The sequence below is a fragment of the Winogradskyella ouciana genome (genome assembly GCF_965284585.1).
Classification (GTDB): Bacteria; Bacteroidota; Bacteroidia; order Flavobacteriales; family Flavobacteriaceae; genus Winogradskyella; species Winogradskyella ouciana.
In genome coordinates this window covers 576,717-634,387 of record NZ_OZ260095.1, presented here as the reverse complement: position 1 = coordinate 634,387, position 57,671 = coordinate 576,717, and the positions used below count along the sequence as shown (strand labels likewise).

The window sequence follows — 57,671 nt, the reverse complement described above, 5'->3', positions numbered from 1 at the left end:
TGGTAAACAGCGTGATGTGTCAAATACGTTAAAAAACATTGGTGAAATGTATTTGATTGAAAATGATATACAACAAGCTAGAGCTTATTTAGAACAATCACTTAAAATTGCAAATGAACTTGACGAAATACATATTAAAAGTTTGGTCATGCATACCTTGGGCAAAACCTATTTGGAAGACAATCCTCAAATTGCTTACAGGTATTTAACCGAAACTGAGGAAATACTAAAAGATACGAAGTTTGAGAATTTAAAGATTAGTGTTTACAGGGACTTGGGACACTATCATAAATTGCAGAGAAACGACCCAATTGCTATTCAATATTATAAAAAAGCATTAGAAATTGCCAAAATATCTCATGACTTGGCAGGTCAGAGAGATCTCAACAAAAGCTTATCTGACATATACCTGCAGTTGAATAGTTTGGATAAGGCGTACGATTATCAAAATACATATATCAAATTAAAAGATTCCCTTCTTAATGAAGAGAAATTAAAGTCCTTAAACCAATTACAAATTCAATTTGAAACCGAAAAGAAAGAGAAAGAAATCATTGCTCAAGAATTGAAACTTCACAAACAAGAAGAAGCCTATCAAAAAAAGCAAACCCAATATAATTATATGACTGTCATTTCTTTGTTTTTGCTTTTCACATCAATTCTGATATTTTTTGGTTTCAAACAACGTCAAAAACGTAAAAACCAAGAGATTTTAGCACTTAAACGCCAACACCAAATCAAAACTTTAGAGGCACTAATTGAAGGAGAAGAAAATGAACGGGTCAGAATAGCCAAAGAGCTTCATGATGGAGTTAACGGCGATTTATCGGCCATCAAATATAAGTTGTCATCGTTATTGGAAATGAACAATAAAGTCATTATGGAGGCCATCACAATGATTGACAATTCTTGTAAACAAGTACGAGCTATTTCCCATGATTTAGTGCCACCATCGTTAGAAAATTTTAATCTCGTTGAAGCTGCTGAGGTGTATTGTAACAATCTTAATGAAACCAATCCGTCAACAGAAATTGTATTTCAGCACATGGGTGATGACATCGATTTACCTAAAAAAGCAGAAATTAATATCTTTAGAATTGTACAAGAACTTGTAACCAATGCTATAAAACATGCCAAGGCATCAGTTATTAATGTGCAAATTAGTAATCGTAATAACCATATTCAAGTTACTGTGGAGGATGATGGTATTGGTTTTAATAAGAATGAAGCGAAATCGAACGGTATTGGGTTGAGTAATGTGCAATCCAGAGTAGACTATTTAAACGCTTCCATAGATTTAATTTCGAATAAAAATGGAACTTCATACACCATAGATATTGATAAAGAAAAACTTAATGAAGATTAAAGTTGCCATAACCGATGACCATGAAATGGTGCTAAAAGGCATTGTTTCTATGCTGGAAAGTACTTCGGAACTGCAATTTGTTGGTACTTATAAGAATGCTAATGAAACCCTTAGCAATATAGAGCATGATAATCCCGATATATTACTTCTGGATATCAATTTGCCAGATATCAACGGCATCGATTTAAGCAAACAGCTTTTAAACAGACACGCAGAACTAAAAATAATTGCCCTAACCAATTTTGAGGACATTTCTTTTGTAAGGAGAATGTTTAAAAATGGAATCCATGGCTACTTATTAAAAAATACTGATAAATTGGAATTGATAAATGCTATGAAAACTGTTCTCTCAGGTGAATTGTTTGTTCAAAAAGATATTCAAAGAAAGCTTTTGTTGCCGTCCACAAAAAAAGGAACCAACAATGATTTGAAAACAAATTTAACAAGAAGAGAGCAAGATGTACTAGTTGCAATTTCCGAGGAACTGACCACTCAAGAAATTTCAGAAAAACTCTTCATCAGTCCAAAAACAGTTGAAACGCACCGTATGAATATCATGAGCAAACTAGGGGCAAAGAACAGTGTAGGAATTATTAAGATTGCCATGGAAAGTGGGCTGTTGTAGTTTTTTTAAATTTCAGAAATAAATGCTAATAGGACTATTGAATACATTCTAGATGATTTTAACTTTTCAAAAGGAGTTGAGACTATTTTGATGTGATTCCTCAAGTTGAAGGGTGGATTCGAGTAGTTGGGTACACTTAAGCTTATATTCCTGTTGGATTTCCAGTAATCAAAGAAGGATGGAAAAGCCTTATAAAAGGAGATGCTTTTACCGAGTTCTTTTTAATGTCTATTGCAACAATTGGTGCATTTATCATTGGCGAATATCCCGAAGGTGTTAAAGTCATTGTATTTATTTTAGGATTAAGTGGTTTAGCTACCATGAGGAAAGCTGTTTTTGCAGATTTAAACGTGGCACTTTTAGCTATTTTGAATGCTGTTAGGCTACAGCGGTTGCGTTGGGATTAGGGTTGTTGGTACATTAAACTTCTGTTAAGCAAAATATTGAGTTGTTAAAATTTCGTAACTTCGCATTTAGCATGAAAAAAGTATGTCATAAAATATTGTCCTTTACGTTGGCGCTCGTAGTTATGTTTTCTACGATGTCTTTTACGTTCAATATGCATTATTGTGGAGGTACTTTAGTTGAAACCGCATTATTTGAACAAGTAAAAGGTTGTGGTATGGATATGAGCAACCCTTCAGTTGAAAGTTGTTCAATTGCTAAGAAAGATTGTTGTGATAATAAACAAGAGGTTGTAGATGGCCAAGATGAACTTCAAATATCCTTCGACACGCTTTCTTTTGAGCAGCAAATGTTCATTACTGCTTTTACTTATTCTTACATCAACCTATTTGAAGGCACTGAATCTAAAGAAGTTCCTTTTGAAGATTACCCTCGACCCTTTGTCAAACGGGATGTGCAAGTGCTGCACCAGACTTTCTTAATTTGATTTGTTAGATTTTTTGAATGAAGCCCAATACCATATGTGTGGTATCGTGGGCTAAAACTCGTGTTTGCCATTTTTTGCGACACATCATTACAATTATCTAATTATCGAATACTATGCTAAATAAAAGCATCAAATTTTTAATAGAAAATAAACTCGTCGCAGTTCTACTACTCGTCCTTTTCGTAGGATGGGGAACAGTCAACGCACCATTTAACTGGGACATAGGTTTCTTACCAAGTAACCCTGTTGCTGTAGATGCCATACCAGATATAGGCGAAAACCAACAAATCGTTTTTACTAAATGGGATGGTCGCTCACCACAAGATATAGAAGATCAAATTACCTATCCACTTACTACATCCTTACTTGGTATTCCAGGAGTAAAAACCATTCGTAGTTCCTCTATGTTTGGTTTTTCAAGTATCTATATCATTTTTGAAGAGGATATCGAATTTTACTGGAGTCGAAGTCGTATTCTCGAAAAACTTAACTCTTTGCCAAGTGGATTATTACCAGAAGGTGTTAATCCTGCTTTGGGTCCTGATGCTACTGGATTAGGTCAAATATTTTGGTATACACTTGAAGGTCGTGACGAAAACGGAAATGTTACTGGTGGATGGGATTTGCAGGAATTACGAAGTATTCAAGATTACTATGTAAAATACGCCTTGTCGTCAGCGAGTGGTGTCTCGGAAGTGGCTTCTATTGGTGGCTATGTTCAGGAGTATCAAGTGGACGTAAATCCAGAACTAATGCGTCAGTATAATATTGGATTGCATCACGTTGTAAAAGCGGTTAAGGAAAGCAATAAAGACATTGGTGCACAGACTTTGGAAATTAACCAAGCCGAATATTTAGTTCGTGGTTTGGGGTATGTGAAATCCATTTCAGACATCGAAAATGCAGTAGTCACTTCAGAAGATTATACTTCAATTAGGATAAAGGATATTGGTAAAGTTTCATTAGGTCCTGCAACAAGACGTGGATTATTAGATAAAGAAGGCGCAGAGGTTGTTGGTGCTGTTGTGGTAGCTCGTTATGGCGCAAACCCAATGGAAGTTATCAATAATGTAAAGGAAAAAATTAATGAATTAAGTGCTGGATTACCTTCAAAAGTATTAGCGGATGGTAGAACCTCACAAGTTACCATAGTGCCTTTTTATGACAGAACAGAACTGATACAAGAAACATTAGGAACACTTAATGAAGCCTTAACTCTTGAAATATTGATTACCATTTTAGTAATAATTATTATGGTGTTTAACCTTCGAGCTTCTGTCTTGATTTCAGGATTATTACCAGTTGCAGTCTTAATGGTATTTATTGCGATGAAACTCTTTGGCGTCGATGCTAATATTGTCGCATTATCTGGTATTGCTATTGCTATTGGTACAATGGTCGATGTAGGTGTCATACTTTCAGAAAACATTATAAGGCATTTGGATGAAAACGAAAATGTCATTCCGACAGAGCAAGGAACGAGCGACGAGGAATCTCATAAAAAGTTACCCATAAACACAGTAGTCTATAACGCAACAGCTGAAGTGTCTGGTGCAATCGTAACCGCAGTTATGACAACTATTATCAGTTTCATTCCTGTATTTACAATGATTGGCGCTGAAGGTAAATTGTTCAGACCATTAGCATTCACAAAAACCTTTGCATTAACAGCTTCAATAATTGTAGCATTGTTTTTAATTCCACCTTTTGCAGCGTTTTTATTCAGAAAGAAAAGCATAAAAACGCATTTTAAATATGCTTTAAATGGCGTTTTAATAGTATTAGGGATAATAGCAATAATCTATGGTTATTGGTTAGGATTAATTTTAATTGCGTTTGGGATTACAGCATTTCTCAATCTTCAAAGTAAGATAACACACAAGCAAGCTAATCTTATCAATATCATTATTTCGGTATCAGCTATTGTATTCTTGTTAGCCGAATATTGGAGACCATTAGGCGTTGATAAAAGCATTTTTTGGAATCTCATTTTTGTGAGTGTTATTTGCTTTGGTTTATTAGGTGTTTTCTCATTATTTATCAAATATTACACACGTATTTTAAGGTGGTGTTTAGATAATAAGTTGCTCTTTTTGTCTGTCCCAACAGCTATTGTCATTGCAGGTTTTTTCATTATGAAAAATACAGGCAAAGAGTTTATGCCCTCATTAAATGAAGGCTCATTTCTACTAATGCCAACCTCGATGCCTCATTCTGGCGTAGAAGAAAACAAACGTGTTTTACAGCAATTAGATATGGCAGTAGCCAGTATTCCAGAGATTGAAACCGTAGTTGGTAAAGCAGGTAGAACAGAATCAGCTTTAGACCCAGCACCACTATCAATGTATGAAAACATCATTCAGTACAAACCAGAATATATGCTGAATGAAAACGGAGTACGCCAACGCTACAAAGTCAATGATGATGGTGAATATGTGTTAAAAAACGGAATGTCATTGCGAGCGGAACAGAGTGAAGCGTGGCAATCTCTTAATGCAAAAGAACAACTCATTCCAGACGATGATGGCGAGTACTATCGTAATTGGCGACCAGAAATACAATCACCAGACGATATTTGGAATGAAATTGTAAGAGTCACCAAATTACCAGGCGTAACCTCTGCACCAAAATTACAGCCTATTGAAACCCGATTGGTAATGCTGCAAACAGGAATGCGAGCACCAATGGGAATTAAAGTAAAAGGTCAAGACTTAAAGCAGATTGAAGCGTTTGGTGTGCAATTAGAAAACATCATCAAGGAAGCTGAAGGTGTTAAAAAAGAAGCTGTTTTTGCAGACCGTATTGTTGGTAAACCCTATTTGTTAATTGATATTGATAGAGAGAAAATTGCACGTTATGGCATTTCGATACAAGATGTTCAAGATGTATTAAAAGTAGCAGTTGGTGGTATGGTCTTAACCCAAACGGTAGAAGGTCGAGAGCGATATGGTGTACGAGTACGATACCCAAGAGAATTACGAGCAAACCCAACAGACTTACAACAGATTTATGTGCCAGTTGAAAAAGGAAGTCCTGTGCCTTTAAGCGAATTGGCAACTATAAGTTACGAACAAGGTCCACAGGTCATTAAAAGTGAAGATACCTTTTTAGTTGGCTATGTATTGTTCGATAAACTAGATGGTTTTGCCGAAGTCAATGTAGTTGAAAGCGCACAAGCTCTAATTCATCAAAAGATAGATAGTGGCGAATTAGTAGTTCCAAAAGGTATTAACTACCAATTTACAGGAACATACGAAAATCAGTTGCGAGCCGAAAAAACCTTGTCGGTTGTTGTGCCTTTAGCTTTGGCCATTATTTTCTTAATTCTGTATTTCCAGTTCCGTTCCGTAAGCACATCATTAATGGTATTTACAGGAATTGCAGTCGCCTTCGCAGGTGGATTTATAATGATTTGGTTATATGGTCAAGGATGGTTTTTAAACTTCAATTTCTTTGGTGAAAACCTACGAGACTTGTTTCAAATGCACCCAATCAATTTAAGTGTAGCGGTTTGGGTTGGGTTTATTGCCCTCTTCGGAATTGCGACCGATGATGGTGTGGTGATGGCAACATATTTAACCCAAACATTCAATAGAAATACACCAGAAAATAAAAAAGAAATCAGAGCATCAGTAGTAGAAGCAGGAGAAAAACGTATTAGACCTTGTTTAATGACAACTGCTACTACCATATTGGCATTATTACCAGTATTAACATCTACAGGAAGAGGTAGTGATATTATGATACCTATGGCAATACCAAGTTTTGGTGGAATGCTTATAGCCTTAATCACTTTGTTTGTTGTACCAGTATTGTATAGCTGGAAAGCAGAAGTTCAACTTAAAAGAACATCAAAATGAAATATAAATCAATACAAATAAAAATCGTCTTGGCTCTTGGCTCTTGTTTCTTGAGTCTTTTTGCGAACGCTCAACAATTAGAAACACTTATAGATGAAGCCTTAACAAATAATCCAGAAATTCAAAAGTTTGAGTTACAATACAAAAGAGCTTCTGAAAAAGTAAACGAAGTCAATACTATTCCTAATACCGAATTTGGTGTCGGCTACTTTGTAAGTGAACCGGAAACCAGAACAGGTGCACAACGCTTTAAAGTATCTGCTAAACAAATGTTACCGTGGTTCGGAACCATTACATCGAGAGAAAACTATGTAAGTTCATTGGCAGATGCTAAATACGAGGACATTATTATCGCAAAGCGAAAACTAATGGCTTCGGTATCACAATCCTATTATAATCTATACGCCAACAAAGCAAAGCAAGAGGTTTTAACTGAAAACATCAAACTATTAGAAACTTATGAGACGTTGGCATTAACTTCTGTTGAGGTTGGTAAAGCATCCGCAGTAGATGTGTTGCGATTGCAAATGCGTCAGAACGAAATGCAACAATTAAAAGATGTATTGCAACAACAGTTTTTAGCAGAACAAACTAACTTCAATAATCTATTGAATAGAGATAATGATGTTACCGTGAATGTGGTAGATAGTTTAATGATACCTTCAGAAGACTTTGATATTACTTTTGAAAAATTAGTATTACATCCTGAATTACTAAAATATGATAAACTCTATCAATCCATAGAGCAATCAGAATTATTGAATCAAAAAGAAAGCAGTCCGATGATTGGTTTTGGATTAGATTATATCAATGTTGCTGAAAGACCAAATATGGATTTTAGCGATAACGGAAAGGATATTGTAATGCCAATGGTTTCCGTATCTATCCCAATTTTCAATAAGAAATATAAATCCCAAACCAAACAAAATGAGTTGCAACAACAGGAAATTACTGCCCAAAAACAGGAACGTTTAAATTCATTGGAAACGCTTTTAGACAAAGCGAATAATGAACGTATTTCTGCAAGAATAAGTTATGCTACCCAAACCAAAAACCTACAGCAAGCCAAAGATGCAGAAGACATTTTAATCAAAAGCTATGAAACAGGAACGATAGATTTTAATGATGTTTTAGATATTCAAGAGTTGCAGCTAAAGTTTCAAATGAACCAAATAGAATCTGTGAAGACCTACTATGTGCAAAGTACAATCATTAATTATTTAATTCAGTAAACAATGAAAACATTTAACACAATATTTCTCTTGTTTCTAACTTCAATGGCATTTGCCCAAGTTGGTACAAATGGTCAAGATAGAAAAGAAGAAGGCCGAAACATACAAGAGTATAACCTTACTATAGAAGAAAATGAAATAACTCTTTCAGGTGTAACCGCCAAAGGAATGACAATTAATGGTGGAATTCCAGGTCCTACATTAGAATTTAATGAAGGTGACCTCGCTATTATTAACGTAACCAATAAAATGGATGAAGAAACCTCTGTACATTGGCACGGTTTAATACTTCCTAATTTTTATGATGGTGTACCTTATTTAACTACGCCACCTATAAAACCAAACACTACATTTCAATATAGAATACCTATAAACCAATCTGGCACATATTGGTATCATTCCCACACGATGTTGCAAGAGCAAAAAGGAGTTTATGGCTCAATAGTCATTCATCCTAAAGAAAAGACCTTGGACTATGATAAGGATTTAGTCGTAGTCCTTTCCGATTGGACAAATGAAAAACCAATAAATGTACTGCGAAACCTTAAACGAGGAAATGAGTGGTATCAGGTTAAAAAAGGAACAGCGGTACCATTAAGCAGAGTTATAAAAGAAGATGCATTAGGCGCACAATTCAAATTTTGGCGCGATAGAATGGAAGGTGCAGATATTGCAGATATCTACTATCCTGCGTTTTTAGCCAATGGTAAAAAAGTTGCAGAATATCCAGAGTTTAAAGCAGGTGAAAAAGTACGACTACGTTTTATTAATGCATCTGCTTCATCTTATTATTGGCTGGATTTTGGTGGTGGTAACCCGATGATTGTAGCGAGTGATGGTGTGGATGTAACACCAAAATATAAAAACCGATTTCTTTTTGCAATTGCCGAAACCTATGATGTGATTGTAACCATTCCAGAAGGTACATTAGAGATTACAGCAACAGCCCAAGATGGTTCTGGCAACACCTCAATCCGTTTGGGTAGCGGAAAATTGTATCCAGCTACTGTAATAGACAGACCAGATAAAGTGGCTATGATGAAGCAAATGGCAACAATGGATATGAAGATGGGTGCACCTGCTTTAGTAGGAAATAAAAACAGTAACACACCAGAAGTCCTAATGCAGAAATATGGGATGAAGATGAATATGGATATGAAAGATGGACAGATGGAGAATGAAATGAATATGGAAATGAAAAAGGATGTGATGCCAATGAATCATAAGATGATGCAAAAGGACACCACTTCATTTAATTATGACACACGTAAAACCTATTTCAATTATGATTTTTTAAAGGCAAAAGAAAACACGACTTATAAGGCAGACATACCTGTAACCGACCTTTTACTTAATCTAACAGGTAATATGCAACGTTATGTTTGGAGTTTGAATGGCATACCACTTTCGGAAACAGACAAAATTAAAATTAAAGGTGGAGAGGTTACTAGAATTACTTTGAATAACCTAACAATGATGCATCATCCAATGCACTTACACGGACATTACTTTAGGGTCATCAATGAAAATGGCGAACGTTCCCCATTAAAACATACCGTCAATGTACCACCTATGCAAAAAGTGGTCATCGAATTTTATAACGAAGAATATGGTGATTGGTTCTTTCATTGTCACGTGTTATATCATATGATGGGTGGTATGGCAAGAGTATTTAGCTATGATACACCACGCGATGAAAGGATGAAACCTTATCCAGTACAAAACCTAATTGACGAGACAGACCATTACTATTCGTGGGGAGCTGCACGTGTAGGTTCAAACTTTAATGAACTTTTATTGATGTCGAGCAACATCCGCAACGAATTTGGACTACGTGCCGAGTTTGATTATAACCAAAATGCCGAAATAGAAGTAAATTATAATCGCTACCTCAATGATTGGGTACGCGTGTATGCAGGCGTAAATACTGAAACTTCAACACCAGATTCTTATGATATATTCAATACTGTGGGATTGGTTGGAGTTAAATATTTCACGCCTTACAGATTTAATGTCGATGTGAGTATGGACCATCAATTGCGCCCAAGAATACGTTTGGACAGAGAACTATTGATTTTTCCTAGAATTTTTCTCGAAGGAGAATACGAGTACAGAGCAGATTTTGGATGGGTTAATGAGTTAGAAAACAACAAATCTTATGAAGGTGAAACTCAATGGTTAATTGGAGCATCGTACATCTTATCTCGAAATTTTTCAATTCAAGGGAATTATAACAACCGATATGGTTGGGGTGGTGGACTTTCAATTAGATTTTAAATAAAATTATAACAATGAAACACACATATCACATACACGGAATGACTTGCAACGGTTGTCGCAGTCACGTTGAAGAAACGCTCTCTAAAATAGAAGGTGTTTCAAAAGCAATGGTCGATTTAGAAAAGGCAGAAGCTATCATAGAAATGGAATCGCATATTCCTCTAGAAAAGTTTCAAGAAGCCTTAAAAAAGGATGGTGATAGATACAGTATTCATAAACAAGGTGAACAGCATCAACATTCAAAAGATAAAAAGAAAGAGCAACCCAAAGGAAAAGGCACAGGCACATTTTATTGTCCTATGCATTGCGAAGACGATAAAACTTATGATGAACCAGGCGATTGTCCTGTTTGCGGAATGGATTTGGTGGAAGAACAAAATCTATTCACAACTTCAGCAGAACAATGGACGTGTCCTATGCATCCAGAAATTGTCAAAGACGAAGCAGGTTCGTGTCCTATTTGTGGGATGGATTTAGTGCCAATGGAAGCAGATAGTTCAGCAGAAGAAAAAACGTATAAAAAGCTATTAAAGAAATTTTGGATTGCTACAGCATTTACCTTGCCCATTTTCTTAATCGCTATGAGCGAAATGCTTAATAACAATCCATTGTATAATATTATGGAACAGAAAAATTGGAACTGGATTCAGTTTGTTTTATCCATTCCAGTTGTCTTTTACGCTACGTGGATGTTCTTTGAGCGTGCTTATAGAAGCATAAAAACGTGGAATCTCAATATGTTTACACTCATTGGAATCGGTGCAGGTGTGGCTTGGTTATTTAGTGTATTTGGGATGTTGTTTCCAGATGTATTTCCTGAACAATTTAAAACTGAATCAGGCGCAGTTCACGTCTATTTTGAAGCAGCAACTGTGATTTTAACGTTAGTGCTTTTAGGTCAATTGTTAGAAGCTCGTGCACATAGTAAAACCAATTCGGCAGTAAAAGAACTGTTGAAATTAGCACCTAATAAAGCCATAAAAATAGTAGATGGTGAAGAAGTTGAAGTCAGTATTGACGAGATAGAACTTAATGATATTCTAAAAGTGAAACCAGGAGATAAAATTCCTGTGGATGGTGTGATAACTGAAGGCGAAACAACTATTGACGAATCTATGATTACAGGAGAACCTATTCCTGTAAACAAATCTCAAGAAGATAAAGTAAGTAGCGGAACAATAAATGGCAATCAATCCTTTTTAATGAAAGCTGAAAAGGTAGGTAGTGACACTTTATTATCACAAATCATTCATATGGTGAATGATGCAAGTAGAAGTCGTGCACCTATTCAAAATTTAGCGGATAGAGTTTCGGGTTACTTCGTGCCAGTTGTAGTAATCATTTCGATAATCACATTTATAGTATGGTCTATTTGGGGACCAGAACCAGTTTATGTGTATGCGTTTGTCAATGCAATTGCAGTACTAATCATTGCGTGTCCTTGTGCTTTAGGTTTAGCAACACCAATGTCTGTAATGGTTGGTGTGGGTAAAGGTGCTCAAAATGGTGTATTGATTAAAAATGCTGAAGCTCTTGAAAAAATGGATAAGGTAAATACGCTTATCGTTGACAAGACAGGAACAATTACCGAAGGAAAACCAACAGTTGAAACCGTTGGAGCTTTTAATGATGCTTTAAGCGAAAAAGAAGTGTTACAATACATCGTTTCATTAAATACAAATAGCGAACATCCTTTGGCAGAAGCGACAGTTAAATATGGCAAAGAACACAACGCAGAAATTTTAAAGTCCGAAGATTTTAGTGCTGTTACAGGAAAAGGTGTTGAAGCGACAATAAAAGATAAAAAAGTAACATTAGGTAATCCTAAAATGATGGAATATGCTAAAGCAGATGTTACATCGACAATAAAAGACGAAGCTAAATCTTACCAAAAACAGGGTAAAACAGTTTCTTATTTGTCAATAGATGAAACCGTCGTTGGATATGTAGTTATTGGCGATAAGATAAAAGAAACAAGTGCTAAAGCCATTAAAGCACTTCAAGATAAAGGGATTGATGTAATAATGCTGACAGGCGATAATCACGATACAGCACAAGCAGTAGCATCAGAACTAAATCTTGCAGATTTTAAAGCCAGTATGTTACCAGAAGACAAACTCAAAGAAGTAGAGAAATTACAAGAAAAAGGAAAAGTAGTTGCTATGGCAGGTGATGGAATTAATGATGCACCAGCATTGGCAAAAAGTGATGTAGGTATTGCAATGGGTACGGGAACAGATGTAGCGATAGAAAGTGCAATGATAACACTCGTAAAAGGCGATTTAAACGGAATTGTAAAAGCAAGAAATTTAAGCGATTCTGTAATGAGAAACATTAAGCAAAACCTATTTTTCGCACTTATCTATAACACATTAGGTGTGCCTATTGCAGCAGGTGTGTTGTTCCCATTCTTCGGAATATTACTCTCGCCAATGATAGCGGCTTTGGCTATGAGTTTTAGCTCTGTTTCGGTAATAGCAAACGCATTACGATTAAGAACAATTAAAGTATAATTATAAATAAAAAACTAATGAAAAATCTAACCCTATTACTTGTAATAATGCTTACCATAGTGAGCTGTAAAGACGAAAAATCAAGTTCAGAAGAGCAAAAACACAATCATAGTGCTGAAACCGAAAAAGTTGAGCAATCCAAGAAAAAACCTTTAAGTCCGCATACCGAAACAATGGCAATGATTGGAGATGCACATATTCATATTGATTATTCATCACCAGGAGTAAGGAATAGAATCATCTTTGGTGGTTTGGTTGGTTATGACCAAGTATGGCAAGCAGGAGCGCATATGGCCACCTGGATAGAAACGAATAAAGATTTAATCATAAATGGAGAAACGCTTCCTAAAGGGAAATATGGCTTTTTTACAATTCCATCAAAAGGCGACTGGACTGTGATGATTAATAAAAACTGGGAGCAACACGGTAAAGATGAGTATGACGAAAAAGATGATGTTATTCGATTTAAAATTACACCAACATTATCAGAGGAAATCACAGAACATTTAGAATATAAGGTCAACAAAATAGATGATAAAAGTGGAACTATTTCGATGGCTTGGGAAAAAGTTAAACTCGAGTTTCCTTTTGCAATTAAAAATTAGAAAATGGTAAACAGGTATACAGCTTTAAAAATTAGAAAAACCCACAGGTATTTGGGTCTCTTTTTAGGGATTCAATTCCTGTTTTGGACTATTAGTGGTTTATACTTTAGTTGGACAAACATCGACGAAATACACGGAGACCAATTTAAAAACTTGGACTATCAACCCAAAGAATTTAATAGTTTAATAAGTCCTTCAGAAATGGATGTTCCAGATGGTATAAAGACTATTGAATTAAGAGATATTGATAATGCACCGTACTATTGGATAAATAAAGAGCAATTGTACAATGCTTTAGATGGAATGCCAAAAAGTAGTATTACGCAGGATGAGGCACTCTATATTGCCAAAAACCATATGAAGAGTGGTTTAGAGGTAGAATCTGTTGAGCAAATTACTGAAACTGGAAAACACCACGAGTATCGAGAAAAACTACTACCTGCTTATGTTATCTCATATAAAACAGATGAAGCACTAAAAGCATACGTTTCTGTAAGCGACGGTAAATTTCAAACCGTAAGACATCGTTCTTGGCGTTGGTTTGATTTTTTATGGATGACACATACTATGGACTATGAAGGCAGAGACAATTTTAATACCCTTGTTTTGAGAGCATTTTCACTATTAGGGTTAATAACCGTATTAAGCGGTTTCTTATTGTGGTTTACCTCTTCACCTTCAATTAGAAAAATATTTAAAAACAGAAAAAGTAAAGTTTAACTATAAAACCAAAGATTATGAATACAAATGAACACACAAACAACGACAAAGGAATGAGCAATTACACAAAGTTCTTTTTAATGCTTGGTGCATCTTTTATCGCAATGTATATAACAATGTATCTTAATACTTATGAATTTGACCACGTCTGGTTTAGTTTAACAAGATTTTATATGGTTTGCCTAGGAATTGCAGCTATGGCTCTGATTATGTTTTTCTTCATGAGAAATATGTATGAGAATAAAAAGAAAAATGCAGGTATTATTATAGGTAGTATCGTTCTTTTTCTTGGAGCTTTAGGGTTAGTTCGTGACCAGAAATCAACAGTTGGTGATGTATTATGGATGAAAGGAATGATTCCTCATCATTCAATTGCTATTTTAACAAGTGAACGCGCAGATATTCAAGACCCAGAGGTTAAACAATTAGCTGAAGACATCATTAAAGCACAACGTAAAGAAATTGAAGAAATGAAAGCAATGATAAAAAGATTAGAAAATGAAAAATAATAAAATTGTCATATACATAGGCTTACTCGTAGTAGGTGTGTTATTGGGGTGGTTGCTTTTTGGTGGCTCATCAAATAAAGAAACAGACCATAATCACAATGCGGTTGCAGAAACCAATCAAATGTGGACGTGTTCTATGCATCCACAGATTATGAAACCAGAACCAGGTGATTGTCCTATTTGTGGTATGGATTTAATTCCTGCGGAAAGCGGAAGCGATGGCTTAATGGCAGACCAGTTCAAACTAACAGAAAATGCGATGGCATTAGCCAATATTCAAACAACCGTTGTGGGTAAAGGCAATGCAGAAGGCAATACCATAAAACTATCTGGTAAAATTGCTGAAAACGAAGAAGCCAATGCAGTACAAGTAAGTTATTTCGCTGGAAGAATTGAGCGTTTGAATGTGAGTTTTACAGGCGAAGAAGTTCGTAAAGGTCAATTATTGGCAACCATTTATTCGCCAGAACTCTATGCAGCACAACAAGAATTAATTACAGCAGCATCTTTAAAAGAATCACAACCTGCTTTATATAAAGCAGTCCGTAATAAACTGAAATTATGGAAGCTCTCTGAAAATCAAATCAATCAGATTGAAGAAACAGGAAAAGTGAAAGAAAACTTTCCTGTTTATGCAACCTTTTCGGGTACTGTTACAGAAAAATTGGTAGAGCAAGGCGATTACATTAAACAAGGTCAACCCTTATTAAAAATTGCTAATCTCAATACGGTTTGGGGAAATTTTGATGTTTATGAAAATCAGATTGAACGCTTTAAAAAAGGACAGGAAGTGATGATAACAACCAATGCTTATCCTAATAAAGAGTTTAAAGGTAAAGTAGATTTCATTGACCCAGTTTTAAACACGAAAACAAGAACAGTAACCTTGCGTGTGGTTCTAAACAACAAGGATGATGTATTTAAACCAGGAATGTTTGTAACCGCAAATATTGAAGGCAGTACAGCTAAAAATGACGAAGTATTAACAGTTCCTACATCTTCTGTGTTATGGACAGGTGAACGTTCTGTGGTGTACCTTAAAACAAATCCAGACCAACCTATTTTTGAAATGCGTGAAATTAAATTAGGCAATCAAATTGGTAATGAATATGAAGTTGTAGAAGGTTTATTTGTTGGAAATGAAATAGTGACTAACGGAACATTTACAGTTGATGCAGCTGCACAATTACAAGGCAAAAAATCTATGATGAATAAAGATGGTGGAAAAGCAACGACAGGTCATGAAGGACATATGGGAATGGACAACAACGCATCCAACAAAGAATATGACCTTGCAAGTATGGATGAACGTGTTGAAGTGCCAAAGAAATTTCAAGAGCAGTTAAAAGCTGTTTTCAATGCGTATATCAATTTAAAAGATGCTTTAGTAAAAGAAGATTCAAAAAGTACTTCAGCAAACGCAACAAGTCTATTGAACAATTTAAGTAAAGTAGATATGAAATTGTTGTCAGATAACAAGGCGCATAACCATTGGATGTCATTAGAAAAGGAAATAAAATCTTCAGCGACCTCAATTTCTGAAACGTCTAATATAAAATTGCAAAGAGACCATTTCAAGCATTTGTCATCACATCTAATCAATGCTGTTCAATTGTTTGGTGTCAATGAAAAGGTCTATGTCGAATTTTGTCCAATGGCAGATAACAACAATGGTGCATATTGGTTGAGTAAAGAAGAAAAAGTAATCAATCCATACTTTGGTGAAGCAATGCTAACCTGTGGTGAAGTAAAACAAGTAATAGAATAATAAATCAAGTAATAACAATTAAATTTTAAACAATGAATTTTTCAAAGAAAAATCACGAACACAGAAACAAAAATGTAATCGACGTGAGTAAAAAAGTAATTTTAAGTGTAGCTGTAATAGCAGCATTAGGTTTAACAAGTTGTAAAAACGAAACCAAAAAAGAAACAGAAACCACAACTACTGAAATGTCAAAAGATATGGCAATCACAGACCTGTCTTTTGGTGTGAGAGGAAATTGCGGAATGTGTAAAAGCACCATTGAAAAAGCAGCAAATGGTGTAGAAGGTGTAACAAGTGCCAATTGGGATGTCGATAAAAAGAAGATTGATGTGTCTTTTGATGATACCAAAACCGATGCAATGGCAATCCATAAAGCAATCGCAGCTTCAGGTTATGATACCGAAAAAGTAGCTGGTGATGAAGAAGCATATGATGGTTTACCAGGCTGTTGTAAATACGACCACGATATGATGATGAATCAATCAGGTGAAACAGAAAGTGATGACCACTCAGATCACGATTATTAGAAGTTTTGTTGTCTGTAATATAGTTCTTATATAATCAAAAAACCTTGTAAAACAGAGTCTTAGAGGGTTTGAAAAGTGGTGCCTCTGGTGCCGCTTTTACTTTATGCTATGTTACTGCAATTTAATCTAAAGTATTACACAAAAAAACCAACCATGAATCTCATGGTTGGCCTGCTATTAATCAAACAATTTGGAGCTAAGGGACAAATTACTAACTTATTCCCATTTTTAATTAGTTTCTCTCAAATGTCAACAGGTCTGTGCCACCATTGCCTCCGCTGATATCTATGAGTTCAATTCTTGTAGATGTGGTTGTTACTACATCCCAATCATCATTGAGGTCTTCAAAGTCATTGCTATCTGATACCGGGAAAAAGATGTTGAAATCTATATCGTCATCACTACTGCTATCATCACTACTATTACTATCATCTGTCACAGACCAAGTTCCTGTCATAGTGTTAGAGCCATTTGTTGCTACAAGTGATCCGTCAGCGTTGAAACTAAAGTTGTAACCGTTAAAATCCGAGGTTTCATTTTGCCCTGAATCATTGAAGTTTGAGATTCTCCATGTTCCTGATTGCGCTGTGCCTTCTATTTCTGCTATTTGCTGGTTGTTATTGTTTGGGCTTCCATCGTCATCGTCACTAGAACACATGGACGACATTAGTGAAAAGCTTAGCATTATTAACAATCCGATATTACCTATTTTTTTCATGATTAATTATTTTAATGATTTAGAATTATAATTTTTGTAGTGTTAAGGTGTCGGTACCACCGTTACCTCCGCTTACATCCTGAATGATCACTTCTGTACTTGAGACGGAGAGGACATTCCAGTCATCATCATTGAACTCTTCAAACGGCAAGTCTGTACCAAAATTTAGAACCATTTGGTTACCTCCACTTATTACCGCCCAGTTACCATTATTGGTATTAGAGCCATTTGATGCAGTTACAGTACCATCGATGTTAAAATCTAATTCATAACCTGCATAGTCAGAAGTTTGGTCATCTGCATCTTCTGTATAAGAAGCTACTATCCATAAACCATCTGTTAATATATCTTCTAAATCATCATCTCCACTTCCTCCATCAAATGGGTTTCTCTCAAAAGTTAAGAAGTCTTCAGAGCCATCACCTCCACTAACATCTTTTAATCTTATAATGTCATTGGTTACTTCAAGAACATCCCAGTCATCAGCTAATTCATCTAATGGAATATCGGTTCCAAAATTTAGATTAAGGCCAAGTTCGGTATCGTCTCCAGATGTTGTTGCCCAAGAGCCATTGGTAGTTCCACTAGTATTTGTCGCGGTTGCTGTATTGTCTGATGCGAAATTGAAAGTGTAGTCTGCAAAGTCAGATGTTTCATCCACATCATCGAAAAAATACGTGACGTACCAGTCTCCGTTGGTTAATGCACTAACCAATGTTGAGTCATCGACACCACCATCGCTAGAGCAGTCGCTCTCAAAGCGCAATCTGTCATCACCCAGTCTTAAATCTACCTTTACTTCGCCTGGATCTTGATCTATTTCGTGTAGGTTCCAAGTGTCATTGAAGTCTGATAAACCTGTTACATTGATGGTCACTGCAATATTATTGCCTGAACCATCTGCTTCCCAAGTTCCGTTGAACATATTGGCGCCTTGGGTGACTAGAATTGTTCCGTCACTATCGAACTCAAATACATAGCCTACATAGTTGTCTTCTAGGTCATTATCGTTTCGTTCTAATTTATCTACTGTCCATTCGGCACAATCCGCAAAGACCATATCGAGCTCTGATGTGGTACAGTTATCGCAATCGTCATCATCAAAATCGTTATCATCGTCTTCATCACAGGTATCGTCCGCATTTTCTATTGCATTTTCTAATTCTTGAACTGTATTTATGGTCAGGGAATTGCCGTCAGCCAAAACTACGGTTATTGGAAAGTTAATGGTCACAGCGGCAAAGTCGTCTAAATCATCAATAAAATCATACATATCATTATCGTTATTGATAGTGATTGTGTTGATAAGATCATTGTTTTCGTTGTATATGGATGCGGTGATTGGGTATTGAAAATCTATACATTCTATGTCGTCATCAGCTTCGTTCTCACCTGGGCAGTCCACAGTGAGTGCTGCTAATTCTGCATCTGAGTTAACAGTTACGGTAGAGTAGTCTGCTAAAATAACAGTGATTGGATATGTTATTTCAATGGAGTCTACATCGTCATCAAACAAATCGATAATATCTTCGATATCCTCGTAACCATCATCATCGTTTACAGTTACCTCTATTCCGTTGACCGCTACGGTAACTGGTAGCTGTACGCTTAAACAACTTGCATTGTCTATGATATTATCGAACGATCCATCATTTATTGCCACATTGGCCATAAGGTTGGCAATGGTAGAATTGGCTTCTATGGTATCTTCTGTTGGTGGGTCAATGGCTACATCGTCTTCAGTTCTACAAGATGTCATAGTTAGTAAAACTCCTATGAGTAGTAGTGCTATTGGTTTTAATGTTTTCATAATGGATTTATTTTAATTTTTAAGTTCGTTTGTTAGTTGGCTTTTAAATCGCCTCTTTATTCTTAAAACAACTTAATAAAAGAATGTCCCAAGAAAATAATTAAAATTTTTGACTCATCTTTATTTCCAATGCTTTTAAATTAAGAATCGTAGATTTTAAGTTATCAATTCTTTGGTTTGCTTGCCTGTATTTATAGAGATCTATTTTATTGTGGTTGTATTGGAGTGTTTTTTCGAGTGTTTTTATTTTCTTTTTGCATTGCCATAATTCCTCTATCTTAATCAAAGCGAGTGATTTAATGAATTTTGATGTTCTTTCTGTGCATTGTATTTGCATGATATTTTCTAATCTTAATTCTGTGCGTGGTTTATAGTTAAAACATTTTTATTTGGAATTGTCCCAAAGAAGATTGAAAAATTTTATATAATTTCAAGGAAATTTACTGGTAATGCCAAAGTCCCTTTATAAAGATATATGTGATAAGCTAAGGTTTTCAAAACTCTATGAGACGTATGCACAATCCTTAAGCAATATATTGTTTTACAAGTATGGGGAGCGCTTGAATCCGGCCGATAAGGTTCAGGAAGCATTCATTAAGCTCTGGGAAAACTGTGCTAAGATTGCACCAGAAGCTGCCAAAACCTATCTATATACCACAGCCAACAATTTGATGCTTAATGCGGTAAAGCATCAAAAGGTGGTTTTAAAATACCAACAGGTAAAGCCGAAGGATTATACCAATGAGTCTCCTGAATTTGTGTTGCGTAAAAAAGAATTCCTAAAACGTTTTGAGCGTGTTCTTTCACAATTAAAAGAAGAGGAACGCGTTGCATTCCTACTAAATAAAGTAGATGGTAAAACACATAAAGAGGTTGCAGAAATTTTAGGCATCACAAAAAAAGTCGCTGAACATAGAATCTATGGTGCTTTAAATAAGCTCAAAGATGAGCTTGAAGAACTCAATAGAAAATAATTATGGGACAATCCTTTATTGAGTTGTTTTAAATATATAACATATGTTATGGACAAAGAGCAATTAGTAAAAAAGTGGTTAAATAACGACCTTTCAAAGACTGAGTCAAAGGCTTTCCATGCGTTGGAAGATGCTGACTTATATAAAGAAATTATTGAGGAAGCTCAAAGGTTCAACGGTAATATCAACGCTAAAGTGGCATCCTTTGATGCATTTGATAGGCGTTTAGTTTCCAAAAAAAGTTCATCTACTTATTGGATAAAAGTTGTTTCAAGTTTAGCCGCAATTCTTGTTGTGGGATTTGCATTATTTACATTGATAAATAAAGACCAAATAAGTTCATTTAAGACTGGTTTGGCTCAAAACGAAATTATCACATTACCTGACAATTCAACCGTAAACCTAAACGAATTATCACAGCTAGAATACAATAGTTCTAATTGGAATGAAAATAGATCGTTAAACCTTAATGGTGAAGCGTATTTTAATGTGGAGGAGGGTAAACGTTTTGATGTTCATACAGACTTTGGTAAAGTAAGTGTTTTGGGAACAGCGTTTAATGTACTATCTAAAGACCGTATTTTTAAAGTTTCTTGTTATGAAGGTTTGGTGCAAGTGAGCTATGAGGATAACACTGTTGAGTTACCTGCTGGTACAGAGTTTGTTTTGTCTTCAGGCAAAGGGCAAAAGTCAGACATTGTAATCGCTGAGCCCTATTGGCTTAAGAATATGAGTGTTTTTGAAGATGCTTCACTTAAATCCGTTGCTAATGAACTAGAAAAACAATACAACATAAAAGTTCAATATCCATCTGACTTGACTGTAAAATTTACAGGTGCTTTTGAGCACAATGACCTTGAGAATGCCTTAGAATCTATTACAAAGCCCCTTAATTTGACCTACACCATTAAGAACACTAACACGGTCATAATAAGGCATGGGCAAAACTAAATTTTATATATGCTTATTGCTGTGTTTTTCTCTCACCTCTAAATTGATGGGACAAAGTTTAGAACAGAAAGTTTCCATCTCTGAAGTTCTGGACAATATCACAAAAAAGCACTCTATCACTTTCAATTATGAGAGTAGCCTTCTAACGGGTATAACTGTAATTCCTGTATCCCAAGATTTAAGCTTAGCTGCAAAAATCAATAACCTTGAAAAGCAAACCAACTTAGTTTTCGAAAAAGTTAGCGATTTAGTTTACACGATTTCAAAAACGATTCAATTGTGTGGTTACATCAAAGGATCAGAATTACAAGAACCTCTCATAGGTGCTACTGTTACAGGTAAATTTGCCTATGCAGTCACCGATAATAATGGTTATTTTGAAATTGAGTTGAAATCTGAAAATGAAATTTTAACCATAAGACATATAGGATATAAAACCATAGAACGTCAGGTAAAGTTTTTCAATTTAGAAGATTGCGGAACGATAACAATGCTCGTGCAGCAGGAAATTATTTCTCCAGTACTAATAGAAACTTATCTTGTTAGAGGTATAGATAAAAGGCAGGACTGGTCAACCTCAATTGACTACAGGCGATTTAGTCTATTACCTGGTCTTATTGAATCTGATGTATTGCAAACCGTTCAGGCATTACCAGGTATTTTAAGCGTTGATGAAACGGTTTCTAATATTAATGTTAGAGGAGGATCTCACGATCAGAATTTGATGCTATGGGATGGTATTAAAATGTATCAAACAGGTCATTTTTTCGGTCTTATATCTAGTTTTAATCCACTTATGACACAAAAAGCAAGTGTGATCAGTAACGGATCAGACGTAGTATTGACTGATGGTATCTCTGGGACTATTCATATGCAAACAGAGAAACAAATAGATTCGGAATTCAATGGTGTATTTGGGATTAACTTTTTAAATGCCGAATTGTTCTCTAATATTCCCATTGGCAATAAGTCATCCTTACAAATTGCATCGAGAAAATCTTTAGATGATGTTTTAAGAACACCCACATACGAGGTATATTTTGAAAGAGTAACACAAGATACCGAAGCTGAAAACAATGTTTCTGCCGTTACAAATTCTAAACAGGAATTTGATTTCTATGATGTTTCTTTACGATGGTTGTATCAGCCTACGGATAAGGATTTTATTCGAGTGAACTTTATTATAATAAATAATGATTTAGGGTTCAATGAAACTGCTGATGTTAATGGAACTACAAGGACTAGACGCAGTAGTATATCGCAAAATACACTTGCGGTGGGTCTTAATTACAAAAGACTATGGAATGAGAAGTTATCATCAACCATAAATATCTATGACAATGAATATAAACTTGAAGCCTTAAATGCAGATGTCTTAAACAATCAATTACAATTACAAGAAAACATTGTTTCTGAAACAAGCATTTTACTTAATAATGTATTAGATCAAAATCAATGGAGGTTTAACCTTGGTTATCAGTTTACAGAAACCGAGGTCATTAACTTAAATGATATTGATTTACCTCGATTTGTAAGACGCGATGAAGAAATATTAAGAGAACACGGTGTGTTTGGGCAGGCTTGGTACAAAAACCCTAATAATGACTTTTCAATTAGAGGTGGAATTAGGGCAAATTACTTAACTCGATTTAAAAAAATGATTGTCGAACCAAGATTAAGTGTAAGACAATCGATTGGAGAGCATATTGAAATTGAAGCACAAGGAGAATATAAACATCAAAGTACCTCACAAGTTATCAACTTTCAAAATGACTTTTTAGGTATAGAGAAAAGGCGTTGGCAGTTAACCGACAATGATAGTATTCCCATCCTACGGAGTAAACAAGGGTCTTTAGGTATAACATATAAAAATAATGGTTGGCTATTTGATGTTAAAGGCTATTATAAAACAGTGGATGGTATAACTACCCAAAGTCAAAGTTTTACTACTAAATATGAATTTGCAAAAGAAAAAGGCAGTTATGATGCCTATGGATTTGAGTTTTTATTTAGAAAAAAGTTTGGTAACTTCAACAGTTGGCTGAGTTATTCTTACATCAATAATACTTACACTTTTGAAGCCCTTGAAGATGTTGAGTTTCCTAGTAATTTTGATATTACTCATTCTTTTACATTAGGAACAACTTTTAGCAACAAATATTGGAACATTTCAGCTGGAATTAAATACAGAACAGGGAAGCCTACTTCTATTCCTCAACAAGGGAATGAGATTGTTGATGGTGATGTAAATTTTGACGAAGGTAATAATGAACGGTTAATGGATTATATAAGAATTGATGCCTCTGCTATATATAAGTTCACGATAAACGACACTTTTAGGTCAGAAATTGGAGCATCGATTTGGAACATATCAAATAGGGAAAATGCTATCAATAATTATTACAGAGTCAATGAAAGTGATACAGTAAATAAGTTCTCGAGATTCTCTTTAAGTTCGGCAACTAATGTGGTTTTTCGAGTATATTTTTAAGAAATACTAAAATCGGTATCTTCAGAAACCAAAAAACCCGATTCATTTGAATCGGGTTTTTGATGGTGGTGCCTCCAGGAATCGAACCAGGGACACAAGGATTTTCAGTCCTTTGCTCTACCAACTGAGCTAAGGCACCAGTTGCTTAAATAAGCGGATGCAAATATAAATTCATTTTTAGTATTACCAAAAAGAAACTTGTAAAATTTGATTTTTTAAATTTGCACAATTAGTATCGCTTATGAATCTTATAGTAGATGTTGGAAATACCTTTGTAAAGTTTGCCATTTTTAAGAATGATGAACTCATTCACAAAGTGAGTTTTGAACTTTCGGAGTTTAAAAAGCAATATAAATTACTGAAAAAGGAATTTCCAAAGCTAAAGACGTCAATTATATCTTCAGTTGGCCGATTATCCAAGAAGCAGATTGAGATTATCGACGATGATTTAAAGGTGCTTGAACTAAATAGCAACACAAAACTTCCGTTTAAAAACCTCTACAAAACTCCCGAAACCTTAGGCGTAGATCGTATAGCGCTTGCAAGTGCTTCGGTAAACCAGTTTCCAGATAATAATGTGTTAATTATAGATGCTGGTACCTGTATAACCTATGATTTTGTTACCGATAAAAATGAGTACCTTGGAGGAGCTATTTCACCAGGAATACGGTTGAGATATCAAGCCCTTCATAATTTAACGGCAAACCTTCCGTTATTAGAAAAAGACCAGCCCAAAACAATAATTGGGAACTCTACAGAATCATCAATTCATTCTGGTGTGGTTATAGGAGTTGTTAAGGAAATAGATGGTGTTATAGACCAATATAAGGAGAAACACCAAGATTTAACAGTTATTTTAACAGGAGGTGATGCCAATTTTTTGTCAAACCAATTAAAAAATAGCATATTTGCGAATTCAAATTTTCTATTAGAGGGTTTGAACTTCATTTTAGATTATAATTCGAAATAATGATAAAAAAACTCATTGTAGTTTGTCTTGCAATTATAGGTTCTAGTGCTTTTGCGCAAGAAGGAACAGCTTCACCATACTCATTTTATGGAATAGGTACGCTTAAGTTTAAGGGTACGGTAGAAAACAGAAGCATGGGAGGCATGGGTGTTTACTTAGATAGTGTGCATGTAAACCTAAGAAATCCAGCAGCTTATGTAGGTAAAAACGTTGATGCTTTTCCTTTTGATGGAGAAAGCAGACCAGTAAAATTTACTGTGGCTGGTACTACGAGCGACACGAAACTAAAAAGCAATTCTGGCGAAGGTGAGACTAACAGTTCTACCTTTGATTATATAGCATTATCTGTTCCTATTGGAAAATTTGGCTTTGGCTTTGGGCTCTTACCATATACTTCTGTTGGTTATAAGCTAGATGATGTCAATGATGATGGTGATTTTCAAAATCGTTTTAGAGGAGAGGGTGGACTTAATAGAGTGTTTGCGGGTTTTGGCTATCAGCTATCACCTAAACTTGGTATTGGAGTAGATTTTAGTTATAACTTCGGTAACATACAAAACTCTGCTATTCAGTTTGCTTATACACCCGAAGGAGAGTTGGTTCAGTACCAAACCAGAGAGGATAACAGATCAGATTTAAGTGGATTAAGCCTTAACTTTGGTTTGGCATATAAAACAATGGTGTCTAACACTTTAGAGCTTTCGGCAACGGCAACCTACGCACCACAGAGTAAGTTGTCTTCGGACAATCAACGGTCTTTTTCTACTATTGTAATTAATACAACAACCAATGCAGAAGGTACCATTAATACATCAGAAGCTGATTTGGAATCCGAGGGTTTGAAAAACACCAAGCTTACCTTACCATCTAGATTATCATTTGGTGCAGGTTTGGGTAAGCCTAAATCTTGGTTTGTAGGCGCAGAATACACACTGCAGAATACAAGTGATTTTTCTAACCCAATTTTTAATAATGATATTTCTTCCTTCGAAAATGCTTCTCAAATAGCGATAGGAGGTTTCTATATTCCTGATTATGATGCTTTTTCTGGTTACTTTAAGCGTGTCGTTTACAGAGCAGGTATTAACTTTGCAAATACAGGATTAGTAATAAAAGATGAGTCAATTAAAGAGTTTGGCATATCTTTTGGTCTAGGTTTACCAGTTGGACGTCAAAACTTATTTTCTAACGCTAATTTAGGCGTAGAAATCGGACAACGAGGAACAACTGACAAAAATTTAATCCAAGAGAATTTTATAAACTTTAACTTAAGTTTATCTTTAAACTCTAGATGGTTTAGACAAAAGAAGTACAACTAACAATAATAATTAACAAGATGAAGACGAGAATTACAATACTACTGGCTGCTCTGTTTGTGAGTTTCAACATTAGTTTTGCTCAGCAAGATGAAGAGTGTATGAACAATCTGTCGTTATTTGATGGATACGTTAAAAGCAAACGATATGATGAAGCCTATGAGCCTTGGAAGATTGTGCGTAACAAATGCCCAAAATTCAACAGGGCTATCTATGCACATGGTGAAAAAATACTTACACACAAAATCGAAAACTCTACTGGTGCAGATCAGGTTGCACATATCAATGATTTAATGTCGCTTTACAATCAAAGTAGAGAACACTTTCCTTCTAAGTATGATGAAGGTGAAATTTTAGTGGATAAGGCAAACTTAGCTTATAAGTACAGGGATGAATTGAACAAGTCTGCTGAGCAAGTATATAACATGTTCGATGAAGCCTATAAGAAGGATGTGAAAAACTTTACCAATGCTAAAGGGCTTTATACTTATTTCTCTCTAGCCGTAGATTTATTCGATGCTGGAAAGATGCCTGCGCAAAAAATGTTTGATAAGTATGATGATATTGTCGAAGTTATAGAAGGTATAATTGGTGACAATACTTTAAAGTTGAATAAACTTGTAGAAAAAGAAGAAGCGGGTGGTACCTTATCAAAAAAAGAAGGAAGGTTAAAAAATTATTACGAAGCTAACATTAAAGCTTTTGAAGAGCAGGTTATTCCTAGTATGGATAAAAAACTTGGTGATAGAGCAACTTGTGATGTCCTAGTTCCTTTATATGAAAAGAATTACGAAGAAAACAAAAATGATGGAGTTTGGTTACAAAGAGCTATGAACCGTATGTATGCAAAAGGTTGTAAAGAAGATCCATTGTTCTTAAAATTGGTAGAGCAAAAAAACAGTATTGAGCCAAGTGCAGATACAGCATACTACTTATACATATTAACTGGTGAGCAAAAGTACTTTGATGAAACCATTTCTTTAGAAACAGACCCTTTAAAAAAGGCAAAACTGTACAAGAAATTAGCTCAAGACCTAAAAAGTAAAGGAAGCTACGGTAAAGCAAGACAATACTATATGGAGTCTGTAAACCTAAACCCATCTGATGGATCACCTTACTTGGCTATTGCTTCTATGTATGCTAGTAGTGCCAATAGCTGTGGATCAGATAACTTTAGTAAAAGAGCTGTATTTTGGTTAGCAGCGCTTGAAGCGGAAAAGGCTGGTAGAGTGGATAGCCGATTAAAATCTACTGCTAACAGAAACGCAACAAGTTGGAGGGCAAGCGCGCCAACAAAGTCTGAGATTTTCCAGAAAGGAAATGCAGGTCAGCCTCTTAAAATAGGTTGTTGGATACAGCGAACAATCACTGTTCCTAATATTTAATGAGAATAAAATATTCACATATTATAAAAAACTTAGTCATAGCATTTGCTATGACTTTGTTTTTTAATTGTGAAAATAACTTTAGCGATGTGCAGAAGGTGGGTGTTTTGCAAAATCAACCTATTGGCGAAGCTGAGAATATCGATTTAAAATATACTGAGTTCCTCGACGATACGGTTCGTTTAAAAGCAAACTTGATTAGCCCTAAATTGTTAGACTATTCCAATCGCGATTTTTCGTTTTCAGAGTTCCCGGATGGGATAGAACTAAAGGTCTATGATGACGATGGTAAGATGACAACCATTACGTCGCGTTACGCCATCTTCTACTCAGATACGGATATTATAGACTTAAGAGGTAATGTTAGGATTGCCACGCACCAAAAAGATACTTTGTTTACAGAGCAATTGTACTACAATGAAAAGTTAGAATGGGTGTTTACTAATGAGCCTTGGTTGTTTAAAAGAGCTATAGGGCCTCTACATGGTATCGGGTTTGATTCAGATAAAGACTTCAAAAATTTCCAAATGTTAGAGATGGGTGGTGATTTTGAGCTCGATAATTAACTATCTTTGTGCTTTTAATAGATAAACTAACCGATGAAGATTTTAAAATTCTTTCAATACGCATATCTAATTTTTGCAGCACTTTTTATTTGGGATGCCATTTCTAATTGGAACGAAGAAGGGAATAGAGCCTACATGTCCTTGTTTTTTGCAGCTTTGGCCATATTTATGTTCTTTTTTAGAAAGCGATTCGCAAAAAAGTTTGAGGATCGTAATAAAGAATAATTTATGACTGTTGATATAGTCATTATTGTAACCACACTTATACTTTCAGCCTTTTTTTCGGGTATGGAGATCGCATATGTATCTTCCAATAAAATACATATAGAGCTAGAAAAGAAACAGGACGACTTTCTGGGAAAAATACTGACCAAGCTTACCGCTAGGCCTTCAAAATATATTGCCACCATGCTCATTGGTAACAATATAGCACTAGTCATTTATGGGCTAAAAATGGGAGATGTATTGGTAAGGTGGTTTCAAAGTTATTTGCCTTCAGATAGCACAACATTAAACTACTTGCTTGTCGATTTGCAACTACTGACACAAACCGTCATCTCAACGCTTGTGATTTTAATTACAGCTGAGTTTTTACCAAAAGTGTTTTTTCAGATTTATGCCAATACGCTATTAAAAGTGTTGGCATTGCCTACTTATATATTTTATGTGCTGTTTACTTGGGTTTCAGACTTTGTGCTTTGGATTTCCGATGCCGTATTAAAATACATTTTTAGAGCTCAAGGAGAAGATGTGGTATTGGCAATGACCAAAGTAGAGCTTGGTAATTATATTAGTGAGCAAATGGAATCGGTGGAAGACCACGAAGATGTGGATAGTGAGATTCAGATTTTTCAGAATGCATTGGAGTTTACAGAGGTTAAAGCTCGTGAGGTGATGATTCCACGTACCGAAATCTCAGCAGTGGACATTTCAGAATCAATAGAAAATCTTAGGCAGCTCTTTGTTGAAACAGGCAGAACCAAAATCCTCGTTTATAAAGACAATATAGATGATATTTTAGGGTATGTACATGCTTTTGAGCTGTTTAAAAAACCAAAAACAATTAAATCCATTATTATTCCTGTAAGCTTTGTGCCAGAGACCATTCTTATTAAGGATGTACTTAATATTTTAACCAAAAAACGACAAAGTATAGCTGTTGTGATTGATGAATATGGTGGTACTTCTGGAATTATGACAGTTGAGGATATTGTGGAGGAGTTGTTTGGTGAAATTGAAGATGAGCACGATACACTTGAGATGATTGAAGAACAGGTCGATGACAAAACATACAAGTTTTCGGCAAGGTTAGAAGTCGATTACATCAACGAGACCTATAAATTAAACCTACCGGAAAGTGAAACTTATGAAACCTTAGGTGGATTGATCGTTAACGAGACTGAAGGTATTCCCGAAGAAAACGAAGATGTACAGATAGGCAATTTTAAGTTTACCATCAAAGAAGTTTCGTCAACAAAAATAGATGTTGTGCTTCTAAGAATACTCGAAGTTGATTAATAGCAAATACAGCGTACAAAAACTAAACTTCTCCTTTTATAATTTAGTAGAAAGTACTATTTTCGCAGACTTATTTATATCAAACGATAGACTATGGCAATTTTAAATAAAATTAGACAACGTTCGCTAATCTTAATATTGGTAATAGCATTGGCATTATTCGCTTTTGTTATTCAAGGTGTTATTGATAATCCAAATGCGTTTTCAGATACGCAAGGGGTTGTTGCAACAGTTAACGGAACCGATATTGAAAGAAATGAATTTCAACAAAAGGTAAAAAACTATCAAGATAGAGTAGGTGGAAGAGTGACTTCTACCCAGGCTATGAATACCATTTACAACCAAGAGCTTCGTAAAATTATTATGGAAGAGGAGTATGAAGAACTTGGCTTATCTGTTGAAAAGGATGAAATGCGCGATTTGTTGAAGAATAGTTTTCAATCGTATCCAGAGTTTCAAGATGAAAACGGAAACTTTGATGTTAATCGCCTTAATGCATTTATCGCAAACTTAAAGGACCTTAACGGTGAAGCTGCACCGCTTGGAAATTTCTTGGTGAATTATGAGAGTTGGGCCAATAACGAGCAAACGATTGCTACTAATGCCATTCAGCAAACGTATTATAACATGATTAAAGCTGGTGTTGGTGCTACTTTAGCTGAGGCAAAAGATGAATATATGGCAGACGCCAAAACGGTTGATATTCGCTATGTACAAATACCTTACACGTCTATTGCAGATAGTTTGGTTGAAGTGTCTAAGTCAGATATAAAGGCTTACATGAAAAAGCACGAAGACAAATTTAAAGCTGATGCCAATAGAGAGGTTGTTTATGTAGAGTTTAAAGAAGAGGCTTCTAAAGCTGATGAAGATGCTATAAAAGCACAACTTCTAAAATTAAAAAACGATCAGCCTTTATATAACGATAGTAGTGGAAATTATGACACTATTCCTGGTTTTAATTCAACGACTGATGTAGAGGAATTTATCAACTCCAACTCAGATATTAAATTTAACGATTCATTTTTAAGAGCTGCCCAATTACCTGCTACAGTTAAAGACAGCTTAATGAATTTAGAGGTTGGTGAGTATTATGGACCATACAAGGATGGTGAGTTCTTTAAACTATCTAAAATGTTAGCTGTTGAGCAGATGCCAGACTCGGTTAAGGTAAGACATATCTTAATTCCTTTTGCAGGTGGACAAAGAGCTGATGCCTCAGTGACTAAAACACCTCAAGAAGCTAAGAAAACAGCAGATAGCATCTTGGCAAAGATTAAAAGCGGGACCAAGTTTTTGGATCTATTAGAGTTGTCGTCAGATAAAGTGAGTAACGAAAAAGATGGCGAAATAGAGTTTGCATACAATGCAGGTATGGCTCCAGAGTTTAAAGCATTTTCATTTGAAAATGAAGAAGGAGATGTTGACGTCGTAGGTACGTCTTTCGGATACCACGTTATAGAAATTTTAGAACAAAAGAGTTTTAATGAGACTTATAAAATCGGAACAATAGCACGAAAGATTGAGCCATCTGACCAAACATTACAAGATGTGTTCAACAAAATGTCTAAGTTCGAAATTGCTGCTAAAGATGCTGATTTTAATGAGTTGGCGGCAGAACGTGAATTGACTGTAAAGCCAATCACATTTAAGGAATTGGATGAGAATATGCCAGGCTTAGGAAGCCAGAGACAAGTGGTGCGTTGGGCATTTGAAGAAGATACTGATGTAGGTGACTACAAGAACTTTCCAATCTCCGGATTCGGATTTATCGTCGCAAAACTTGTTGAGAAAAACGAAGAAGGATTAATGAGTGTTGAGGATGCTTCCGTAACCGCATTGCCAGAAATAAGAAAAGAAAAGAAAGCGAAAATGATTCGTCAAAAAATCACGGCTACAACGGTTAATGAGATCGCTAAAAACCAAGGACAAAGTCCACGTACAGCTGCTGCTTTAACCATGAAAAACACAACGCTTTCTGGTGCAGGTGCAGAACCAAAGGTGATCGGAGCTGCATTTGGTTTAGAAGAGGGACAGACATCAGGTCCAATAGACGGAACCAATGGTGTTTATGTTATTGAGGTGACTAAAGTTAATGAAGCTACTGAGTTAGATAATTATACGTCTATAGTCAATAGGTTAAATACTACAATTAAAAACGCTGTACAGACTCGTGTTTACCAAGCATTAGAAAAAGCTGCTGAGATTGAAGATAACAGAGCCAAAACGGTTTACTAGTATTTAGATATAACAACGAATAATTAAAAAGGCTTTGCAGAAACGCAAAGCCTTTTTTGATTCGTCACATCCAATTTTCTTCAATAAATCGACAGTATTTAACTAAAGAACCATAGCCTCAAACGGAATAACAGTGTCATACCCTTTGGTTTTAAAATAATCCGTTGGATCGGTTTCCGAGGTCACTAAAACAAAATCACCTCCCCAAGCACCAAGGCTTTTTATGGCTCCTTTAAAGTCATGAAACGAGCTAGCTTTAACAGGCTCTTGTAGGATTAATCCAGAAATAAGATTTTCATGCGCATCGATAAGACTATTAAATGTTGAAAGTGATTCACATGCAATCATGGATTCAGTGATTTGATTTACCTTCTTTATAATAGAATCGTCAACTCTATTTAAGCTTTTGTAGGCTTTAATGCCATCTCTACTGTTTTGCTTTTGGTTGAGGTAAACAAAATATAAATGATGCTTAAACTTCGGGTTAAATGCAGCGGTTGTAACCACTGGGTTATGATTTTCATCTAATTGATATATTATTGGCGAATTATGTTGAGCACAAGCAATATCATAACCGCTTCCACCAAACGTTTGTTCTAAAAGTGCATAGGCATCAACCTCTGCCCAATCGGCTATATTATTGATGAGTGTTGAGGATGTTCCCAATCCCCATTTTCTATTAAAATCTTGATGTGTAGTGATATTATAACCTTGATGATCACTTAGGAATTCAGGATTTAATTTTCGCGCAACCTTCAATATTTGAATTAATCGATTACTAACCTCATTGGAATTTTCACTTGTCACACTGAGCGCAGTCGAGCTGTCGTCAATTGAAAACTCACCATCAAACCAAACTTTACCTAGCTCATTATAGCTTTTCCAAACAATTGCATTATTATCATTTGGCTCAACGGTCAAGCTTTGCCCATATTTTGTTGGAATTGCCAATGCTTTAGCACCATCCAGCACAACATATTCTCCAGTGATTAAAAGTTTGCCGTTGCTGTGGTATGTTTTTGAAGTCTTAACCATTTGTTAGGTTTTCGGTGGCTGAGCGTAGTCGAAGCCATAATTTATAATGGCTATCATTCTTACATTCTGATAGTTTCCTTAATGATTCAAAATTGTTTTTAATCAAAGCTTCCTTTTTAGCTCTACTCCAGCCTTGAATTTGTTTTTCTCTATAAAAAGCATCATCAATTCTTTGAAATTCTTCTAGATAAACTAATTCTACAGATAACCGTTTTTTTGTGTGATTGGCACCTTTGCCATCATTATGCTCATTGATTCTTGTTTCAATATCGATAGTGCTTCCAGTATAGTAAGAACCATCACTGCATTTTAATATGTAAACGTAACCTTTGGGCATTTTTTAATTATATGGCTTCGACTTCGCTCAGCCACCAGTATAGATTAATTTTATCTTATATTTTTCATAGCCTCAACTACTGCACCATGAGTCACTACATTGGTTTTAAAGTGTTCAATCAACCGCACTTTTTCCTTAGGTGTCGCTTCAAGTTGATTGAGGATATTCATAAGGTGCATTTTCATGTGCCCTTCTTGAATTCCGGTTGTGGTAAGTGATTTAACAGCTCCAAAATTCTGTGCTAAACCAGCAACTGCTACAATCTGCATTAAATCTCTGGCAGAAGGATTTCGTAGCATTTCAAGGGAAAATTTCACCAATGGATGTAAATTGGTCAGACCGCCAACCGTACCTAACGCTAATGGTATTTCCATCCAAAATTTAAAAATACCATTCTCAATAGAGCAATGGGTTAAACTAGAATATTGTCCATCTTTGGCTGCATAAGCATGTACTCCTGCTTCAACAGCTCTAAAATCGTTTCCTGTGGCCAATATCACAGCATCAATACCGTTCATGGCCCCTTTATTGTGCGTTACTGCTCTATAAGGTTCTATTTCAGCAATATTTACTGCTTGCTTAAATTTCTCGGCAAATAACTCAGGGTTTTTAATATCCTTACTTTTTAATTCAGAAACAGGACATTCTACTTCGGCTCTCACCAAGCAATTGGGTACGTAGTTAGAGAGTATGCTCATAACCACATCGAGATTGCCTTCTAAGTTATGCTCGGCTTCATTTTTCAAGGTATCAGCGAACTGCTCTAAACACGAGTTGATAAAATTAGCACCCATAGCATCTAGCGTTTCAAACGTAGCATGCAACTGGTAATAATCATCTAATTTTTCAGTTTTATTTCTAAGTTCAATATCCAAAATTCCACCGCCACGACGTTCCATATTTTTCGTGATATCTGAGGCTGAGGACAAAAGCTTCGGCTTTACTGCTTTAAAAAAAGACGCTAAGTCATTGAAATCGCCATCATACGTAAAATGCACCTGGCCAATTTTCTCAGTAGAAATAACTTCAGCTTTAAACCCACCTCTTTTCAACCAAAATTTTGCGGCCTTACTAGCTGCTGCCACCACAGAACTTTCTTCAATGGCCATTGGGATGGTATAGAGTTTACCATTTATTGAGAAATTAGGGGCAACACCTAAAGGTAGATAGTAATTTGTTATGGTGTTTTCAATAAATTCATCATGTAGCTTCTGGAGCTTTTCATCAGAATTCCAATACTGTTTTACCAGTTTTCGAGCTATGTCTTTGTTGGTAAAGTAAGTATCTAAGAGCCATTCAATCTTTTCGGATTTTGAAAGCTTAGAAAAGCCAGAAATAGCATTTGACATAGATTAAGTAATTTAAAAAACAAAGATACTGAGATTGGCATAAATTGTGTACATAATCTGTTTTAATTGCCGATTTACTGTTAATAATAACTGTTTTTTCCATAATTTTTAGTAAACTTGGCATTGCTTTATTGAAATAGAAAATTTATGAAATTGAGACACTTCATTGCCCTTATTGGTTTTTTAACCACTTCTTTAATTTATTGTCAAAATAAGCAAATTACGCTCGAAGATATTTGGAGCGGAGAATTCAGGACCGAAGGCATGCAAGCCTTGCATTCCATGAATAATGGAAAACAATATTCAGTCTTAAATTTCGATAGGCAAAGCAGAACAGCTACTATAGATATTTACGATTACAAAACCTTGGAAAAAGTAAAAACCTTGGTGTCTTCTGAAGATATTTCGGAGATTCAAGGTTTTTTTGATTATACCTTCAGTGATGACGAGTCCAAAGTAATTCTAACCACTAACGAAAAACCTGTTTTTAGACGCTCTCGACTAGGTGAATATTATGTATATGATATTGAAGCCAAATCATTGACCAAGGTTTCTGATGACTTGGTGCAAGAACCAACCTTATCACCAGACGGCACCAAAATCGCTTATGGTTTTGAAAACAATCTTTATGTGAAGGATTTAGCTTCGGGTAAAGTGAATCAAATTACTACTGATGGCGAAAAGAATAAAATTATCAATGGTATTACGGATTGGGTTTATGAAGAAGAATTCAGCTTTGTAAGGGCTTTTGATTGGAGTGCGGATAGCAACAAAATCGCCTTTATTCGCTTTGATGAAACTGAAGTGCCAGAATTTTCAATGGATGTTTTTGGATCTGGTTTATACCAAACGCAACAGGTGTTTAAATATCCTAAAGCAGGTGAAGCCAATTCTAAAGTATCCTTGCATCTTTATAATTTAGAATCTAATAATGTATCCGAGTTAAAGGTTGATAAAACATACGAAGACTTTTATATCCCGAGAATAAAATGGACTAAGGACCCTAATGTTTTGAGTGCACAATATATGAATCGTCACCAAAATGAGCTGGACTTGTGGTTTATCAATACAAAGGAGATGTCTTCCGATTTGGTTTTGGCTGAAAAGGATAATGCTTATATCGATGTGACCTTTAACCTTACTTTTTTAGAGGACAATAGTTTTATCTGGACGAGTGAAAAGGATGGTTTCAATCATATTTACCACTATTCAAAAGACGGAGATTTAATCAATCAGGTTACCGAAGGTGATTGGGAAGTAACTAATTACTATGGTTTCAATGATAAAGCCAACGCTATTTATTATCAATCGACCGAAAACGGCTCAATTAATAGAGATGTTTATTCCATCAAATTAAACGGTAAGAATAAACAACGATTAACGAAATCTGAAGGCACTAACAGTGCGTCATTTAGTGCAGACTTTACGTATTTTATCAATACACATTCCAGTGCCACCACACCACCAGAATATACATTGCACAATGCTAAAACCGGAGACCTTGTAAAAGGCATAAAAGATAACGACAAGCTAGCTCAAAAAGTGGGTGATTACGTGACGTCGAAGAAAGAATTTAGTACCATAAACGTTAATGGGAATGACTTAAACATGTGGATGATTAAGCCAGCCGATTTTGATGAAAACAAAGAATATCCACTGTTTATGTATCAGTATTCTGGTCCAGGTTCGCAACAAGTGGCTAACCGTTGGAACAGTACTAACGATTACTGGTACCAAATGTTGGCGCAGCAAGGCTATATAGTGGTTTGTATTGATGGGAGAGGAACTGGCTTTAAAGGGGCAGATTTTAAAAAGGTAACCCAAAACGAATTGGGTAAATACGAAGTAGAAGACCAGATTGCAGCAGCAAAAAAATTGGGTAAGCGACCATACATTGACGAAGATCGCATCGGAATTTGGGGTTGGAGTTATGGTGGTTTTATGAGTAGTAACGCTTTGTTTAAAGGTAACGATGTTTTTAAAATGGCAATTGCTGTGGCACCTGTAACAAGCTGGAGATTTTATGACACCATTTACACCGAACGTTATATGACCACACCACAGGAAAACCCAAGTGGTTATGATGAGAACTCACCAATCAATCATGTGGATAAGCTTGAAGGCGACCTTTTATTAATTCATGGTTCGGGAGATGATAACGTACACTTACAGAACACCATGCGCATGGTTGAAGCTTTGGTACAAGCCGATAAGCAATTTGAATGGATGATTTATCCAGACAAAAATCATGGAATCTATGGAGGCAATACAAGATTACATTTATATAAAAAGATGACCAATTTTATCCATAAAACTCTAGGAGATAAGCTAGAGCAAAATGAGGAAGAGGAAACGGAAACATCTAAGATTAAAGGCTAGATAAACTAAAAACTAACTAAATTAATTATATATGGAATTTAAATTCGGAGGATCAGAAACTAACCAAAAGACTGTATTAGGTCACCCTTCAGGTCTATTTGTATTGTTTTTTACAGAAATGTGGGAGCGATTTTCATACTATGGAATGCGCGCTTTGCTTGTACTTTTCTTAACCGCAGCTATATTAGGTGAAGGTGGCTGGGGCTGGGAACGTTCAGAAGCTCTAATATTGTATGGATGGTACACTGGTTTGGTTTATATAACACCGATTATTGGCGGTTTTATTGCGGATAAATTCACAGGTTACCGAAACGCTGTAGTTATTGGTGCATTTCTAATGACTTTAGGTCATGCGTCCATGGCATTAGAAGTAACTGCAGATATTTTCTTCTATCTTGGACTTGGTTTATTGATTATTGGAAATGGTATGTTTAAACCAAATATTTCCTCTATGGTTGGTCAATTATATAAATCACAAGGAAAAGAAAAGGATGCTGGCTATACCATTTTCTATATGGGTATTAATGCAGGTGCATTCTTAGGAATTTTATTGTGTGGTTACATCGGAGAAAAAGTTGGCTGGCACTATGGATTTGGACTAGCAGGAATTTTTATGTTTTTTGGTATGTTGCAATTCTATTTTGCTCAGAAGATTTTTGGACGAATTGGATTGTCACCAAAAGGTACTCAAGATTTTGATGACGCCGTTGAAGATTCATTAGAAGAGACTAAGGATATTATTGAAGAAGTATCAAGTGAAGCTGAAAAATCAAAAATTACTTCTGATAGGTTAAAAGTAATTGGTGTTTTTGCATTCTTCACCATTTTCTTCTGGTGGGCTTTTGAACAAGCAGGAGGTTCTATGACTGTTTTTGCAGCAGATTATACCGATAGGGTATTAACGGGTGAAGGCGCTATTACCTTTAAAATATTTAATACACTATTGACTGTTGTACCTATGTTAATTATCACTTGGGTATTACTCTTGTTATTTAAACAGACATTTTCAAAATATTCACTATCTAATTTATTACTCGGTACAAGTTTCGTTATCATCTGGGGAATTGTGATTTGGATGTTAAACAGAGAATTTGGTTCAGAAGAATCTGAGGTGCCTGCGTCATGGTTTGGTATCCTAAACTCATTCTTTATCATCGCGTTTGCACCGTTGTTTTCTAAAGTCTGGGAAAGTAAATACAATCCATCAGGTCCAGTGAAGTTTGCTATTGGATTAATTTTATTAGGACTCGGTTTTGGAATATTAGCTTACGGTTCAATGGGTATTCCTTTAGGTGCAAAAACAGCTTCAGTTAGTATGATATTCTTAATATTGGCATACTTATTCCACACCTTAGGTGAACTATGTGTATCTCCTGTTGGTCTTTCTTATGTGAGTAAATTGGCACCGATTAAATTAGTTGGCTTAATGTTTGGTGTATGGTTTGTCGCCAACTTTATTGCTAATTTAACTGCAGGTTGGACAGGTAGTTATATAGACCCTATTGTCGAAGAATATGGTATGAGCACATTCTTTTTGATATTTACAGCAGTACCAGTTGGAGCTGGAGTAATAATGTTAATATTAAATAAAACTTTAATAAGAATGATGCATGGTATACGCTAATCTCAATTAGCGATAAACCGTTAAAATAACTTAAAATGCTCCTCAATAGGAGCATTTTTTGTAAGTTCGGTATAACATTTGCTACAAATCAGATATGAAATGGGGAAAAGATGAAATCCATAATTGAAGCTATGGGTTGGTTGACGAATTACATTTGACACAATTATTAAAATGAAAACCTACAAATGAAAAAATTACATTATATAATAGCATTTATAGCCTTTGGAGCGTTAATGTCGTTTCAAAAGAGCCCAAAACATGATGCGGACAAAATTAATTGGATAACTATAGAAGAGGCCATTGAACTTCAAAAAGAAGAGCCTAAAAAAATCATCATGGACGTTTATACCAATTGGTGTGGACCGTGTAAGATGTTGGATAAAAACACCTTTCAGAATGCAGACGTTGTTGAGTATATCAATGAGCATTACTATGCCGTCAAATTTAATGCAGAAGGTAATGACGAGGTGACTTTTAATGATAAAACATTTAAAAATCCCAATTACGATCCTGCCAAGGCAAACAGACGTAATAGTGCCCATGAATTTGCAAGATACCTTCAAGTCAGGGCTTACCCAACAATAGTGTATTTTGATGAAGAGGCAAACGTTATCGCGCCAATTTCAGGATATATGAAACCACAACAAATAGAATTGTATTTAAAGTTGTTTAACACAGATAAATACAAGGAAATGGATACTCAAGAAAAGTTCAATGAATATTTTAAATCCTTTAAACCGACGTTTAAGGAATAAAAAGCTTATTCAAGTATAAAAGCTCCCTTTTCATTAGTGTAATGGAAAGGGATTTTTCTTTGTGCGCATGTTGCCTTCCAACGTTTTACGTAAGATTTATAGTTGCTGGCATCTGCAATGATTTGCTCAGGTTTTAGACTGTCAATCATTCTTTCAAGATTTATTCTTGGGGAATTCCGCAATAAGACATAGTCAGTCTTGAATGAAATATCTTTATACACTCCCAAACTGTCAATAACCAAAATGGTTTTAGCTTTAAATTGATAGACGTTTTTCAAACTACCTATTGATATAGAATCAATGATTTCGCCAACCTTGTAGTTTCTAATGACGTTGTCGGCTGCTTGTTTTTCAGCATTAAGATTATGATGAACAATGAGATTGTCATTCTGTTTCAAGCCAATTAATGAAAACCGACTTTTATTAAATACAATAAATGTGTCCTCTTTGTTGTTGAGTTTGTTATGGATAAATGTACCTTGAAAAGCTAGTATTCCAATTAAACATATAGCCATCCACTTAAAATTCCTGAATTTATATATCTGCACCAAAGCAACAATGATGAGGTAAGCACAAATCACTTGAAGCAAAGTAAACGGAATATCCCGAAACAGAAAGTCTTCAAATTGTGCTACCCAAGCAATAAACCCGTTTAGGCTTTCAATAATAAAACTGTAACCTTTGACTATAAACTCTGGTGAGACGTTCAAAAGCGCCAATATAATAACCAACAACCCAAAGCCAAGAATCAGACCCAAAAACGGAATGACTACTAAATTTGAGATAAAGAACAAACCCGGAAACTGATGAAAGTAAAACAGACTAATAGGAACTACACCAAATTGTGCCGCAAGTGTAACGGTAAAGATTTGCCATAGCTTGTCGGCAACCAAATACTTGGGTTTCCAAAGTCTATAGAATATTGGTTGAATACTGACAATGCCCAAAACCGCCAAATAACTCATCTGAAAACCAACTTCAAACAGAAATGTGGGTTTAAAAAGTAAAATTAAAAAGGCAGATATGGCTAGTGTATTATAAATATTGGTTGGTCGCTTTAAGTGCATCGCAATACTGATGACGCTAAACATGGCTACGGCTCTGGTGACGGATGGCGATAAACCTGCTATTACGGCAAACGACCACAATATAGTAACCAAGACCAATGGCCTGATGTAGTTCCCATACTTAAGATAGAGTAGTGGTCTGAATAGAAAATTTAGAATCCATAGTATAATCCCAACATGAAGTCCAGAAACTGCCAGAATATGTATGGTGCCAGAATTAACATAATTATTATAAACGCTTTTATCAATGGTTTGGCGTTGACCCAGCAACAAGGCATTGATAATGCTGAGCGTATCATCCGTAAAACCGGCTTCAACAAGTTTTTCGTTGATGGTGGCTCTCAACTGATCAGCGAAACCATAGATGGATGTTTTAGATTCTGACACCAAAAACAACTCACTTTGTTTAAGATATAGCTGGCGATAGACCTGTTTCAATTCTAAATATTTACTGTAATCAAACTGATGTGGATTTAACGGTTTTTGAATCGTTTGAAGTTCTGAGGACGTAAAGAATACGGCATCCACTGGTAAAACCTTACCAATGGAATCTGGTTTAACGTTTATAAGTAATTTTCCTGTGGCAGACTTATCATCTATGGACAATACAGAAACAATATATTTATCATTATAAGTATCTGGCTTTAGGCGCTCATCTATTTTAAATGTTATGGTGTTAAACGTATCATTGACGCCTAAATTTGTATAGTGATGCGGTCGTAACGTTTCATTTTGAATATTATAGGCATTGATGCCAATACCAACCATGCATAGATAGGTCAGCAATGCGAAAAAAGGTTTACGGTTTATTTTTCGTCTCAACAATAACCAATAGCCACCAAGTAGAAGGATTAAAGCAATAGTAGCAATAAGTGCACTATTAAATTCAAGTTTAAAATAATGCGCAATGACAATGCCTATAATAAGGCAAAGTGTTAATTTTATGATGGTGAAATTTAGTAACTTCATGGAAATGAGTTACTAATATAAGAAATGATTACAAAACTCTCCTCGCCTGTACAAAAGCAAAATACCAATACTTTTCTGCTAAGGATGAAATCATAACTCCTCTGCTGGTTGAGGCATGTATAAATTCTACATTACCTGTGCGGACATTGGTGACAATGCCGACATGGTTGACTTTTCTGCTGTTTTTCCTAGTAGCAAAAAATACTAAATCTCCTACGTTTACTTCTTTAAGGTCTATCCAATCTCCGAAGCTTTTTAAATCAGATGTCGTACGAGGCACAGAAATATTATTGTCAGTAAATGATGTATAAATCAAACCAGAGCAATCCATACCACGCTTTGTAGTGCCACCATATTTATAACGTGTGCCATTGAATTTTTTGGCGTAATTAGCAATGGTTTCAGCTTCTTCTGAAGGCTTTGTATTGGTATTAACCTTTACCGTATGCGTTTGCCTTTTTTTACTGGAGTAGTTTTTTTTGGATTTGCAACTGCTGGCAATCATCACTAAAAGCAGTATCGGTAATAGTCTTTTCATTTGTAGGTTTTGGAATTTAGTTTTTGTCATTTGAAATTTTTGAAACAATCAACTTGGCCGCATTCTCACTGGCACCTTTACCTCCTAAATTTTTCTCTAATTCATAATAATCTAAAAAGAGTTGCTCGCGCTTATCGGAATGTAAGATGGAAGCCAATTCTTTCTTTAAACGTTTTTTATTAAGGTCTCCTTGTATGAGTTCAGTAACCACTTCTCTATCCATGATTAAATTTACCAAAGAGATAAATTTTAAGGTGATAATGCGTTTGGCAATTTGGTAAGAAATCCAATTGGCTTTATAGCAAACCACTTGCGGTACTTTGTAAAGCGCAGTCTCTAAAGTCGCTGTACCAGAAGTTACCAAAGCGGCATTTGAAATGCTTAGAAGATCATAGGTTTTGTTAGACACAAAGCTCACATTACTCTTTTTAATAAACGTTTCGTAAAACTCAAAATCCTGACTCGGTGCACCAGCAATGACAAACTGGTAATCTTCAAAATCATCAACTAAACTCAGCATCACACCTAGCATTTTGGTAATTTCTTGCTTTCTGCTCCCTGGCAAAAGCGCAATGATGGGTTTGGTGCTTAAGAGGTGAGTTGTTCTGAATTCATTTTCGTCAATTTGAGGCCGATCTGCAATGGCATCAATTAATGGATGGCCGACAAAATTCACATCATAACCATACTTTTTATAGAATTCCTTTTCAAACGGAAGAATACAGTACATGGCATCAATATCGCGTTTGATTTTCTCAACACGACCTGCTCTAGAAGCCCAAACCTGTGGCGAAATGTAATAATGTGTTCTAAAATTATGCTCCTTTGCCCACTTGGCTATTCTGAGATTAAAACCTGAATTATCAATGAAAATAATCACGTCAGGATGAAACGTTTCAATATCCTTTTTGCAGAATTTTATATGACCAGAAATTTTTCTGAGGTTAAAAATCACCTCAGCAAAGCCCATAAACTGGCGCTCTTTGTAATGCATCACCAACTCACCACCAACAGCTTGCATTAAATCACCTCCCCAAAATCTAATGTTGGCTTCAATGTCTTGTTGAAATAAAGCCTTCATAAGATTAGAGCCATGTAAATCGCCCGAAGCTTCGCCAGCAATGATGTAGTATTTCATTAATTAAAAAATTTAATGATCATGGTTACTATAAAAATTAGCAAAGTAGCAATGAGCACACCTTTTGCTCGGTTATCTTGATTTTTCTTTAAAAACAGAAAAAAAGCACCTAGATTCAGTAAGGCTCCAATACTCATAAGTTTGGTTAAGGTGCCACTTGCAATAGCTTGTTGTATGACTTCGCCCCAATTATCCGACTTTCCAAAAATCTGTATGGCAAAAATCAACCCAAACACTGCAGCAATAACACCGACTACAAATCCAATGATAATGTCTTTTTTAGTCATTTAGTTTCCAGGTATTAATATTTTGAATGCTATGATGTGCCGTTAAATCAAATTGAACCGGAACAAGCGAAACATAGCCATTTGCTAAAGCCCATTCATCCGTATCTTCGCCTTCGTCCATATTTACAAATTTACCAGCTAACCAGTAGTAGTCGCGTCCCATTGGGTTGGTGCGCTTATCAAATTCCTCTACCCAATTAGCACGTGCCTGGCGACAAACTTTAATCCCTTTAATGTCTTTTTTGTCGAGATTTGGTAGGTTAACATTTAATACGACTCCATCAGGTAAACCATGCTCCAAAACTTGTCTTGTAATGGTTTCAACAAAGGGTTTGCAATGCTCAAAATTGGCATTCCAGTTGTAGTCTAAAAGCGAAAACCCAATCGCAGGAATCCCTTCAATGCCTGCCTCTAAAGCAGCACTCATGGTGCCAGAGTAAATCACGTTAATTGAAGAATTAGATCCATGATTGATGCCAGAGACACAGATATCTGGTGTTCTGTCCAAAATTTCCCTAACCGCAAGCTTTACGCAATCCGCAGGTGTGCCAGAGCAACTATATTCGGGTTGTTTACCATCAATATCCACCTTTTCAATGTACAATGTGTCGTTAACGGTTATGGCATGTCCCATACCACTTTGAGGGCCATCTGGCGCAACAACCACAACATCTCCAATCTTTCGCATAACGGAAATTAAGGTCCGCATTCCTGGTGCGGTTATACCATCGTCATTGGTCACTAAAATTAAAGGGCGTTTAGACATAGGTCTTATCTTTTTTATGATTGGGTAAAAATACTAAAAAGCTAAAGAACGTAGGGTAACTACACCTTTAACAAAAAATTAGTGCCTTGTTTTTTTATGGCACGGTTTTTTCTTCTATTTTAGTGAATTATTGAAGCCTACTTCACTATTAATATTAAAATTTGAAAGAATGAAAGGGAATTATAAATTTTTATTGCTGGCGTTATTAATAGCCTTTGCCTCATGTAGCTTTACAAGCAAAACTTTTGACGATCCGGATAAGGACAAATTACTTATACAACTTATTACTTACGTATTGGACCAAGGGCATTTTAACCCTCAGGACATAAATGATGATTTTTCTGAAAATGTGTTTGAGGATTATTTAAATCAGCTCGACCCATTTAAGCGTTACTTTTATGAGTCTGACATCAAGGAATTTGAAGCTTACAAGCATCAGTTAGACGATCAGATAAAAGCATATGATGTGTCTTTCTTCAGTCTTACGCACGAGCGTTTGTTACAGCGCATAGAGGAATCAAAGAAAATCTATAATGATATCTTGAGTAAACCTTTTGATTTTTCAAAGAATGAAACTTATTCGTCAGATTATGACAATTTAGAATACGTATCCAATAAGCGCGAGATGAAAGAGCGTTGGAGACAGCAACTCAAGTTTTCGACTATTGCTAACTATGATGATGCTATAGCACAACGCGATTCAAACTTAGAAGCAAACAACCTTCCTGAAAGTGTATTTTCTGCTGAAAATGAAAAATCAACAACTAAAGAGAAGAAATCTCTAGAAGAAATTGAAAAAGAAGCTAGAGAAGCAACGAAACGTTCACTTGACGAGCTTTATGACTTTATTGATGATAGACAGCGCAAAGATTGGTTTGCCGTTTATATCAATGCCATTGTTGAAGAATTCGATCCGCATACATTCTATTTTGCACCAGAGGATAAAGATCGTTTCGATGTGGCTATGTCTGGTAATTTTGAAGGTATTGGAGCAAGACTTCAAAAGAAGATGGATGCTATAATAGTTAATGAAATTATCAGTGGTGGACCAGCATGGAAGGCCAATGAGCTTGAAGTGGGAGACCAAATCATGAAGGTGAGACAAGAGGATGAAGAAGCGCCAGTTAATATTGTAGGTATGCGTTTAGATGATGCCATTAAGTTAATCAAGGGCCCTAAAGGCACAACGGTTAACTTAACACTTAAAAAAGTGGATGGGACTATTGAAGAAATCGCAATAACCAGAGATATTGTAGAGTTGGAAGAAACCTACGCTAAATCTTCAACCGTTATTAAAGATGATAAGAAATTTGGTGTGATTAACTTACCTAAATTCTATATTAATTTTGAGGATTACAACAAACGAAACGCAGCTTCGGATATAAAGCAAGAGATTATTCGTCTTAAGCAAGAAGGTGTTGAAGGTTTGGTATTAGACTTAAGAAACAATGGTGGTGGTTCACTACAAACTGTAGTTGATATCGCTGGTCTGTTTATTGAAGATGGCCCAATAGTACAAGTTAAAACAACTGGAGAACCTAAAGAAGTTCTTAAAGATAAAGATAAAGCGATTATTTGGGATGGGCCTTTGGTAATTTTGGTAAATGAACTGTCGGCTTCAGCTTCAGAAATTTTAGCCGCAGCAATGCAAGATTATAAGCGTGCGATTGTTATAGGTAGTAAGCAAACCTATGGAAAAGGTACAGTGCAAAACGTATTGGATTTAAATAGAATGGTGCGAAACAATTCTAACGGAGATATGGGAGCTTTAAAGTTCACGACTCAGAAATTCTATCGTGTCAATGGTGGCTCTACACAGTTAGAAGGTGTTAAGAGTGATGTTGTAGTGCCAGATCGTTACAGTTATATTAATATAGGCGAAAAAGATCAAGAAAACCCATTGCCTTGGGATAAAATTGATGCTGTGGATTACGAACTATGGGGAAATTATTTCGATTACGATACGACCATAGAAAAAAGTAAAGCACGTATGGCAGCTAACGAGCAGTTAAAGCTTATCGATGCGAATGCACAATGGGTAAAGAAAATTAGAGACCGTGAAATTTATTCCTTGAATTATGAAGATTACAAAAAGGAAATGGAGCTTAACGAAGAAGAAGCAAAACGCTTTGAGAAACTCTCAGAGTATAAAACTGACTTAACGTTCAGCTCATTGCCTTATGAAATAAAACTAATGGAAAAAGATTCGGTTTTAAAAGAAAAACGCAAGCGTTGGCATGTAAGTTTGGCTAAGGACGTTTACATCGAAGAAGCATTAAATGTGCTTAATGATTTAAAAATGACTTATGCTATTAAGAACAATGTCGCGGATGTTAAGAATTAAAAAACCTTAATGGCAAACCAAAACAATTCACTAACAAGTTTAGCGCTTCAAAAGTTTAAAAGGAACTTTTGGGGCGTTTTTAGTTTTGGCATTATTGTCTGTATTGGGTTAATTTCCATTTTTGCATATTTCTTTGCTCCAGACGCTTCAAAGAATGCTAACCAAATGCATTTATCAATTCATTCAAAATCCCCTGGGTTTGAAGTGCAAATGCTAACAATCCCATCTGGTGTTGAGTCTGACCAAAACTTTTTATCAAAGCTGTTTTTTGGCAAAGTAAATACGGACACGGAAATTCCAATTCAGTCTTATGAGGTAAAAGGAAATAGGCTTCACTACATAGAGTATGCTTCAGATGGATTGCAAGGCATGGAGAAGCAAATTGAATTGAATCGATTTCCTAACTCAGATTATAAAAAGTATTTAGATAACAGAAGTTTCGTCTTCGGTACGGACAAGTATGGAAGGGATTATTTGAGTCGAATACTAATCGGCTCTCGTATTTCATTTTTTATTGGTTTTATTGCTGTGTTTATTTCCTTGGTTGTAGGTTTGCTAATGGGTAGTCTTGCTGGTTACTATGGTGGAAAGGTAGATACCATAATTATGTGGATTATTAATGTGACTTGGTCTATTCCTACATTATTATTGGTAATAGCCATAACATTGGCATTGGGAAAAGGCTTTTGGCAAGTCTTTATAGCTGTAGGTTTAACTATGTGGGTTGAGGTTGCCAGAGTCGTAAGAGGGCAAATTATCAGTGCTAAGGAAATGCAGTATGTCACAGCAGCAAGAGCGTTGGGATATAATGATTACCGAATTATCACTAAACATATTTTACCAAATATTTTCGGGCCGTTAATCGTGATTTCAGCAGCCAACTTTGCCGCAGCTATCTTAATTGAAAGTGGATTGAGTTTTCTAGGAATCGGAGCTCAACCACCAATGGCAAGTTGGGGAGCGATGATAAAAGATCATTATAATTACATCATATTAGGTAAACCATATTTAGCAATGATTCCAGGACTGTGTATAATGGTCTTGGTGATGGCATTTATGTTGGTTGGTAATGCCTTACGAGATGCTTTGGATGTAAAAGCATAGAGGTTTATTGATTCCTCAACTGCTCAATCTCCTCATTAGTTGCTTCAATAAAGTTTAAAACGTCTTCCTGTCCAATTTTTTTACTTGAAGAAGTAATAAAGTAAGGTGGCAATTCTTCCCAAGTCTTTAATAATTGCTGACAGTAGTCTTCTACATATCGCTCAATGGCCTTAGGTTTCAATTTGTCAGCTTTTGTGAAGATGATACCAAAGGGTATTCCACTTTCACCCAAGTATTGCATAAACTCTAAATCGATAGGCTGAGGTTTGTGCCTGATATCCACCAACACAAATGCGGAAACCAATTGTTGACGCTGCTCAAAATAATTGGTAATAAACTTCTGGAATTTCTTTTTTGAAGTTTTAGAAACGCGCGCATAACCATAACCAGGTAAATCCACTAAGTACCAACTGTCATTAATAATAAAATGATTAATAAGCTGTGTTTTACCAGGTCTTCCTGAAGTTTTTGCCAAGCTTTTTCGGTCAGTTAGCATATTTATTAATGAAGACTTCCCAACGTTACTCCTCCCTATAAAGGCATATTCAGGTATAGGGTTCTTAGGGCATTTTGCCACTTCAGAATTACTAACAACAAATTCAGCGGATTTTACTTTTCCCATTTTTTGTTCCCACGAAAGTGGGAATCTTTTTAAATTAAACTTTATTTTTATACTGGTGTTCCCTTCCTTCTGGGATGGGTTTGGAATAGGCTTATAAACCTCGTTTCTCAAGCCAAGCATTCAAAATCTTATTGAATTCCTCAGGATGCTCCATCATGGCTGCGTGCCCACATTTATCGATCCAAAATAAATCAGAATCCGGTAAAAGATCGTGGAATTCCTCTGCAACTTCAGGTGGAGTTACACTATCATTTTTTCCCCAGATAATGCATGTTGGAGTGTTCATATTGGGTAGATCCTTTGCCATATTATGCCTTATGGCACTTTTGGCAATGGCCAGTGTTTTTACAAGTTTGTTTCTGTCGTTTACGGTTTCATAAACCTCATCAACAATTTCCTTAGTAGCAACCGCAGGATCATAGAACACGTCTTGTGCTTTCTTTTTTATAACTTCGTAATCACTACGCTTGGTATAACCACCTCCCATGGCACTTTCGTAAAGTCCAGAGCTTCCAGTAATAATAAGAGCCTTAACTTTTTCAGGATACAATTTGGTGTGGTATAAACCTATATGACCTCCTAATGAATTTCCTAAAAGAATAACTTCATCAAAACCTTTAAACTCAATAAAATCCTTAAGATAATTAGCAAAACTTTTTACGTTGGTCTTTAATAGCGACATGGTATAGATAGGGAGTTCCGGAATAACGACTTTATAACCATTATTACTAAAGAAATTTGTAACAGAATCGAAATTACTCAATCCGCCCATTAATCCATGAAGCACTATAATCGGTGTGCCTTCTCCTACTTCAATATATCTATAATCCTTTTCTTTTTTTAAAAGGTGTGCCATCTATAAAGTTAGTGCTTAGTGTTAAAAACAAATATAACTAAATCCTTTTTAAAACAAATAGAATTATTGGCTTTCAATTCGTTTCATTTTGTAATGATAACGCTTAATCTGTTGATAAACAAAACATGCTGAATAATGTGAAGCGTTCTGATTTTAATGGGCTTACCAAAAGATAGGAAAGCTCGAAATTCAAAACTTATCAACAAAAGTGGGAGATCGTGGTAAAATGTGGTAAAATTTTCAATATATTTGAATTTGAATCGTTAAAGTGGGAAATCAAGGATATTGAATTCATTTATTGGAACATACGAGTGTAAAGCTGATGCCAAAGGAAGGTTAATGATTCCTGCTGTGTTAAAAAAGCAGTTATCTGCTGCTTTACAAGATGGTTTTGTGCTCAAACGAGCTGTGTTTCAACCATGTTTGGAGCTCTATCCAATGGCAGAATGGAACAACCTAATGGCCAAGGTGAATAAGCTTAACCGATTCAAAAAGAAGAATAACGATTTTATAAGACGATTTACCGCAGGTGTTAAAGTGGTAGAGGTTGATAGCGCAGGCCGACTATTAATCCCAAAAGATTTAATTGGTTTTTCTGGTATTACAAAAGAAGTAGTGCTGGCCTCTGCGGTTAACATTATTGAAATCTGGGATAAGACAAAATACGAACAGGCTATTGATGATGCGGCTTCAGATTTTGCAGATCTAGCTGAAGAAGTGATGGGACAAGATGATGATGACAATGGAATATCATAATGCAGTACTACTTAAAGAAACCGTTGATGGCTTAAACATAAAACCAGATGGAGTTTATGTAGATGTCACATTTGGTGGAGGAGGCCATAGTAGGGGGATTTTATCCAGACTTGGGCCGAACGGTAAACTCTATGCTTTTGATCAAGATAAGGACGCGTTGTCCAATACCATTGAAGACGATCGATTTGTTCTCATTAATGAGAATTTTAGATATATAAAAAGGTTCTTAAGATTTTATGGAGTAAAGGAAGTTGATGGTGTATTGGCAGACTTCGGAGTCTCATCACATCAGTTCGATGTTGCGGAACGTGGTTTTTCAACTCGGTTTGAAGCGAAGCTTGACATGCGAATGAACCAAAACAGCAAGTTGTCTGCTTTTGAAGTGATTAATAATTATGAAGAAGAGCAGCTTAGGGCAGTGCTTTATCAATATGGAGAACTGAGACAAGCACCAGCTATGGCAAGGGTAATTGTTTCGGAGCGAAAAGCAGCACCAATTGAAACCAGTGAGCAATTAAAAATGGTCTTGAAACAGTTTCTAAATCACAGGAAGGAAAATAAGGTATTGGCTCAGATTTTTCAAGCCGTCCGAATAGAAGTGAATCAAGAGATAGAGGTGTTGAAAGAGCTGCTTTTACAGATGCCAGAAATATTGAAAGTTGGTGGGAGATTAAGTTTTATTTCGTACCACTCTTTGGAGGATAGACTGGTAAAACGTTTTATACGAAACGGCTTGTTTGAAGGAGAGCCTGAGCGCGATGTCTTCGGCAATTTTGAAGTGCCATTAAAAAAAGTGGGCAAATTAATAGTGCCATCAGCATCAGAAATAAAAAACAACAATAGAGCACGAAGCGCAAAGCTCCGTATTGCTGAGAAGATATAATATAATGTCGCACTGAGCGCAGTCGAAGTGTTTTATTAGAATAGAACAAATTAAAAGAGATTCCTGCCTATGCAGGAAGTAGCATGAAGAAAAACATCTACAGCATATTACGTGGAAAGTTTCTAATCAGTGATGATTCGTTTAAAAATTGGCGCATCATCATTTTTATTTCAGCATTGGCCATTGTAATGATTGCGAGTTCGCATAGTGCAGACAAAAAAGTGCATGAAATTGCAAGACTCACTAATGAGGTAAAGGAATTAAGGTCAGCATTTGTAGATGGACGCTCAACATTGATGCGATTAAAAATGGAGTCAACCATTATAAAAAAAGTGGCGGAAAAGGACATTAAGATTTCTGAGATTCCTCCAACAAAAATTAGAGTAAGATCACAACAAGAATAAACTTTGGCAACAACAGAAACCAACATATTAAACAGATTGTACTTCGTAGCAGGCTGCATGTTTGTCTTTGCACTTGCTGTGGTGTTTAAGTTGTGTACTATTCAATTTATCCAAGGAGATGAGTACAGGGAATTGGCCGAAAAACGAACAGTCAAGGATTTCGACATAGAGCCCAATCGAGGCAATGTATATTCAGCAGATGGTAGTTTATTGGCGACTTCCATTCCAAAATACGATATAAGAATTGATGCGATACAGGCAAAGGATCCAGTTTTTGAAGAACACATAGGTGCATTAGCAGATTCACTTTCGGTTTATAGAGGAAAGCCAGCATCATACTACAAAAACATCATAAGAAAAGCACGCCAAAACAAGAACAGATATTTCCTGTTGGCCAGAAATATTAGTTATTCCGACTATATAAGAATGCGAAACTTCCCATTGCTCAACCTTGGCGCAATAAAAGGAGGCTTAATTGTAGAGCAAACTACAAGACGCGAGCATCCTATGGGTGAAATTGCTGCGCGATCAATTGGTTATGAGCGTTTTGATGAAGATGGCCATGTAAGCAGGGCAGGTATCGATGGTGCTTTCGGTGAAAAATATTTAAGAGGTGTCAAAGGAAAACGTTTAAAACAAAAAATAGGAAATGGACAATGGAAACCAATTGCCGATTTTGACCAAGTTGAACCGCAGGATGGCTACGATGTCTATACGACGATTGATGTTAACATTCAAGATATAGCGCACCATTCACTTTTAGGTCAACTTGAAAAATATGAAGCAGAACATGGTTGTGTTGTGGTTATGGAAGTAAAGACCGGTGAAATAAAAGCTATAGCTAACCTAGCTAAAACATCAAAAGGAACCTACTACGAGAAAAGAAATTATGCCGTGTATGAGTCTCACGAGCCAGGCTCAACGTTCAAGGTTATGGCCATGATGGCTGCTCTTGAAGATAAGGTTATAGACACTTCTACGGTTATCGATACAAAGAATGGACGAAAATACTTTTATGGTCGCGTAATTAATGATTCTGGTAATGGTTATGGGAAGATATCGGCTGCTAGAACCTTAGAAGTATCCTCTAACATTGGTTTGGCAACCATTATTGATGAAAACTACTCAAAAAACCCTAAGAAATTTATAAACCACATTAAGCGATGGAAGCTAAACGATTCCTTGGATATACCAATTTTAGGTGAAGGTATTCCGAATATACCTGAGCCAGGTAAATCTAACTGGAGTAAAAATGCTTTACCATCAATGGCTTACGGATATAATTTAACCATTACACCATTGCAAACGCTAACATTTTATAATGCCATTGCCAATAAGGGTGAAATGATAAAACCTCGCTTTATTAAGTCCGTAAAATCCTTCGATAAGGATATTGAAGTGTTTAAAAAGGAAGTCTTGGTCGATAAGATATGTTCAGATAAAACTTTGTCAGAAATACAGGATATTCTAAAAAATGTAGTGATTCGTGGGACGGGAAAACGTATGTATTCCGAAACGTTTTCCATGGCAGGAAAAACTGGTACAGCCAGAACGGACTATGCTAATTATGAAGAATGGAGAAAGGACAGAAAGTACATTTCATCTTTTGCAGGTTACTTTCCGGCTGACAATCCAAAGTATTCTTGTATAGTGGTAATCCATAAACCAAGCACAGAAGTTGGATACTATGGAGCAGATGTTACAGGTCCTGTTTTTAAGCGTATTGCCCAAAAGATATACACAGACACACCGATTATAGATGAAGTAAAAACTTTAGACTTTAATAATAAAGTGGTTGATGAAGATTTTGAAGACTACTATGAAAACGCCCGTAAATACAAAGAGTTAATGCCAAGTGTCATTGGCATGCCTGCAATGGATGCAATAGCTCTACTTGAAAATCTTCAGGTTAACGTAAAAGTTAAGCTAAAGGGCAGCGGCATCATAAAAGCACAGTCTGTTGAAAGACATCAGAAATTAAAGCCTAACCAAACCATTGTCTTAGAAGCATCATGATGATATTAAAAAACATATTGTACAAGGTTACTCTTAATGCTGTGGTTGGTAGCACAAGTATTTCTGTAAACAAAATAGAATTCGATTCGCGCCAAATTAAAAAGAATGATGTTTTCGTAGCCATATCTGGCACAATTACAGATGGTCACAAGTTTATTGAAAAAGCCATTGCTGATGGAGCAATTGCTATAGTGTGTGAAACACTCCCTAAATCTCTAGAAGAAGGAGTGACCTACATAGAAGTGGCTAACTCTAACCAGGCATTGGCATATATGGCGGCAAATTATTACGAGCATCCATCAGAAAATTTAAAACTGATCGGAGTCACTGGGACTAATGGCAAGACTACGGTTACAAGTTTACTGTATCAGCTTTTCAAGAAGGCAGGGTATAAGGTTGGATTATTATCTACGGTAAAAGTTATGGTAGATGACAAAACCTTTAAAGCCACACATACCACTCCAGATTCATTGACCATCAACAAGTATCTTAAAATGATGAATGACGAAGGCGTGGAATTCTGTTTTATGGAGGTGAGTTCGCATGGCATTCATCAAAGTAGAACGGAAGGCTTAAAGTTTGCTGGTGGAATCTTCACCAACCTTTCACACGACCATTTAGACTATCACGACACATTTGCGGAATACAGAGATGTAAAAAAAGCATTCTTTGATGGATTGCCTAAGGATGCATTCGCCTTATCCAATATGGATGATAAGAATGGTTTGGTAATGCTTCAAAATACAGTGGCTAAAAAATATACCTATGCCCTAAAGAATTATTCGGATTACAGAGCGCAAATTTTAGAAAACGAATTTGGAGGCTTACTTCTTAAAGTTAATGATAATGAATTGTGGACGCGCTTAATAGGAAGCTTTAACGCCTATAACATCTTGGCAATTTACGGAGCAGCCGATTTGTTGGGATTAGAAAGCGAAGAAGTTTTAAGGTTAATAAGCGAGTTGGAAAATGTATCAGGACGCTTTCAATATTTTATTTCCGAAGACAAAATCACGGCTATCGTGGACTATGCGCATACACCAGATGCCTTAAAGAACGTGTTGGAAACCATAAATAACATTAGAACCAAAAACGAAGAATTGATTACGGTTGTTGGTTGTGGTGGAGATAGAGATAAAACCAAGCGACCGAAAATGGCACATATCGCTTCTGCGCTAAGTACTAAGGTGATTTTTACGAGTGACAATCCACGTAGCGAAGTCCCTGAAACCATTATTGAAGATATGGAAAAAGGGGTTGAGCCACAGAATTTTAAAAAGACACTGTCTATAACAGATAGAAAACAAGCGATTAAAACAGCGTGTCAAATGGCAGAAGCCAAGGATATTATCCTTATAGCAGGGAAAGGGCACGAAACCTATCAAGAGATCAAAGGAGAGCGCTTTGATTTTGATGATTATAAAATAGTACGAGAATTTTTAAAACAATTACAAAAGTGAATTGAAATTTACGATATACGATTTTAGAATTACGAATAGAAATTGAAACAAATAATAAAAAATAGAACCCAAAAATACGCAGCAGATTGCTGGCACTTGTGTACTAAGTTTCCTGTTTCTAGAGAGTTTAATGCTTTTTGTAATCAGTTGATAAGATGCTCAAGTTCAGTTGGTGCTAATTATAGGGCAGCATGTAGAGCTAAATCTGATGCTGATTTTATCAATAAGCTAAAAATAGTTGAGGAAGAGACAGATGAAAGTATGTATTTCTTAGAATTATTGCTTGAAGTAAGCAACAAAGAGCATACTGAAATAAAGAGGTTACATTCCGAAGGCAATGAGTTACTATCGATTGTAGTAGCATCAATAAAAACAATGAGAGCCAAGAATCGTAAATCGTAAATCGAGAATCGTAAATAAAAAGTGATAAAAATCAATAAAACTATCACTTTGAACATAGTCGATAAGTTGAAAAGAATAAGATAAATGTTATACTACCTATTTGAATATTTAGAACAACAGTTTCAATTGCCAGGCGCAACACTCTTTGGGTTCCTAACCTTTAGGGCAGCTATGGCTATCATTTTGTCATTGTTGATTTCTACAATATATGGTAAGCGCATTATAAGATTTTTACAAAGACAGCAGGTAGGAGAGACTATTCGTGATTTGGGATTAGAAGGACAGGTAGAAAAAGCAGGTACACCAACCATGGGTGGAATCATCATCATATTAGCAACTCTAATTCCTGTGTTGCTTCTGGCCAAGCTAGAAAATATCTACATCATACTGCTCATTATAACCACCCTTTGGATGGGAACAATTGGATTTATTGATGATTACATCAAAAAATTCAAAAATGATAAAGAAGGCTTAAAAGGAAAATTTAAAGTATTGGGTCAGGTCGGACTGGGTTTAATAGTTGGACTAACACTCTATTTTCATGAAGATGTAACGATTAAAGAAGAGTTGCCACTGCAAGAGCAAAGGGTTTTGCTAGCAGAAAACCCAAATTTACCAGAAGCACAATTGTTCGATGTGGCAGAAAAATCGACCAAAACGACAATTCCTTTTGTAAAGAACAACGAGTTTGATTACTCAGATTTAATAACGTGGATTAGTCCAGATTTAGAACAATATGCCTGGATTATTTTCATTCTGGTAAGCATCATCATAGTTACGGCAGTTTCCAATGGAGCCAATTTAACGGATGGAATCGATGGCTTGGCTGCAGGCACATCGGCAATTGTTGTACTAACTCTAGGAATTTTTGCCTGGGTTTCTGGTAACATCATATTCTCACAGTACTTAAACATAATGTATATCCCACAAGTTGAGGAAATCACTATTTACATCGCAGCCTTTGTGGGTGCATTGGTTGGGTTTCTTTGGTACAATGCGTATCCAGCACAAGTTTTTATGGGTGATACGGGAAGTTTAACCATTGGTGGAATCATTGCTGTAATCGCCATCGCAGTTAGAAAAGAGTGGTTAATTCCATTGTTGTGTGGCATTTTCCTGGCTGAAAATTTATCGGTAATGCTACAGGTGAGTTATTTCAAATACACGCGAAAGAAATATGGTGAAGGCAGGCGAATTTTTAAGATGTCCCCTTTGCACCATCATTATCAAAAATCAGGATATCACGAAAGTAAAATAGTCACACGATTTTGGATTATTGGCATTTTGCTAGCCATTATTTCGATAGTGACATTGAAAATTAGGTAATGAAAAAATTGGTGATTCTTGGTGGTGGAGAAAGCGGAGTAGGAACAGCACTTCTAGGAAAAGCAAAAGGATACGACGTATTTGTTTCAGATAGAGGAAAAATTAAAGAAAAGTATAAAGACGTTCTTTTAAATAATGAGATTGAATTTGAAGATGAACAGCATACGGAATTAAAAATTCTGAATGCAGATGTCGTTATGAAGAGTCCTGGTATACCAGATAAAGTGGCTTTGGTGAAACAAATTCGCGAAGCTGGTATAAAGGTGGTTTCAGAAATTGAATTTGCTTCAAACTATACCGATGCAACTTTGGTGGCGATTACAGGAAGCAATGGTAAAACAACGACGGCAACCTTAACGCATCATTTACTTAAACAAGAGTTAGATGTTGGTTTAGCCGGAAACATAGGTGACAGCTTTGCAAAACAGGTTCTAGAGAAAAATCACGACAACTATGTTTTGGAAGTCAGCAGTTTTCAGTTAGATGATATTCATGATTTCAAACCTAAAATTGCGGTTTTAACCAACCTTACACCAGATCATTTAGATCGATACGACAACAAGTTTGAAAACTATATCGCTTCAAAATTTAGAATTGTAGAGAATCAAACAAAGGACGATTTTTTCATCTATGATGCAGATGATGAAGTGATTTTAGAATGGCTTCATAGTCATCAAATTCAATCCAAAAAACTGCCTTTTTCATTGACTAAAGTCATGGATCAAGGCGCATATTACAAAAATAATAAGATAATAATAACAATAGATAACAATCAAATCATTATGCCAACAGAAAACATAACATTAGAAGGTAAACATAACGTTAAAAATGCAATGGCAGCTTCTACTGTGGCGCATTTATTGAAAATTAGAAAACAAACCATTCGCGAAAGCCTGGAGAACTTCCAAGGAGTGGAGCATCGATTGGAGCACGTATTGAAAATCAACAAAGTGCAATATATCAATGACTCTAAAGCGACCAATGTCAACGCGACTTATTTCGCTCTAGAAAGTATGGATGCACCTACGGTTTGGATTGTTGGTGGAGTTGACAAGGGTAACGACTATAAAGAATTGTTTCCGTTTGTTAATGAAAAAGTAAAGGCAATTATCTGTTTGGGTGTGGATAATGGAAAGTTATTTGAGGCTTTTGGTAATATGGTCGATGTTATTATTGAAACGCAGTATATGAGCGAAGCGGTTAAAATAGCATACAAATTGGCAAACGCTGGTGATAATGTGCTGTTGTCGCCTGCTTGTGCAAGTTTCGATTTGTTCGAGAATTACGAGGATAGAGGTCGTCAATTTAAAAATGCGGTTAGGAATTTATAAAAGAATACTTGGTGACTGAGGTTCTAGAAATCACCATAATTTTAGGATAAAAAGCTTTAAGAGCCTCAGCAATCATATAAAAGGAATGC

Annotated in this window: 48 protein-coding genes, 1 tRNA gene and 1 pseudogene (2 of these 50 cut by a window edge); 37 read left to right on the top strand and 13 right to left on the bottom strand. The window is 35.8% G+C overall.

All coding sequences use genetic code 11. The annotated features are described in order from the left end of the window. From ACQ65V_RS02850 to ACQ65V_RS02790, 13 genes and pseudogenes are all read left to right on the top strand, one after another. A protein-coding gene (locus tag ACQ65V_RS02850; RefSeq protein ID WP_430466796.1) for a tetratricopeptide repeat-containing sensor histidine kinase crosses the window boundary here: on the top strand, window positions 1–1,366 show its 3' portion. It extends 590 nt beyond the left edge of the window; only the last 1,366 of its 1,956 coding nucleotides appear in the window; its start codon lies off the left edge, out of view; the stop codon is at window positions 1,364–1,366. After that, on the top strand, window positions 1,356–1,991 hold the full coding sequence (locus ACQ65V_RS02845) for a response regulator (RefSeq protein ID WP_430466795.1): 636 nt from the start codon (window positions 1,356–1,358) through the stop codon (window positions 1,989–1,991). Before ACQ65V_RS02850 ends, ACQ65V_RS02845 begins: the two co-directional genes overlap by 11 nt. A gap of 80 nt (window positions 1,992–2,071) precedes the next feature. Next, window positions 2,072–2,284: pseudogene (locus ACQ65V_RS02840) on the top strand (heavy metal translocating P-type ATPase); the annotation flags it as partial. A 185-nt stretch (window positions 2,285–2,469) separates the two neighbouring features. Continuing rightward, window positions 2,470–2,883: an HYC_CC_PP family protein gene (locus tag ACQ65V_RS02835; RefSeq protein WP_430466794.1), complete on the top strand. Its 414-nt coding sequence runs from the start codon at window positions 2,470–2,472 to the stop codon at window positions 2,881–2,883. Window positions 2,884–2,996: 113 nt separating this feature from the next. Continuing rightward, a complete protein-coding gene (locus ACQ65V_RS02830) occupies window positions 2,997–6,743 on the top strand; it encodes an efflux RND transporter permease subunit (protein ID WP_430466793.1) in 3,747 nt (1,248 codons plus the stop codon). Further along, the gene (locus ACQ65V_RS02825; RefSeq protein WP_430466792.1) at window positions 6,740–7,975 is read left to right on the top strand and encodes a TolC family protein; all 1,236 of its coding nucleotides are present in this window, start codon (window positions 6,740–6,742) and stop codon (window positions 7,973–7,975) included. Before ACQ65V_RS02830 ends, ACQ65V_RS02825 begins: the two co-directional genes overlap by 4 nt. A 3-nt stretch (window positions 7,976–7,978) precedes the next feature. Further along, window positions 7,979–10,252 (top strand): multicopper oxidase domain-containing protein, encoded by a 2,274-nt coding sequence (locus ACQ65V_RS02820; RefSeq protein WP_430466791.1) that lies wholly within the window; start codon window positions 7,979–7,981, stop codon window positions 10,250–10,252. Between the two features lie 14 nt (window positions 10,253–10,266). Beyond that, complete coding sequence (locus ACQ65V_RS02815; RefSeq protein ID WP_430466790.1) at window positions 10,267–12,768, top strand: heavy metal translocating P-type ATPase; 2,502 nt, start codon at window positions 10,267–10,269, stop codon at window positions 12,766–12,768. Between the two features lie 17 nt (window positions 12,769–12,785). Beyond that, window positions 12,786–13,373 (top strand): DUF2911 domain-containing protein, encoded by a 588-nt coding sequence (locus tag ACQ65V_RS02810; protein ID WP_430466789.1) that lies wholly within the window; start codon window positions 12,786–12,788, stop codon window positions 13,371–13,373. Between the two features lie 3 nt (window positions 13,374–13,376). Then, window positions 13,377–14,093: a PepSY domain-containing protein gene (locus ACQ65V_RS02805; protein WP_430466788.1), complete on the top strand. Its 717-nt coding sequence runs from the start codon at window positions 13,377–13,379 to the stop codon at window positions 14,091–14,093. 17 nt (window positions 14,094–14,110) lie between these two features. Then, complete coding sequence (locus ACQ65V_RS02800; RefSeq protein WP_430466787.1) at window positions 14,111–14,602, top strand: DUF305 domain-containing protein; 492 nt, start codon at window positions 14,111–14,113, stop codon at window positions 14,600–14,602. Then, window positions 14,592–16,370 (top strand): efflux RND transporter periplasmic adaptor subunit, encoded by a 1,779-nt coding sequence (locus ACQ65V_RS02795; protein WP_430466786.1) that lies wholly within the window; start codon window positions 14,592–14,594, stop codon window positions 16,368–16,370. The genes ACQ65V_RS02800 and ACQ65V_RS02795 overlap by 11 nt, the downstream gene beginning before the upstream one ends. Before the next feature lie 32 nt (window positions 16,371–16,402). Then, the gene (locus ACQ65V_RS02790) at window positions 16,403–16,897 is read left to right on the top strand and encodes a heavy-metal-associated domain-containing protein (RefSeq protein ID WP_430466785.1); all 495 of its coding nucleotides are present in this window, start codon (window positions 16,403–16,405) and stop codon (window positions 16,895–16,897) included. 232 nt (window positions 16,898–17,129) lie between these two features. Here the strand turns inward: ACQ65V_RS02790 and ACQ65V_RS02785 are convergent, their stop codons facing one another. Together ACQ65V_RS02785 and ACQ65V_RS02780 are read right to left on the bottom strand one after the other, a co-directional pair. Next, a complete protein-coding gene (locus tag ACQ65V_RS02785) occupies window positions 17,130–17,615 on the bottom strand; it encodes a hypothetical protein (protein WP_430466784.1) in 486 nt (161 codons plus the stop codon). A gap of 25 nt (window positions 17,616–17,640) precedes the next feature. Then, window positions 17,641–19,425, bottom strand: a complete 1,785-nt coding sequence (locus ACQ65V_RS02780) for a hypothetical protein (RefSeq protein ID WP_430466783.1) — start codon at window positions 19,423–19,425, stop codon at window positions 17,641–17,643. Window positions 19,426–19,874: 449 nt separating this feature from the next. Here ACQ65V_RS02780 and ACQ65V_RS02775 point away from each other — a divergent pair, with 449 nt between their 5' ends. The 3 genes from ACQ65V_RS02775 to ACQ65V_RS02765 are packed head-to-tail and all read left to right on the top strand — an operon-like array spanning window position 19,875 to window position 23,841. Beyond that, window positions 19,875–20,399, top strand: coding sequence for an RNA polymerase sigma factor (locus ACQ65V_RS02775; RefSeq protein ID WP_430466782.1), 525 nt, complete (start codon window positions 19,875–19,877; stop codon window positions 20,397–20,399). Window positions 20,400–20,447: 48 nt separating this feature from the next. Beyond that, window positions 20,448–21,350, top strand: coding sequence for a FecR family protein (locus ACQ65V_RS02770; RefSeq protein ID WP_430466781.1), 903 nt, complete (start codon window positions 20,448–20,450; stop codon window positions 21,348–21,350). Window positions 21,351–21,396: 46 nt separating this feature from the next. Next, window positions 21,397–23,841 carry a TonB-dependent receptor gene (locus ACQ65V_RS02765; RefSeq protein WP_430466780.1) on the top strand — a complete coding sequence of 815 codons (2,445 nt, stop codon included), beginning with the start codon at window positions 21,397–21,399 and terminating at the stop codon, window positions 23,839–23,841. A 63-nt stretch (window positions 23,842–23,904) separates the two neighbouring features. On the opposite strand, the gene ACQ65V_RS02760 is transcribed toward ACQ65V_RS02765, so the two are convergent. After that, window positions 23,905–23,980, bottom strand: a tRNA-Phe gene (locus ACQ65V_RS02760). Window positions 23,981–24,082: 102 nt separating this feature from the next. Between ACQ65V_RS02760 and ACQ65V_RS02755 the strand changes: the two genes are divergently transcribed. The 7 genes from ACQ65V_RS02755 to ACQ65V_RS02725 all read left to right on the top strand — a co-directional run bounded on the left by ACQ65V_RS02755 (window position 24,083) and on the right by ACQ65V_RS02725 (window position 31,834). Beyond that, on the top strand, window positions 24,083–24,811 hold the full coding sequence (locus ACQ65V_RS02755) for a type III pantothenate kinase (RefSeq protein ID WP_155088308.1): 729 nt from the start codon (window positions 24,083–24,085) through the stop codon (window positions 24,809–24,811). Next, the gene (locus tag ACQ65V_RS02750; protein WP_273291063.1) at window positions 24,811–26,130 is read left to right on the top strand and encodes a hypothetical protein; all 1,320 of its coding nucleotides are present in this window, start codon (window positions 24,811–24,813) and stop codon (window positions 26,128–26,130) included. The genes ACQ65V_RS02755 and ACQ65V_RS02750 overlap by 1 nt, the downstream gene beginning before the upstream one ends. A 17-nt stretch (window positions 26,131–26,147) precedes the next feature. Continuing rightward, window positions 26,148–27,512: a hypothetical protein gene (locus ACQ65V_RS02745; protein ID WP_430466779.1), complete on the top strand. Its 1,365-nt coding sequence runs from the start codon at window positions 26,148–26,150 to the stop codon at window positions 27,510–27,512. Continuing rightward, entirely contained in the window at window positions 27,512–28,078 is a 567-nt protein-coding gene (gene lptC, locus ACQ65V_RS02740) for an LPS export ABC transporter periplasmic protein LptC (RefSeq protein WP_430466778.1), read from the top strand. The genes ACQ65V_RS02745 and lptC overlap by 1 nt, the downstream gene beginning before the upstream one ends. A gap of 33 nt (window positions 28,079–28,111) precedes the next feature. After that, a complete protein-coding gene (locus ACQ65V_RS02735) occupies window positions 28,112–28,303 on the top strand; it encodes a hypothetical protein (RefSeq protein WP_430466777.1) in 192 nt (63 codons plus the stop codon). A 3-nt stretch (window positions 28,304–28,306) separates the two neighbouring features. Continuing rightward, the gene (locus ACQ65V_RS02730) at window positions 28,307–29,596 is read left to right on the top strand and encodes a hemolysin family protein (protein ID WP_412559978.1); all 1,290 of its coding nucleotides are present in this window, start codon (window positions 28,307–28,309) and stop codon (window positions 29,594–29,596) included. Between the two features lie 93 nt (window positions 29,597–29,689). Beyond that, a complete protein-coding gene (locus ACQ65V_RS02725) occupies window positions 29,690–31,834 on the top strand; it encodes a SurA N-terminal domain-containing protein (RefSeq protein ID WP_430466776.1) in 2,145 nt (714 codons plus the stop codon). 102 nt (window positions 31,835–31,936) lie between these two features. Here the strand turns inward: ACQ65V_RS02725 and ACQ65V_RS02720 are convergent, their stop codons facing one another. Genes ACQ65V_RS02720 through ACQ65V_RS02710 form a run of 3 tightly spaced genes read right to left on the bottom strand, consistent with a single transcriptional unit; the run spans window position 31,937 to window position 34,555 of the window. Continuing rightward, window positions 31,937–32,869 carry a GYDIA family GHMP kinase gene (locus ACQ65V_RS02720; RefSeq protein ID WP_430466775.1) on the bottom strand — a complete coding sequence of 311 codons (933 nt, stop codon included), beginning with the start codon at window positions 32,867–32,869 and terminating at the stop codon, window positions 31,937–31,939. Then, window positions 32,862–33,206: a GIY-YIG nuclease family protein gene (locus tag ACQ65V_RS02715; protein WP_430466774.1), complete on the bottom strand. Its 345-nt coding sequence runs from the start codon at window positions 33,204–33,206 to the stop codon at window positions 32,862–32,864. The genes ACQ65V_RS02720 and ACQ65V_RS02715 overlap by 8 nt, the downstream gene beginning before the upstream one ends. Before the next feature lie 50 nt (window positions 33,207–33,256). After that, window positions 33,257–34,555: a hydroxymethylglutaryl-CoA reductase, degradative gene (locus ACQ65V_RS02710; protein WP_430466773.1), complete on the bottom strand. Its 1,299-nt coding sequence runs from the start codon at window positions 34,553–34,555 to the stop codon at window positions 33,257–33,259. Between the two features lie 147 nt (window positions 34,556–34,702). Between ACQ65V_RS02710 and ACQ65V_RS02705 the strand changes: the two genes are divergently transcribed. From ACQ65V_RS02705 to ACQ65V_RS02695, 3 genes are all read left to right on the top strand, one after another. Beyond that, complete coding sequence (locus tag ACQ65V_RS02705; RefSeq protein WP_430466772.1) at window positions 34,703–36,934, top strand: S9 family peptidase; 2,232 nt, start codon at window positions 34,703–34,705, stop codon at window positions 36,932–36,934. Window positions 36,935–36,965: 31 nt separating this feature from the next. Continuing rightward, window positions 36,966–38,558 (top strand): peptide MFS transporter, encoded by a 1,593-nt coding sequence (locus ACQ65V_RS02700; protein ID WP_430466771.1) that lies wholly within the window; start codon window positions 36,966–36,968, stop codon window positions 38,556–38,558. A 185-nt stretch (window positions 38,559–38,743) separates the two neighbouring features. Then, window positions 38,744–39,313 (top strand): thioredoxin family protein, encoded by a 570-nt coding sequence (locus tag ACQ65V_RS02695; protein ID WP_430466770.1) that lies wholly within the window; start codon window positions 38,744–38,746, stop codon window positions 39,311–39,313. A 5-nt stretch (window positions 39,314–39,318) separates the two neighbouring features. On the opposite strand, the gene ACQ65V_RS02690 is transcribed toward ACQ65V_RS02695, so the two are convergent. Genes ACQ65V_RS02690 through surE form a run of 5 tightly spaced genes read right to left on the bottom strand, consistent with a single transcriptional unit; the run spans window position 39,319 to window position 44,078 of the window. Further along, window positions 39,319–41,349, bottom strand: a complete 2,031-nt coding sequence (locus tag ACQ65V_RS02690) for a ComEC/Rec2 family competence protein (RefSeq protein WP_430466769.1) — start codon at window positions 41,347–41,349, stop codon at window positions 39,319–39,321. A 28-nt stretch (window positions 41,350–41,377) separates the two neighbouring features. Next, entirely contained in the window at window positions 41,378–41,887 is a 510-nt protein-coding gene (locus ACQ65V_RS02685; RefSeq protein WP_430466768.1) for a C40 family peptidase, read from the bottom strand. A 16-nt stretch (window positions 41,888–41,903) separates the two neighbouring features. Continuing rightward, entirely contained in the window at window positions 41,904–43,025 is a 1,122-nt protein-coding gene (gene lpxB, locus ACQ65V_RS02680) for a lipid-A-disaccharide synthase (protein WP_430466767.1), read from the bottom strand. After that, window positions 43,025–43,312, bottom strand: coding sequence for a hypothetical protein (locus ACQ65V_RS02675; RefSeq protein ID WP_155088325.1), 288 nt, complete (start codon window positions 43,310–43,312; stop codon window positions 43,025–43,027). Before ACQ65V_RS02675 ends, lpxB begins: the two co-directional genes overlap by 1 nt. Then, the gene (gene surE, locus ACQ65V_RS02670) at window positions 43,305–44,078 is read right to left on the bottom strand and encodes a 5'/3'-nucleotidase SurE (protein WP_273291087.1); all 774 of its coding nucleotides are present in this window, start codon (window positions 44,076–44,078) and stop codon (window positions 43,305–43,307) included. Before surE ends, ACQ65V_RS02675 begins: the two co-directional genes overlap by 8 nt. Before the next feature lie 169 nt (window positions 44,079–44,247). On the opposite strand from surE, the gene ACQ65V_RS02665 reads away from it, so the two are divergent. Beyond that, a complete protein-coding gene (locus ACQ65V_RS02665) occupies window positions 44,248–46,422 on the top strand; it encodes a carboxy terminal-processing peptidase (protein ID WP_430466766.1) in 2,175 nt (724 codons plus the stop codon). Between the two features lie 9 nt (window positions 46,423–46,431). After that, on the top strand, window positions 46,432–47,526 hold the full coding sequence (locus ACQ65V_RS02660) for an ABC transporter permease (RefSeq protein WP_430466765.1): 1,095 nt from the start codon (window positions 46,432–46,434) through the stop codon (window positions 47,524–47,526). Window positions 47,527–47,530: 4 nt separating this feature from the next. On the opposite strand, the gene yihA is transcribed toward ACQ65V_RS02660, so the two are convergent. Further along, on the bottom strand, window positions 47,531–48,148 hold the full coding sequence (gene yihA / locus ACQ65V_RS02655) for a ribosome biogenesis GTP-binding protein YihA/YsxC (protein WP_430466764.1): 618 nt from the start codon (window positions 48,146–48,148) through the stop codon (window positions 47,531–47,533). Between the two features lie 91 nt (window positions 48,149–48,239). Beyond that, window positions 48,240–49,004 (bottom strand): alpha/beta fold hydrolase, encoded by a 765-nt coding sequence (locus tag ACQ65V_RS02650; RefSeq protein ID WP_430466763.1) that lies wholly within the window; start codon window positions 49,002–49,004, stop codon window positions 48,240–48,242. 285 nt (window positions 49,005–49,289) lie between these two features. Between ACQ65V_RS02650 and mraZ the strand changes: the two genes are divergently transcribed. From mraZ to ACQ65V_RS02605, 9 genes are all read left to right on the top strand, one after another. Beyond that, window positions 49,290–49,760: a division/cell wall cluster transcriptional repressor MraZ gene (gene mraZ / locus ACQ65V_RS02645; RefSeq protein ID WP_430466762.1), complete on the top strand. Its 471-nt coding sequence runs from the start codon at window positions 49,290–49,292 to the stop codon at window positions 49,758–49,760. Next, complete coding sequence (gene rsmH, locus ACQ65V_RS02640; protein WP_430466761.1) at window positions 49,747–50,643, top strand: 16S rRNA (cytosine(1402)-N(4))-methyltransferase RsmH; 897 nt, start codon at window positions 49,747–49,749, stop codon at window positions 50,641–50,643. Before mraZ ends, rsmH begins: the two co-directional genes overlap by 14 nt. A gap of 83 nt (window positions 50,644–50,726) precedes the next feature. Beyond that, entirely contained in the window at window positions 50,727–51,047 is a 321-nt protein-coding gene (locus ACQ65V_RS02635) for an FtsL-like putative cell division protein (protein WP_155088333.1), read from the top strand. Window positions 51,048–51,104: 57 nt separating this feature from the next. Then, the gene (locus ACQ65V_RS02630) at window positions 51,105–53,063 is read left to right on the top strand and encodes a penicillin-binding protein (RefSeq protein ID WP_430468611.1); all 1,959 of its coding nucleotides are present in this window, start codon (window positions 51,105–51,107) and stop codon (window positions 53,061–53,063) included. Continuing rightward, window positions 53,060–54,523, top strand: coding sequence for a UDP-N-acetylmuramoyl-L-alanyl-D-glutamate--2,6-diaminopimelate ligase (locus ACQ65V_RS02625; protein ID WP_430466760.1), 1,464 nt, complete (start codon window positions 53,060–53,062; stop codon window positions 54,521–54,523). The genes ACQ65V_RS02630 and ACQ65V_RS02625 overlap by 4 nt, the downstream gene beginning before the upstream one ends. A 42-nt stretch (window positions 54,524–54,565) precedes the next feature. Continuing rightward, window positions 54,566–54,925: a four helix bundle protein gene (locus ACQ65V_RS02620; RefSeq protein ID WP_430466759.1), complete on the top strand. Its 360-nt coding sequence runs from the start codon at window positions 54,566–54,568 to the stop codon at window positions 54,923–54,925. Between the two features lie 84 nt (window positions 54,926–55,009). Continuing rightward, window positions 55,010–56,251, top strand: a complete 1,242-nt coding sequence (gene mraY, locus ACQ65V_RS02615; protein ID WP_273291855.1) for a phospho-N-acetylmuramoyl-pentapeptide-transferase — start codon at window positions 55,010–55,012, stop codon at window positions 56,249–56,251. Continuing rightward, window positions 56,251–57,582: a UDP-N-acetylmuramoyl-L-alanine--D-glutamate ligase gene (murD, locus tag ACQ65V_RS02610; RefSeq protein ID WP_430466758.1), complete on the top strand. Its 1,332-nt coding sequence runs from the start codon at window positions 56,251–56,253 to the stop codon at window positions 57,580–57,582. The genes mraY and murD overlap by 1 nt, the downstream gene beginning before the upstream one ends. An 85-nt stretch (window positions 57,583–57,667) precedes the next feature. Next, window positions 57,668–57,671: the 5' end (the start) of an FtsW/RodA/SpoVE family cell cycle protein gene (locus ACQ65V_RS02605; RefSeq protein WP_155088337.1), read on the top strand. The gene runs 1,193 nt beyond the window's last position; only the first 4 of its 1,197 coding nucleotides appear in the window; it begins with the start codon at window positions 57,668–57,670; its stop codon lies beyond the right edge, outside the window.

Excerpts from the sequence above, each read along its gene's own strand:
- ACQ65V_RS02825 (WP_430466792.1), top strand. The coding sequence starts at position 6,740 with ATGAAATATAAATCAATACAAATAAAAATCGTCTTGGCTCTTGGCTCT.
- ACQ65V_RS02820 (WP_430466791.1), top strand. The coding sequence starts at position 7,979 with ATGAAAACATTTAACACAATATTTCTCTTGTTTCTAACTTCAATGGCA.
- ACQ65V_RS02795 (WP_430466786.1), top strand. The coding sequence starts at position 14,592 with ATGAAAAATAATAAAATTGTCATATACATAGGCTTACTCGTAGTAGGT.
- ACQ65V_RS02700 (WP_430466771.1), top strand. The coding sequence starts at position 36,966 with ATGGAATTTAAATTCGGAGGATCAGAAACTAACCAAAAGACTGTATTA.
- ACQ65V_RS02650 (WP_430466763.1), bottom strand. The coding sequence starts at position 49,004 with ATGGCACACCTTTTAAAAAAAGAAAAGGATTATAGATATATTGAAGTA.
- ACQ65V_RS02705 (WP_430466772.1), top strand. The coding sequence starts at position 34,703 with ATGAAATTGAGACACTTCATTGCCCTTATTGGTTTTTTAACCACTTCT.
- ACQ65V_RS02805 (WP_430466788.1), top strand. The coding sequence starts at position 13,377 with ATGGTAAACAGGTATACAGCTTTAAAAATTAGAAAAACCCACAGGTAT.
- yihA (WP_430466764.1), bottom strand. The coding sequence starts at position 48,148 with ATGGGAAAAGTAAAATCCGCTGAATTTGTTGTTAGTAATTCTGAAGTG.
- ACQ65V_RS02710 (WP_430466773.1), bottom strand. The coding sequence starts at position 34,555 with ATGTCAAATGCTATTTCTGGCTTTTCTAAGCTTTCAAAATCCGAAAAG.
- ACQ65V_RS02665 (WP_430466766.1), top strand. The coding sequence starts at position 44,248 with ATGAAAGGGAATTATAAATTTTTATTGCTGGCGTTATTAATAGCCTTT.
- ACQ65V_RS02810 (WP_430466789.1), top strand. The coding sequence starts at position 12,786 with ATGAAAAATCTAACCCTATTACTTGTAATAATGCTTACCATAGTGAGC.
- ACQ65V_RS02775 (WP_430466782.1), top strand. The coding sequence starts at position 19,875 with ATGCCAAAGTCCCTTTATAAAGATATATGTGATAAGCTAAGGTTTTCA.
- lpxB (WP_430466767.1), bottom strand. The coding sequence starts at position 43,025 with ATGAAATACTACATCATTGCTGGCGAAGCTTCGGGCGATTTACATGGC.
- mraY (WP_273291855.1), top strand. The coding sequence starts at position 55,010 with ATGTTATACTACCTATTTGAATATTTAGAACAACAGTTTCAATTGCCA.
- murD (WP_430466758.1), top strand. The coding sequence starts at position 56,251 with ATGAAAAAATTGGTGATTCTTGGTGGTGGAGAAAGCGGAGTAGGAACA.
- ACQ65V_RS02750 (WP_273291063.1), top strand. The coding sequence starts at position 24,811 with ATGATAAAAAAACTCATTGTAGTTTGTCTTGCAATTATAGGTTCTAGT.
- ACQ65V_RS02735 (WP_430466777.1), top strand. The coding sequence starts at position 28,112 with ATGAAGATTTTAAAATTCTTTCAATACGCATATCTAATTTTTGCAGCA.
- ACQ65V_RS02720 (WP_430466775.1), bottom strand. The coding sequence starts at position 32,869 with ATGGTTAAGACTTCAAAAACATACCACAGCAACGGCAAACTTTTAATC.
- ACQ65V_RS02785 (WP_430466784.1), bottom strand. The coding sequence starts at position 17,615 with ATGAAAAAAATAGGTAATATCGGATTGTTAATAATGCTAAGCTTTTCA.
- ACQ65V_RS02660 (WP_430466765.1), top strand. The coding sequence starts at position 46,432 with ATGGCAAACCAAAACAATTCACTAACAAGTTTAGCGCTTCAAAAGTTT.
- ACQ65V_RS02845 (WP_430466795.1), top strand. The coding sequence starts at position 1,356 with ATGAAGATTAAAGTTGCCATAACCGATGACCATGAAATGGTGCTAAAA.
- ACQ65V_RS02800 (WP_430466787.1), top strand. The coding sequence starts at position 14,111 with ATGAATACAAATGAACACACAAACAACGACAAAGGAATGAGCAATTAC.
- ACQ65V_RS02675 (WP_155088325.1), bottom strand. The coding sequence starts at position 43,312 with ATGACTAAAAAAGACATTATCATTGGATTTGTAGTCGGTGTTATTGCT.
- ACQ65V_RS02745 (WP_430466779.1), top strand. The coding sequence starts at position 26,148 with ATGAAGACGAGAATTACAATACTACTGGCTGCTCTGTTTGTGAGTTTC.
- ACQ65V_RS02790 (WP_430466785.1), top strand. The coding sequence starts at position 16,403 with ATGAATTTTTCAAAGAAAAATCACGAACACAGAAACAAAAATGTAATC.
- ACQ65V_RS02695 (WP_430466770.1), top strand. The coding sequence starts at position 38,744 with ATGAAAAAATTACATTATATAATAGCATTTATAGCCTTTGGAGCGTTA.
- ACQ65V_RS02780 (WP_430466783.1), bottom strand. The coding sequence starts at position 19,425 with ATGAAAACATTAAAACCAATAGCACTACTACTCATAGGAGTTTTACTA.
- ACQ65V_RS02625 (WP_430466760.1), top strand. The coding sequence starts at position 53,060 with ATGATGATATTAAAAAACATATTGTACAAGGTTACTCTTAATGCTGTG.
- ACQ65V_RS02690 (WP_430466769.1), bottom strand. The coding sequence starts at position 41,349 with ATGAAGTTACTAAATTTCACCATCATAAAATTAACACTTTGCCTTATT.
- ACQ65V_RS02835 (WP_430466794.1), top strand. The coding sequence starts at position 2,470 with ATGAAAAAAGTATGTCATAAAATATTGTCCTTTACGTTGGCGCTCGTA.
- rsmH (WP_430466761.1), top strand. The coding sequence starts at position 49,747 with ATGGAATATCATAATGCAGTACTACTTAAAGAAACCGTTGATGGCTTA.
- ACQ65V_RS02730 (WP_412559978.1), top strand. The coding sequence starts at position 28,307 with ATGACTGTTGATATAGTCATTATTGTAACCACACTTATACTTTCAGCC.
- surE (WP_273291087.1), bottom strand. The coding sequence starts at position 44,078 with ATGTCTAAACGCCCTTTAATTTTAGTGACCAATGACGATGGTATAACC.
- ACQ65V_RS02755 (WP_155088308.1), top strand. The coding sequence starts at position 24,083 with ATGAATCTTATAGTAGATGTTGGAAATACCTTTGTAAAGTTTGCCATT.
- lptC (WP_430466778.1), top strand. The coding sequence starts at position 27,512 with ATGAGAATAAAATATTCACATATTATAAAAAACTTAGTCATAGCATTT.
- ACQ65V_RS02715 (WP_430466774.1), bottom strand. The coding sequence starts at position 33,206 with ATGCCCAAAGGTTACGTTTACATATTAAAATGCAGTGATGGTTCTTAC.
- ACQ65V_RS02635 (WP_155088333.1), top strand. The coding sequence starts at position 50,727 with ATGAAGAAAAACATCTACAGCATATTACGTGGAAAGTTTCTAATCAGT.
- ACQ65V_RS02685 (WP_430466768.1), bottom strand. The coding sequence starts at position 41,887 with ATGAAAAGACTATTACCGATACTGCTTTTAGTGATGATTGCCAGCAGT.
- ACQ65V_RS02815 (WP_430466790.1), top strand. The coding sequence starts at position 10,267 with ATGAAACACACATATCACATACACGGAATGACTTGCAACGGTTGTCGC.
- ACQ65V_RS02765 (WP_430466780.1), top strand. The coding sequence starts at position 21,397 with ATGGGACAAAGTTTAGAACAGAAAGTTTCCATCTCTGAAGTTCTGGAC.
- ACQ65V_RS02630 (WP_430468611.1), top strand. The coding sequence starts at position 51,105 with ATGTTTGTCTTTGCACTTGCTGTGGTGTTTAAGTTGTGTACTATTCAA.
- ACQ65V_RS02725 (WP_430466776.1), top strand. The coding sequence starts at position 29,690 with ATGGCAATTTTAAATAAAATTAGACAACGTTCGCTAATCTTAATATTG.
- ACQ65V_RS02770 (WP_430466781.1), top strand. The coding sequence starts at position 20,448 with ATGGACAAAGAGCAATTAGTAAAAAAGTGGTTAAATAACGACCTTTCA.
- ACQ65V_RS02830 (WP_430466793.1), top strand. The coding sequence starts at position 2,997 with ATGCTAAATAAAAGCATCAAATTTTTAATAGAAAATAAACTCGTCGCA.